Origin of the sequence: Tenacibaculum halocynthiae (genome assembly GCF_964512825.1) — a bacterium.
GTDB classification, from domain to species: Bacteria; Bacteroidota; Bacteroidia; order Flavobacteriales; family Flavobacteriaceae; genus Polaribacter; species Polaribacter halocynthiae.
In genome coordinates this window covers 1-57671 of sequence record NZ_CAZELG010000010.1, presented here as the reverse complement: position 1 = coordinate 57671, position 57671 = coordinate 1, and the positions used below count along the sequence as shown (strand labels likewise).

The window sequence follows — 57671 nt, the reverse complement described above, 5'->3', positions numbered from 1 at the left end:
TTTGAATTAATAATATCAACTTATTACGGAATTGACTACGAGGATGAATTTAGAGAGGGTGTTGATTCAAATGGAAAAATAGAATTGATAAGTGGTAAAAAAATTGACTTTGAAGAAGTGAAAAGAAATGGGTTTGATACTTTACAAATTTGGGGAATTAACGAAAATGGAGTTAAAATAGAAATTGTTTCAGAAGAATTAGCATAATAACGTCTGGTAAAACCGTAGAAATATGAAAACTATGTTAGATTTCTATTGCTATTTGGGAGATAAATTTTTAGGCTATAGAGGATATATGGGAAGTAATTTAGATGCACTCGATGATATGTTAATTGAGATAAGTGAAGAAAGCATAAGAAAAACAAAAATATACTTATTTGATTTTGATAGTTTTAATAAAAAATGAATCAATCAAAAAAGGCTAAAAAAAACAATATAGATTATGGAAGTTCAATACTTGAAATTTTCAAAGACCGCAAACTAAATTATATGATTGTTTAATAAAACATTAGTACTTGGAATAATTTATTTTGTGTTAATTTGATTATGGATTTACAAAATAGATCCCGCTCCAAGTATTTCAACAGCAATTGTAGTTTATGTTCCTCTTGTATTAATAATCAATTTAATAATTGCTGGAGTTCTATACGGTTTAAAAAAGAAAAAATATTTTAAACTGTTTTTAATAAACTCTGTATTTGCTTCTATATTGACTTATTATTTGTTAGAAAGTGGAATTGACAGACATCAAAATAATCAATTAGAAAACTGAATGTTTAAAGAATCGGATACTACTTTCTCCTTAATTAGGTGGAAAAACAAAAAAGAAAAAATTATTGGAATTGAACATTATCAGAATTCAATAAAACCTTGTCTGAACTAATAAAACGCTGTACAACATAATGTATAATTAATTACTATATTTAAGCAAAAATTGAAAAACATAACACTTTAATATAATTTGTAACTGCCAGAAAATTCTCAAAATTTTCTCACCTTACAAATTATATACAAACACGTTGTAATTAATTGAATGAAAATTTGTATACTATTTTATTTTTTAACATCGTTTATTTGTAATGCTCAAGTTGACAGTCTTTTTAAAGATTTTAATAGCAATTTGATAAAGGACTCTATTTCTATATATGATAATCTAAGAAATTTTACTTTAAAACTACCTAAAAAATGGAAAGGAAAATTAGAAGGTGATAATAATAGTTTATGTGTTTATAAAACACCCTATTCTTCCATTTTTAGATTAAAGGGAAGCTCAGCCTATGATGTTCAAGGTAACAGGATTGAAACTGAAAAGAAAGACCCAAAATTCGTTGGAATAGATTATATAGAAACTCAAGAAATAGTAATTTTAAAACACCCGAAAGGAATGTATAAAAAAAATTACTTCATAAATATACATTTCACTTTGAAACTAAAAATAATCCATGGGTTTGGATGTTTTACTTAGCTGCTGATAGAAAACCAACCAAAAAAAGACATTTGTGAAATTAAATATATTATAAAACAATACATACTAGGGCTTAAAAACTAACTATGTATTAAAACACAGCTTAGTCAAAACGAAGTAGGCAATACTAAATATGACATTAGAAGATTTCAAAAAACAAAAATTTGATTTTAAACAAATCTTATGACTAATATGGAGCAATACTAGTTGTAATTAGATCTAGTGTAAACAGAAATGCACATATGAATATAAAAAATAAATGAATAAGTTGAATACAAATAAATTTAATATGAATGCAAAAGGAGCCTTTTTAACTGTTTTTTTTATGTTATCAATAAGCTACTCTTATTGTCAGAAAAATAAAAAAACACCTATAAATAAAAACGTAATTTCAAAAACAACATATTTATCTAATCAAGAACTACAAGATTGGTATCATAAAGATTATGAGAAGGATACAATTCCTGGAATTAGTTTAGATAAATTATATGAATCTAATTTATTGCACGGACGTAAAGGAAAAGAGATAATTGTTGCAGTTATTGATACCAAGATAGATATTCATCATTTTGATTTAAAAGGACAACTTTGGGTAAATAAAGATGAAATTCCTAATAATGGAATAGATGATGATGGCAATGGATATATTGATGATATAAATGGGTGGAACTTTTTAGGTAACCCTAATGGAAAATATTTAAAGTATCAAAGTTCTGAAATCGTACGAATTATTAAAAAATACCAAAAAAAATTTGAATTAAAAGATTCTACTGAAATTAATAAGAACGAATTACCAAACTATAGGTTATACCTAAAAGCCAAGATTGCTTACAAAAATGAAATAAAAGGATTAGAATCCTCTATCCTTTATTTTAAAGGATCTATAAATAAATTTCCAGTAGCTACAAAAACTATACAAGAAATAACAAAAAAAGAAGATATTAATATTAGTCATCTTGAGAAAATACTTAAATCATCGAAAGATTCTACAGTTATTTCACATGCACGCTTTTTAAAGTCTGCAAAGTTAAAAGATCATACAATAGAGTTGTATAAACATTATATAAAGTGGTTTGAAGAAATGCTCAATACTACTTTTGATTTAAACTATAACGAACGAGCAATTATGGGTGATAACTCAAATGACATCAAAGATTCTATTTACGGAAATAATATAGTTTATGGGGAAGTTCCTTTCAATCATTCTATTGTTGTATCAGGAGTTATTGGAGCTAAGGGATTCTCAAAAAACATTAAAATTATGCCAATTGTTATGGTTGCTTCTGGTGACGAACATGATAAGGATATTTCTTTAGCAATTAGGTACGCAGTTGATAATGGTGCTAAAATAGTTAATATGAGTTGGGGTAAAAAACTATCGTTAAATCAAAAATGGATTTTAGAAGCTATGAAATATGCTGAAAGTAAGGATGTACTTTTGGTTCATGGAGCTGGAAATAATGCTTTTAATACAGATTATAACACATACTACCCAAATGATTATTTAAATGATTTAGAGCTAGTTGATAATTTTATTGTTGTTGGAGCAAGCAGTTATGAATTGACCAAAAATCTGAGAGCAAGCTTTTCTAATTATGGAAAAAAGACAGTAGATGTTTTTGCTCCTGGAATAAAAATTTACACCACAAAAGAAGACAACGAATTTAAATTTTCAAGAGGAACATCATTAGCAGCTCCAATGGTGTCAGGATTAGCAGGTTTAATATGGTCTTATTTCCCTAATCTTAAGGCAAACCAATTGAAAAATATACTTATGGAATCAGGTAGTACTTTTCACCTTCCTGTTACCATAATCGATGAAAATGATATAAAAAAAAGCCCCCCCCTTCACTGAACTAAGTAAATCAGGTAAAATTATTAATGCGTATAATGCTTTTTTAATGGCGTCTGAATTACAAAAAACAACCAACAACAAAAAATTAAATGAGATTATTAAATAATAAAAAATATGAAATACCGATCTTGATTTTTTTCATTTTTGGTATGTTTTACAAGCCACTGATTTGTGTTTTAATTCTTGGTTTTTTTACTACAATAATTGGAATAGATACATGGTTTTTCATAATTAACATCCAAAAAAAAGGGATTGAAAGCGTTGGGAGAATATTATACTATGAATCGGACGAAGATAGTCATAAAGTACCAATAATTGAATTTAAAACCAAAAATGGACATCAAATAAAAGAAAAACCATATTATTATGCATCGACTGATTTAAGTATAATTAGAACTTATAAAGAAAAACTTAATAAATCAGTTTCAGTATTATATGACAAAAATAAACCTGAAAAATTTGTTATACTAAATGAAAAAGATTTTAATTATTTTAGTTTAATATTAATTATTTTAGTCGGAATAGTATTCCTAACGATAGGAACTTTAAGTTTATTAAACATTATACAAATTGATTTTTAAATGACTACTACTAACAAAATGAAAAAAAATATCTTTTTTTTAATACTTTTTCTAATTAGCTCTAATAATATTATCTATTCTCAAGATATTCATGATAAACTTTCCACCGAACTTTGTCAATGTCTTGAGAAAAAACAAATAAAAGACCCTAATAAATTGGCTCCATGTTTTGAAGATATAATAATTAATAATATCAAAGAAATAAAAAAACATTACAATGCAGAAACAATTGAAGAAATAAACATGGTGGAAATTGGCAATAAAATTGGTGCTAAGTTAATTTTAGAATGTAAATATGCCTTGAATACATTTACTACTGGCACTATTGGAAATGAAAAGAAAGTAAAAAAACAATCTGACCTAAAATGTAGTAAATTGAGAAAAGGTGAATTTTATTACTTAACGCCTAGTTTAAACCCTAAAGTTTTGGACACAACATTTGTAACAATTTCAAATAATATGTTTCTTGAGCGAATGAAAAATGGAAGAACTTATTCTTTGCTTGAAATAAAATGGAAAAAAAATTGTGAATTTGACTTATTATTTAAAGAGAGTAATGATCCGATTAAGAGAGAAATAAGTAAAAAAGGTGATGTTTACAAATATGAAATTTTACAAAACAATCAGAATTCGGTATTCCTACGATTAAATTGGTTAGGAAAAGATTATCAATTTGAATTATTTAAATTAAAATAACATTTTAGGGCACAGTATCTGTAATTATATAATATTTCTTACACAAAACAATTACTAAAAACTTGCTCCTAAACTTCATATTTTGGAGCTTCATTATCATTTCCTATAACCCCTTACATAAATATTGTATTTCAATTCATTTAAAGCTTTTTTAAGTTTCTGGTTTTTGATAAAAGTTTTAGATGTTTACACTAAAATCTACAATTTTAATCCTTTAACATTCTTTTAAGGGTTTCCCTTTAGCTATATTAGGGTGTTTTTCCTGTTATATAACTCTTTGGATATAATATTTTTATAAAAAAAATATTGTAAAATATATTACTATTACCAAAATAATAATTTCAGAAAACAGGAATAAATACAAAATCAACCTTTATGGAGTATAAAGTTACCTCTGGTGACTTTATACTGTTGTTTTTATTAGTGATGCGAAAAAAAATCAGAAAAAATGGACTATATAATAAAAAAAGAAAAAAATAAACATCTAATAATATTAGTTCACGGATTAAATGGTTCTGATAAAACTTGGAAAGGTAACAAAGAACGTTTCTGTGAAAACCTTATAGAAGAAAATTTTATACAAGATAACTTTGATTTAGCATTATTTAACTACGGAACTAAAATATTAAAGGTTAATTGGATTGCTAGGATAATTAGGTTATTAAAAGGTTTTTTTAGCAACAAACCTAAAGAAGAGTCTAAAAAATTCAATGTAAGTATAGACAAAGTCTCTATGCCTTTAGTTGCTCAACTAAATGGAATACAAGCTCAATACGATACTATTTCATTTATTACACACAGTATGGGGGGATTAGTAACAAAAAACGTATTGACCTGGCTAGATAAAAATATACTAGAAAAAATCTATTTTTTCATGTCTCTTTCAGTGCCTCATATCGGAGCAAGCCTTGCTACAATAGGTTCAAAACTACCTGTATTAGGAAAAAACCCACAAATAATTGGATTACAGGCTATGGGAACATTTACAACATTATTAAATCAAAGATTTGGTAATATAAAAACGTAACCTAAAATTGTTTATCAATATGGTATTTATGACGGCGTTGTTCCTGAGCCATCTGCGTATCCTCAGAATATTCCTAATAATTTAACTATTGCAACTGAAGATGACCATTTCTCAATTGTATTAATAAAAGATAAAACAAATAATATAGTTTATAAACGAATTTTAGATGAATTATATATAGTTACACTTCCTTTTTTAGCATTAGATGTAGGGGTTCCTGAAGGTGTAACATTTAAGTTTTTCATAGAAACAATTGTGAACAGATTAAATACTGTTACTATTAATTTTGTAGGTTTTAAACAAGAAGAACTTCAATCTAAATTAAAACCTATAAATATTAATTCAACCAACTTTAAAGATTTTCTAAAAAAAGTAGGAGAAAACTCAGTAAATAAATTACCTCCATATTCAATATTACAAGAAAGAGGTACATTAAACTTTATTATCAAAACAGATTAATTTATGAGTAGTAAATGCAAATGCCTGAATCCTGAAAAAGGGGGAACAAAATGCCCAACTCAACATATAGCTCTTTGTATTCGAGGTAAAGACAGAGAGTGTTACGGAGAATGTATTCCTATTCCTAGTGAATATAATCACATTTCAGATCGGTTTACTTTTTGGGCTCAAAATGAAGTTAGTGAAAGAGTTAATGAGCATATTTTGAGTAATAAAAAATTGTATAAAGATTTTCCAAATTTTAAAGAGCGATTTAATGAGTTTAAAAAAGAAGGTCATAGAGATATACATCCTAAAGGTTTTGCTAAGTTCAGTAATGAAATTAATGATGAAATAAGAGTACAGTACTCATTTTCTTTTGAGGATAGAATAAATCCATTAGAAGGTGGTCAGAAATTACAAATGCAATAAGACACTAGCTAAATTACGGTGTGTTAAATATAACTTATAAGTAATAAATTAAAACATAAAATTAAACTAACCTTTAGCCGAAAAATTAATCTCTTTTGACATGTTATGCTTCATATAAAAGACCGTAAAACAAAAATTGAATGACAAAAATATTAGGAATATCAGGGTTAATTTTTTCTTTCCTTAGTGTTATTGCCTTGATCGGACCTAATACTCCTATAGGTAATAGAATCCGAAAAATCACATCATTAAATAATAAAAACTTCAACAAAGTTCACAAATATTATTCTCTTTTTGTACTCTATATTAGCATTGGATTAGTTATTACATGCACCTATTTTATTTTGATTTATTTTAGCTTCTTCACTGTTCAAAAGTTCATCTTTAATGTTCTTTATATGGGTTGTATATTATTTATTATACTAATTATAATAAATATAAGATCAACTATAATATTTAACTATGAAAGGTTATTTTTAAAATTTTTCTTCCCTTTTTTATCTTTCATATTAATACTAATTGGCACACATACCATTATAGATACCAAATTTAATAATGGAGATTTAAACGAAATCTACACGAAGTTTAAATTAGATGACGGAATTACTTTAATTCCTATAGATACTCTTAATGCAATAGAATTAAGAAATTATTTTTCAGATGAATACAAGCTTAATGCAGGGATTATATTGCTTAATGAACTAAGAAGCGAAAACAACTTTAAAATAAATTTTAAAAAACCAATTAAAACAAATTCACCTACTATAAACAAAATACAAAATGAATGTTCTAAGCTTGTAAATAATTCAAAACTTGATAAAGACTTCCTCAAAAGAATTGACGAACAAGTATTATTTATTAATAATCGAAAAATAAGGAAGCTGTTCAATATATTCCCTACTCAAATAAAACCAAATTATGTTTCGACCAATTTAATATATCATTACTCAAAACAATTCTCAAGTTTAGCCAAAGGAAGTAAAATATATCTTACTTTAGGTTATTTAAATTTATTGAATAACGTAGGTGTAATCGGCATATACATTTTATTTACATTGATCCCATTATTTTCAATTATCTTAACAAATAGAATAAATGCTTATAATAATAAATATGAAAATAAAAACACAGATCAACATAGTTTATTTTTCATGTTTGTTTCTGTAATTGGGTTTTTAATAGCAATATGGAGTTTAATTTAATTATAGCATTAAGTAAGTATGATTGCATATCCTCTTCAATAGACACAATGACATACTACAAATCATTAAAATTCTACCTCATCAACATATAAAACTAACTCTTAAACTTCATATTTTGGAGCAATTTTTTGTTTATTATAACTCCGCTTTCCCATATTATTCTTCGTTAAAATTAAAAAATACCTATCGGTAGGTATTGAACTAATTGATTAACTTTTATAATTTAGTCCAAGATAAATTATATATATACCGGTACATATATTCTATTGTTGAAAATGATCTTACTATAAATTCAAAAATCAAGAAAGAATGAGTGAAATTGACAAAAGAATCCAAGAAAAAATAAAGAAAAAAGAAGCTTTACTAAAAGAGAAGATTGAAGCTTTACAAAAATCAGCAAAGAGCAGAATAGATGATTTAGAAAAACCAGATCCAAGTGACTTTGAAGCTGCAATTGACTTACAATTTGACATTAAATGGAAAATTACTTCCATCAAGTTTGATATTCCTAAATTCTCAATGGAGCTTGAAAAAATTAGCTTTGATATTCCAGAAGTAAAAATGGAAACCGAAAAAATTAGTTTTGATGTGCCAGCAATAAGAATGAAAAGGGCTTGCCTTTTCAAAAAACCCGAATTTCATGGTTTTCCACCTAAAGTTTACATGAAATGTGTTTATGGTAATAAGCCTGAGGTATACACTAAAAGAGTTGAATTTAAAACGGATATTCCTAAATTTAGTTCAAAGAGAATTGAAATAAAATTTGACAAACCAGTCGTAAAGATGGAAACGATTGAAATAAAAATGCATTTACCTCAATTTTATTTAACATCTGTTGAAGGAGAAATTAAAAACTATTCTGAAGATGTACAAGAAATAGGGAATGATATGAATTCTGAAGCTAAAAAACTATCAGATAATTTCAGTAATGAAATAAATACAGAATTAAAGCAAGATATTAAAGACCTTTTTGATGAAATTCAAAGTAGCTTAATAAAATCTAGAGAAGAAATATCAGTCAACTATAATACTGGTATTACTAATATTAAAACATCTATTAAAAGATTAAAAGAAGCAAACGCAACAGACAAAGTTAAAGAGCTTGAGTCGCAACTTGCTTTATTGATTACTGATTTTGAAAATGCCCTCAAAACTATTGACGAAAACCTAGAAGACCTAGCAAAGGAAGAGTCAGAAGTATTTATGAATTTTAGTGTAAATATATAAGCAATTTACAACATTACTTATAAAATAGTAGTTCAGTATAACCTCTAACGAATTGTACTGTTCTACTATTTTTTTAGTATTTAAAAACCTACAAAAACAAAAAAGCCTCACTATTTCTAGTGAAGCTTTATGTGAGCCCTGAAGGATTCGAACCTTCGACCGCCTCCTTAGAAGGGAGGTGCTCTATCCAGCTGAGCTAAGAGCCCGTAGTTTTTATGTTTCTACGAAAACAGTGTCGGGGTGGCAGGATTCGAACCTGCGACCTCCTCGTCCCAAACGAGGCGCGATGACCGGGCTACGCTACACCCCGAAAAGCCATCTTAATTGCGGAGAGACAGGGACTCGAACCCTGGCGACAGTTACCCGTCGACAGATTAGCAATCTGCTCCATTACCACTCTGGCACCTCTCCTTGCGATTAGAAACTCAATGTATGAATTTCAAATTGCGAGTGCAAATCTAGTACTTATTAAACGTTCTCACAAACTTTTTTGATAAAAAAAATCACTAATCTGGATACTCAACACGTAAGTGATAGATATTCATTAACTTATTCTTAATAATTTTTTTTATTTTTTCTATTTCTCTAAACGTAATATCAGAATTTCTAAACTGATTCTCGTTTTTTTGCTTCTCTATGATCTTATCAATTAAATTATCTATAGATTGTGCTGTGGGTTCTTTTAAACTCTTAGAAGCAGCTTCTGCAGCATCACACATCATTAAAATTGCCGTTTCTTTTGAAAAAGGGATTGGTCCTTGGTATTGAAACTTCTTTATATCAACCTCAGTATTTGGGTTGTTCTCTAATTCCTTTTTATAAAAATAGTAAGTTACATTCGTTCCATGATGTGTACGGATAAAATCTATTATTCTATCTGGTAAGTTATTTTTCTTCGCTATCTCTATTCCTTTAATCACATGATCTAAAATAATGCGAGCACTATCTTTTGCTGATAAATCATTGTGCGGGTTCACTCCTGTTGATTGGTTTTCAGTAAAATACATTGGATTTACCATTTTACCAATATCATGATACAAAGCCCCTGTTCTTACCAACATAGAGTTCGCTCCTATTTCATTCGCAGCAGCTTCTGCTAAATTAGCCACTTGCATTGAGTGCTGAAATGTTCCTGGTGCTTTTTCATTTAACTCTCTTAATAATTTAGAATTGGTATTTGATAACTCTAATAAAGTTACATCAGAAACTAACCCAAAAACCTTCTCGTAAAAATAAATAAAGAATACAGCTAAAAATGACAACAATCCGTTGGCAGCAAATAATCCGAAATACAAAACACTAATTTTATCAGCATTCCCTTCTTTTATAATTGAAAAAGCAAAATACGTAAGCATGTAAATAAGTGTTATTTGCCCTATAGATATAAATAAGTTTGCTCTTTTATATAGTTCAGAAACCGTTAAAATTGTTACAATCCCTGCTATAATATGTAAATAAATAAACTCAAAACTATTAGGAACGATAAAACCTAATAACAAAACGGTTAATACATGTGTAAATAAGCCCAATCTTGCATCAAAAAAAGCTTTTAGTACAATGGGAAGGATACTCAATGGAACAACGTATAAATAATCTGAATTTGTTTTTACAACCATTGTTTGAACTAAAATCATAATAAAAACATTGAAAAAAATAAAGGTTACTTTATTATTATCATTGTAAATATCATTACGGTATCGCAACAAAAACAATAATAGCATTAACAAGGCTAATGACACTAAAACAGCATATCCAAAAACAATCCAATTGTAATTAGATTTTGACCAAATTGTAGATTGAGATGCTAACTGATATGATTTTAACACATTGTACCTCTTCCCTTCTACAATATCTCCTTTTAAAATTATCAATGCTCCTTTTGATACTTTTCCTTTTGTATACGATATATTTTTTAGTGCTTCTTCTTTTCCTTTATTTGTAAACTTCTCATCAAATGAAACATTAGGTCGCACTACGTTCGCAATTACACTTAGTATTAGTTGTTGCTTAAATTGGCTTAAATCTTGAATTTTACTATTAATTGTTGGCAATACTTCTTTCGATTCAATAAATTTAGAAAACAATACATCTTCAATAGAATTTCCTTTTCTTAATACAATAATTTCATCGCTATTACTGGCGTATTTCACAATGCTTCCACTGTCAATAAATCCGTATTGGTAAATTAAGTTTATAATTGATCTTCCTCTTTTTGCTATAACAACCACATCATCTATTACTAAAGAGTCCGAGGGTTTTATCTTTTTTAACTGTTCTTTAAACTCTAAAGCAACTTCTTGTTTTATAGCTTCATCATAAACAAAATACTTTTTTGCCTCATTTAATAACACTTCTTTTTCTACTTCAATTTCCTTTTCACTTTTATGAATAGCAAAATCAAACGGAGCATATAAATTATCATACTGCCAAGGTTTACCTGAAGAAAAATCGTATTTAAACTGCCCTCCTTTAGGAAATAAATATACAATGGCAGTAGCTGTAATTAAAAACAATAATACCTTATAAATAATAGCATTGTTTTTATATAATTTGTTAATGATTTTATTCATTTTTTTGATTTAAAATGTAAAGATAACCTTTCTGTATTATTTGAGTACTTGCTATAAAATGGTTATTTTCGCAAGACAAAATTTAACGTAAATATACATTCAAGATATGAAAGAAGTAGTAATCGCATCTGTTGCAAGAACTCCAATAGGAAGCTTTTTAGGAACTTTATCTAAAATACCTGCCACTAAACTAGGGGCTGTAGCTATAAAAGGGGCTTTAGATAAAATTAACTTGAAACCTGAATTGGTTGAAGAGGTTTTTATGGGAAATGTGGTTTCTGCTGGATTAGGTCAAGCTCCTGCTCGTCAAGCTGCAATTTTTGCTGGAATACCTGATGCTGTACCTTGTACTACTGTAAACAAAGTATGTTCTTCTGGAATGAAATCTATTATGTTAGCTGCTCAATCAATTGCTTTAGGTGATGCTAGTATCGTTGTTGCTGGAGGAATGGAAAACATGAGTATGATACCTCACTACCAACATGCTAGAGGTGGCTCAAAATTTGGACCAATCAAGATGGAAGATGGTATGCAAAAAGATGGTTTAGTTGATGCCTATGAGCAAGTTCCTATGGGAGTATGTGCTGATGAATGTGCTACTGAATATAATTTTTCAAGAGAGGATCAAGATGCTTTTGCTATAGAGTCTTATACTAGATCTGCTAAAGCATGGAGCGAAGGAAAGTTTTCTGATGAAATTGTTCCTGTTGAAGTTCCACAAAGAAGAGGTGAACCTTTAATTTTTTCTGAAGATGAAGAGTATAAAAACGTAAAAATGGAAAAAATTCCTGCATTACGTGCTGCTTTTACAAAAGAAGGAACTGTTACTGCAGCTAATGCTTCAACAATTAATGACGGTGGTGCTGCTTTGGTATTAATGTCTGCTGAAAAAGCAAAAGAATTAGGAATTACTCCTTTAGCAAAAGTAACAGGATATGCAGATGCTGCTCATGAACCTAAATGGTTTACTACTGCTCCTGCAAAAGCTTTACCAAAGGCCTTAGCAAAAGCTGGAGTTTCTATTGATGATGTAGATTATTTTGAATTAAACGAAGCTTTCTCTGTTGTTGGATTAGCAAACATGAAAATCTTAGGATTATCATCTGATAAAGTAAACGTAAATGGTGGTGCTGTTTCTTTAGGACATCCATTAGGTGTTTCTGGAGCAAGAATCATTATAGCATTAACTTCTATTTTAAAACAAAACAATGCAAAAATTGGTGCTGCTGGTATTTGTAATGGTGGTGGTGGTGCTAGTGCAATGGTTATTGAAAGAATTTAATTTTTTAAAAGCACATTTATTAATGTTTGGAGTTTGTAACCTTAGTATTGTTCCTTTACGTTTAACTGCTTCTGATACTTCTGAAATGGTAAACCAAGTTTTATTTGGTGAACATTTTACAATATTAGAAAAACATAAAAAATGGAGTAAAATAAAACTGTTTTTTGACGGTTATGAAGGCTTCATAGACAACAAACAATACAAAGAAATACCTGAAGAAAGTTATCAGTTTCTATCTGAGAGTAAACAATATTACGCTGGTGAGTTGATTGATTTTATTACAGATAATAAAAACAACTTAACTACAATACCTTTAGGTGCACATCTTCCATTATTCAAAGATAAAAAGTTACAAATAGGTGAGCGAATTTTCACTTATGAAGGCAACGTTTGTTACACAAAACTATCAAAACCTTCAATTATTGAGACTGCTTATTTATTTTTAAATACTCCTTATTTATGGGGTGGTAAATCTCCTTTTGGAATTGACTGTTCAGGTTTTACCCAAACAGTTTATAAACTTTGCGGACATCATCTTTTACGAGATGCTAGAGAACAAGCTACCCAAGGTGAAGTGTTAAGTTTTATAGAAGAAAGTGAACCTGGTGATTTAGCTTTTTTTGATAATGATGAAGGCCATATTACCCATGTTGGTATTATTATGAATGATTATAATATTATTCATGCCCATGGAAAAGTTCGAATTGATAAATTAGACCATAGCGGTATTTACAATGTAGATACTCAGCTACATACTCATAAACTAAGAGTTATTAAACGATTTATATAAAACAAAAAAAGGGTTGAAAATTTCAACCCTTTTTTTTATTCACTTATTTATTTTTATTCATCGTCAAACTCAGTCCTAGTTTCCACAGACTTTTCTCCTTTTTCAATTTTAATAACAAGCTTTTTATCTTTCTCATCTAAATCCATAAAAATAGCATCTCCTTCATCTAATTTAGCACTTACTATTTCTTCAGCTAAAGCATCTTCAATATATTTTTGAATAGCTCTTTTTAATGGTCTAGCTCCATATTGCTTATCAAATCCTTTGTCAGCAATATAATCTTTCGCTTTTTCACTTAATGTTAAATGATACCCTAAATCTGAAATACGGTGTAATAACTTGTCTAACTCGATATCAATAATCTTATGAATATCTTCACGCTCTAAACTATTAAAAATTATTACATCATCAATACGGTTTAAAAACTCAGGTGCAAAAGATTTTTTCAAAGCTCCTTCAATAATACTTTTAGCATGAGCATCTTCTTGATCTTTCTTAGAAGAAGTACCAAAACCAACTCCACCACCAAAATCTTTCAACTTACGAGCTCCAATATTTGAAGTCATAATTATAATGGTATTTCTAAAATCAATTTTTCTTCCTAAACTATCAGTAATAAACCCGTCGTCTAAAATTTGAAGCATCATATTAAAAACATCAGGATGTGCTTTTTCAATTTCATCTAAAAGTACTACTGAATAAGGTTTTCTTCTAACTTTTTCAGTTAACTGACCACCTTCTTCATATCCAACATATCCTGGAGGCGCACCTATTAAACGAGATATCGCAAACTTCTCCATGTATTCACTCATATCAATTCTAATAAGAGAATCTTCTGAATCAAATAATTCTTTAGAAAGCACTTTAGCTAACTGTGTTTTACCTACCCCAGTTGAACCTAAAAATATAAATGACCCAATTGGCTTGTTTGGATCTTTTAATCCAACTCTGTTACGCTGAATAGCTTTTACCACCTTGGTTACAGCCTCATCTTGACCTATTACCTTTCCTTTTATCAAGTTTGGTAATTCTGCCAATCGACTACTTTCTGCTTCGGCTACTCTATTAACAGGGATACCAGTCATCATAGAAACCACTTCTGCAACATTATCTTCAGTTACAGTTTCACGATGTAATTTAGAGTCTTCTTCCCATTGATTTTGAGCTGAGTCTAAAGCTGTTTCCATATTCTTCTCATCATCACGCAACTTAGCAGCTTCTTCATATTTCTGACCACTTACAGCTTTTGTTTTACGATCTCTAATCTCCTCTAACTTAGCTTCTAATTCTAAAATTTGTTGTGGTACTACAATATTTGTTATATGAATACGAGATCCTGCTTCATCTAATGCATCAATAGCTTTGTCTGGCAAGTATCTATCCGTCATATAACGGCTTGTTAACTTAACACACGCCTCAATAGCTTCATCTGTAAAATTCACGTGATGATGCGCTTCATATTTACCTTTTATATTATGTAAAATTTGGATAGTTTCTTCTACAGTAGTTGGATCAACAATTACTTTTTGGAAACGACGTTCTAAAGCTCCATCTTTTTCTATATTGGTACGATATTCATCTAAAGTAGTAGCCCCAATACATTGAATTTCTCCTCTAGCTAATGCTGGCTTTAACATATTTGATGCATCTAAAGAACCCGTTGCTCCTCCTGCTCCAACAATTGTATGAATTTCGTCAATAAATAAAATGATATCATCATTTTTTTCCAACTCATTCATTAACGCTTTCATACGCTCTTCAAATTGTCCTCTGTATTTTGTACCAGCTACTAAACTTGCCAAATCAAGTGAAACAATTCGCTTATCAAATAGAATTCTAGATACTTTTCTATTAACAATTCGTAAAGCTAATCCTTCAGCAATTGCTGATTTACCTACACCTGGTTCACCAATTAGCATTGGATTGTTCTTTTTACGCCTACTTAAAATTTGTGAAACACGCTCAATTTCTTTTAATCGACCAACTACAGGATCTAACTTATCAGCTTCTGCCAAAGATGTTAAATCACGCCCAAAATTATCTAAAACTGGTGTTTTAGATTTTTTCGTCTGCTTTCCTCTAGGTGTTTGCTGCCCAAAAGGATTTGATTTCTCATCAGAAAACTCATCATCTGAAGGAGTTTCAGCTATTGGATCTGAAGAAAAATCTTCAACATGTAGCTCTTTATATAATGCTTTAGCTTGCTCGTAATCGATATCATACTTTTGCAACAACTTGGTTGTTGGATCATTTTCATTGCGTAAAATACACAACAACAAATGAGCCGTATCAATTGCATTACTTTGATATAATTTAGCTTCTAAAAATGTAGTTTTTATAGCTTTCTCTGCTTGTCTAGTAAGATGTAAGCTCTTTTTTTGATTATTTCCTATTGAAGGAGATGAGGGGTTTAGTTTTTCTAGCTTATTACGTACCAAATCTAAATCCACATCAAATGTAGTTAAGATTTCAATACCTTTACCGTCTCCTTTTCTTATTAATCCTAAAAGCAAATGTTCTGTTCCAATAAAGTCGTGCCCTAAACGTAGTGCTTCTTCTTTACTGAAAGTTATCACATCTCTAACTTGTGGTGAAAAATTATCGTCCATAAATTTAATTTGTGTCTGTGTAAAGTTAGTGAGATTTTTTTACAAAAAATTACAAAAAAGGTGCCAATAACATTTTAATGACATTCTGGCTTTACAAAAAGACGCAGATTTTAACAAAAACACATTAAATTATTGTTAAAATTGTTAATAACTATGGTTAAAACAACATTAACAAATTTTGTGTAAAACTTGGCTTTATTGTATCTTGCAATGATTTAGAAAACACATGTTTTTTATAACATGTTCCAAGTGAGTTTTATTTTATGTAAAATTCACTTTTTTATCAAATAACAAGTACTAATATTTTAAAGAAAAATATATGGCAGATGGCGAAAAGTTGATTCCTATCAACATTGAAGAACAAATGAAATCAGCATATATCGACTACTCAATGTCGGTAATTGTATCAAGAGCTTTACCTGATGTTCGAGATGGTTTAAAACCAGTTCATCGAAGAGTTTTATTTGGAATGCATGAATTAGGAATTAAAGCTACAGGAGCATATAAGAAATCAGCAAGAATTGTTGGAGAAGTATTAGGTAAGTATCACCCACATGGAGATACTTCCGTTTATGACTCTATGGTTCGTATGGCTCAAAACTGGAGTGTACGTTACATGATGGTTGATGGTCAAGGAAATTTTGGTTCTGTTGATGGTGATAGCCCAGCAGCAATGCGTTATACTGAGGTACGTATGCAAAAAATATCAGAAGATATGTTAGCTGATATTGAAAAAGATACTGTTGATCATAAATTAAATTTTGATGATACTTTAAAAGAACCTACAGTATTACCTACTCGTATACCTAACTTATTAGTAAACGGGGCTTCTGGTATTGCAGTTGGTATGGCTACAAACATGGCACCTCATAATTTAACCGAGGTTATTAATGGTACCATTGCATACATAGACAATAGAGATATTGAAATTGACGAGCTAATGCAACATGTAAAAGCTCCTGATTTTCCTACTGGTGGAATTATTTATGGATATGATGGTGTACGTGATGCTTTTCATACTGGTAGAGGTCGTATTGTTATGCGAGCTAAAGCTACTATTGAAGAAGTAAAAGGACGTGAATGTATTATTGTTACAGAAATTCCTTACCAAGTTAACAAAGCAGAAATGATTAAAAAAACTGCTGAGTTAGTAAATGATAAAAAGTTAGAAGGAATCGCTAATATTCGCGATGAATCTGATAGAAAAGGAATGCGAATCGTTTATATTTTAAAGCGTGATGCGATTCCTAATATTGTATTAAATAAGTTATACAAATACACTCAATTGCAAACATCGTTTAGCGTTAATAATATCGCCTTAGTAAACGGTCGTCCTGAGCAATTAAACCTTAAACAATTAATTCATTACTTCGTAGAACATCGTCATGAAGTAATTGTTCGTAGAACAGAATTTGAGCTAAAAAAGGCAGAAGCCCGTGCTCATATTTTAGAAGGTTTAATCATTGCTTCAGATAATATTGATGAAGTTATAGCTATCATTAGAGGGTCTTCTAATGCTGATGAAGCTCGTGAAAAATTAATTGCTCGTTTTGAATTAACTGAAATTCAAGCAAAAGCAATAGTTGAAATGAGATTACGTCAGTTAACAGGACTGGAGCAAGATAAATTACGTGCTGAGTACGATGATATTATGGCTACTATTGTTGATTTAAAAGACATATTAGCAAACGAACCTAGACGTTATAGCATTATAAAAGATGAGTTAATCCATATTAGAGATAAATATGGTGATGATCGTCGTTCAATTATTGAGTATGCTGGAGGTGACATGCGTATTGAAGACATGATTCCTAACTCTAAAGTTGTTGTTACTATTTCAAACGCAGGATACTTAAAAAGGACTAATCTTGATGAATATAAAGTTCAAAATAGAGGTGGTCGTGGACAAAAAGGTGTTGCTACAAGAAATGAAGATTTCTTAGAACATTTATTCGTAGGTACCAATCATCAGTACATGATGTTCTTTACTCAAAAAGGTAAAGTTTTCTGGATGCGTGTTTACGAAATTCCTGAAGGTGGTAAAAACACCAAAGGAAGAGCTATGCAAAACCTTATAAATATTGAGCAAGATGATAAAGTAAAAGCTTTTTTAGTTACTCAAGATTTAAAAGATGAAGATTACATAAATAATCATTATGTAATTATGGCTACTAAAAAAGGACAAGTAAAAAAGACTTCCTTAGAACAATACTCAAGACCAAGAGCAAATGGTATAAACGCTATTACCATTAAAGATGGCGATGAGTTACTTGAAGCAAAATTAACTACTGGTGATAGCCAAGTAATGTTAGCCTTAAAGTCAGGTAAAACAATTCGTTTTGAAGAAGCTAAAACGAGACCTATGGGTAGAACTGCTTCTGGGGTTCGTGGTATTACTTTACAACATGAACAAGATGAAGTAATAGGAATGGTTGCTGTAAACGACATGGACAGCAATATACTTGTTGTTTCTGAAAAGGGATATGGAAAAAGATCAAAGTTAGAAGATTACAGAATAACTAACCGTGGTGGTAAAGGTGTAAAAACTTTAAACATTTCTGAAAAAACAGGTGAATTAGTTGCTATAAAAAATGTTGATGACTCTAATGATTTAATGATTATTAATAAATCAGGACTTACTATTAGAATGGCTGTAGAAGACCTACGTGTAATGGGACGTGCAACCCAAGGTGTTCGTTTAATCAATATTAAAAATAATGACAGTATAGCAGCAGTTGCTAAAGTTATGCATGAAGAAGAAGAAATAGATGAAGATGAAAATGGCATGGAAATTGAAAATGAAAATGATAATAACGAGAATCAAGAACAACAATAAATAAGAATCTAAAAATGAAAAAACAAATTATAGCACTTTCTTTGGGATTAGTATCATTAGGTGCTTTTGCTCAAAAGTCAGAACTTAAAGCTGCTGAGAAGGCCATAAAAAAACAAGAGTTTAATACCGCAATTGTATCTATTGATGCAGCTGAAAAGTTAATTGCAAACGCTGATGATAAGTATAAAGCTAAATTTTACTTTTTAAAAGGTAAAGCGTATGCTGCTAAAAAAGATTACAAAGTAGCTGCTGATGCTTTCAAAAACTTATTTGATTTTGAAAAACAAATTGGTAAAGACAGATATTCTTCTGACGCTAAACCTATGTTAGATCAATTAATTCAAGAAGTATCTAATAAAGCTGTTAATTTATACAATAATTTAAAAGATTACAAAAATGCGTCTGAGAGTTTTTATTTGACCTACTTACTAAGTCCTAAAGATACTTCTTTTGCATACAATGCAGCAATATCTGCTACTCAAGCTAAAGAGTATGATACAGCTCTTAAGTATTATAATGAATTAAAGAGAATTGGATATACTGGCATAGAAACTAAATATGTAGCCACCAACAAATTAACTGGTAAAATAGAGCCATTTGGTTCTAAATCTCAAAGAGATTTAATGGTAAAATCAAAGCAATACATCAAACCAGAGAACAAGCTTTCAAAATCTAAAACAGCTACATTAACAAAAAATATTGCTTTAATATTAAAAGAGCAAGGTAAAACTGATGAAGCTATTGCTGCCTTATCTGAAGCTCGTAAGCAAAACCCTAAAGATTTAAATTTATTACTTAATGAAGCTGATATGTATGTTAAGCTTAAACAAATGGATAAATTTGGTGAGTTAATGACAGAAGCTGTAGCATTAGATCCTACAAACCCTACATTATACTACAATTTAGGTGTTGTAAACTTTAATCAAGGTAGAGCTGATGACGCAAAAAAATACTATCAAAAAGCTGTTGAGTTAAAACCAGATTATGCTGATGCGTATATGAATTTAGCAGTTGTTGTATTAGATAAAGATAAATCTATTGTTGAAGAGATGAACAAAAACTTATCTAACTTCAAAAAATATGACGAATTAGCTCTAAAACAAAAAGAAGTTTACAAAGAAGCTTTACCTTATTTAGAAAAAGCTGATAGCTTAAGCAGAAACATTGACACTATTAAAACTTTAATGAATATATATGAAGTTTTAGAAATGGATGGAAAAGCTAAAGAATACAGAGGAATATACAAATCGATGAGATAAAGACTCTCCATCATATAAAAAAAAGAGATTACCGTTTTGGTAATCTCTTTTTTTTGTTTTTTAAAGTACAGAAATCGATTTATTCTAATTAAGTATTTAGACTTCCCTTAAAAGAACATTGACTTATACTTGGATACTGATTCCCTTTTACTTTTCTAATTATATTAAACAAGTATTGAATACCTTCTAAAGCTATACTTAATTGTTTAGCATTAGCTTACATATTATTCTTAATTTTTGGACATAAAAAAACCTATCAAAAATTTGATAGGTTTTCATTAAAAAATTAACTAGTAATAAAATATATATTATAATACTCTAACGTTTACTGCGTTTAATCCTTTTTTTCCTTCTTGTAATTCGAATTCAACTTCGTCATTCTCACGAATTTCGTCGATTAATCCTGAAACATGTACAAAATGTTCTTTGTTTGATCCTTCTTCTGTGATAAATCCAAATCCTTTTGATTCGTTGAAGAATTTTACGGTACCTTTATTCATTGTAAAAAATTATGTGTTACTTGCTTTAGTGCCAGTAACGTTTATTGAGTTGCAAATCTAATACCAATATTTTAATAATTAGACATTTATTTAACTTATTTTAATACAAGCAACAAAACTGTTATAAAATAAGATAGCCTATCAAAGTTTGATAGGCTATTCTCATTAAAAAATTAACTAGTAATAAAAATATATATTATAATACTCTAACGTTTACTGCGTTTAATCCTTTTTTTCCTTCTTTTAATTCGAATTCAACTTCGTCGTTTTCACGAATTTCATCGATTAATCCTGAAACATGTACAAAATGTTCTTTGTTTGATCCTTCTTCTGTGATAAATCCAAATCCTTTTGATTCGTTGAAGAATTTTACGGTACCTTTATTCATTGTAAAAAATTATATGTTGCTTGCTTTAGTGCTAACAACGTTTATTGTATTGCAAATCTAATGCCAATATTTTAAATGTTAAAAAAAAATATAAATTATTTTAAATTAAGCCGAAATTAAACATAAAAAAAAGCCGTTTAATTTACGGCTTTTTTAATTTTAAAAATTTGACAACATCTCAAAAATTAGTCAAAACTTGTATCCATTTTTAAGTAATCTAAAAACTCTCTTTTAGTTTCTTTATCTTTAAACTTACCTCCAAATTCAGCAGTAACAGTACTACTTTCAATGTCTTTAATTCCTCTAGAATTAACACATAAATGCTTTGCATCTATAACACAAGCTACATCATCAGTTCCTAAAGCTTCTTGCATAGCTTGAACAACTTGCATTGTTAAACGTTCTTGTACTTGAGGTCTTTTAGAAAAATACTCAACAATTCTATTCATTTTGGATAAACCAATTACTTTTCCATCAGAAATATAAGCCACATGTGCTCTACCTATAATTGGTAATAAATGGTGTTCACAAGTAGAGTACACGATAATATTTTTTTCTACTAACATTTCACCATAATTATAATTATTGTCAAATGTAGAGGCCTTCGGTTTATTTTTTGGATTTAATCCCATGAATAATTCATTTACAAAAGCTTTTGCAACACGCTTAGGTGTACCTTGTAAACTATCATCTGTTAAATCCATTCCTAAAGTGATTAAAATATCTTTAACACTTTCTTGTATTTTTTCTATCTTTTCTTCATCAGAAATATCAAACGCATCTTTACGTATTGGCGATTCAGCCGACGTTCCTATGTGATTTTCTCCAATTTCTTCTATCCTTTCGTCATTCATTTTGTTGTTGTTCACTTCAAACATTTCTTTCATTTATTAGGGCGCAAATTTACAACTTTGTTATTAATTTACTGTACTTTAGTTATCAATTCATCTAAAGAGCAAGTAGTTTGCTCAGAATTTATCATATTTTTTAGAACAAATGTATCGTTCTCAACATCGGTTACTACAAACTCTATACCTCTATTAGTAACATATTTCCATTGCTTCTTTTGTTGTTTGTTACTAGTTGCGGTATCAGGATATAGCTCAGATTTTATGTTGTTTTCTCTTAAAACTCTAATTGCTTTTACTTTTTCCAAGCTCTCATTCTCATTAAAATTCAAGAACAATACCTTTGGCTTAGGTAACTCAACAGTTTCAAATAAATTGAGTTCTTCCATTACTAAGTAAATCCTATCTAATCCGAAAGATATTCCAACTCCAGATACATCTTTTAAACCAAAGATACCCGTTAAATCATCATACCTTCCACCTCCACCAATAGAGCCCATTTTTACTCCTTTCGGAGCCGAAACTTCATAAATAGCACCCGTATAATAATTTAGTCCACGAGCTAAAGTAACATCTATTTCTAAACTTGCAGAAGTTAACCCTAACTCAGTTATAGAATTATTTATAAAACGTAACTCTTCTACTCCTTTTAAACCTTCGTCAGAACCTTGTAACATTCCTTCTAAAGAGGCTAATTTATCAGTATTAGTGCCAGAGAAATCAAATAATGGATCAACTTTTTTAATTGCTTCTTCGGTGATTCCTTTAGAAAGCATTTCTTTTACAACTCCTTCCTTCCCAATTTTATCTAATTTATCTAAAGCAACTGTAAAATCAATTAACTTATCTTTAGCTCCAATTACCTCAGCAATTCCAGATAAAATTTTACGATTATTGATTTTGATAGTCGTACCACTCAATCCTAACTTACTAAAAACAGTATCGTATAGTTGTACAAACTCTACTTCTTGCCATAAAGATTTACTTCCAACAACATCAGCATCACATTGATAAAATTCACGAAAACGTCCTTTCTGTGGACGGTCTGCTCTCCAAACTGGCTGAATTTGATAACGTTTAAATGGAAAGGTAATATCATTTTGATGTTGTACTACATACCGTGCAAAAGGCACTGTTAAATCGTATCTTAATGCTTTTTCTGAAATTTTTGATATTAATTTTTGACTATTTTTTTCAGTTAATATATTATCATCAACTTTACTTAAATAATCTCCAGAATTTAAAATCTTAAAAATTAAACGATCCCCTTCTTCTCCATACTTCCCCATTAAGGTAGATGAGTTTTCAAAGCTTGGCGTTTCAATAGGTTGAAATCCAAAATTTTCAAACGAATGTTTTATAGTACTAAATATGTAATTTCTTTTTGCTACTTCGGTTGATGAAAAATCTCTTGTTCCTTTTGGAATACTTGGTTTCATATTTTTTAATTATAAATCACGTCTTTAGTTTAAAAACGTAGTAATTAATTTTTATTTAATAATTGAATAAGCAAATATCTGAATTAATCACGAAAATAAGAAGTTTTATTTTTTCGTTTTAATCGATAAATACTTGCATTTAATTCAAAGCCTAGCAATAATATAATAGCATTCAACCAAACAAACAACATTAATATAAGCAATGTTCCTATTGACCCATATAATTGATTGTATTTAGCAAATTTCACTACATAAATACCAAAAAGATAGAAAGAAAACATTGATACAACTGTTGTTAAAATCGCACCAGGTGAAAAGAAACGAGTTTCTTTCCCTTGTTTGGTTCCGTATCTGAATAACAGTGAAACGATAGTAAAAATCATTAATAAAAATAAAGAGCCTCTTCCGTAATAAAACAAGTCTAAATCACTGGTATTGAACCATCCTTTTTCATCTATTTTAGCTAAAGCAACTTGATACAGAATAACAAAAACTACTGTAATAATTAAAAATAAAGACATTAACAATGATACTGCCAATGAAATCATATATGCTCTTATTATGTTCCTATACTCTTTAACATGATAAGAATATTCAAAGCCTCCAAAAATTGCATTTACTCCGTTGGTCATTAAAAATATAGACGCTAAAAAACCAAAAGAAAGCAACCCTCCATATTGGTTATTTAAGATATCTTTTAAAACTCCATCAACAGCATCAAATGTTTTTGGTGGTAACACTTCTTGAATTAATGAAAACAATCCTTCCTGAAAACCTTCAATAGGCATATACGGTATTAAGGTTAGTATAAAAAGTAGAAATGGGAAAATTGCCATAAAAAAACTAAAAGCAATTCCTCCTGCTCTAGTTGTTAATGCTCCTTTTACAATACCTAAAACATACATTTCCAAAACATCATAAAGTGACATACCTTCTAAGCCTGGAATTTTAATAGTTTTTCCAAACCGAACCAATAAATTTATAATTGGTATTTTTTCTAGTTTATTTTCAATTGGCTTAGTCATTTACTTTTTCTTTTTTACTTTATAATCACTTGATATTTTGTTAGCAATCCTATTATATTTTCTTTAGAAAAAACAGCTCCTTTTACATTATTATTCTCTACATCAATACTAAAGTTAATAGCAGTTTCAAAATTAACTTTTTCTAACTTGGTATTATCAAATATTGATTTGCTCAAATCGCTATTATCGAAATAACTATTTTGTAAATCTGCTTCCGTAAAATCAACTTCATTAATTTGACAATCTACAAATTGAAAATTTTGCATTTTTAATTGATAGAACGAAGAGAAGTTTAATTGACATTTTGAAAAATTGATTCTCAATAAAAATGGATTTAGCTCATAAAAGTCAATCCCAATTAATTTTGAATTACTAAAATGTACTTCTTTAAAACTACTATCTTTTAGTTTTGTATTGCTTAAGTTACAATCTATAAATTCACATTCTAAAAACTCAGAACCATTTATGTGTAACTCTGAAAAGTCGCAATTTTTAAATACACAAGAATCAAAGTCAGTTTTACTTAGTTGCTTACTAGTAAAACTGACTTTATTAAAAGTTTCATTGTTAAAATAATCGTTCATCAATTGAACTTTATTAATAATTATTTTAATCCTCTTGCAGTTAACATTGGTTTTGCCTCTGGGTCACGACCAGCAAATGTTTTATACATCTCAGCATAATCCATAGTATTTCCTTTTGACAAAATTTGTTCACGGAATTTTTGTCCATTTTCACGAGTTAATAAACCATTATTTTTAAACCAATCATATGCATCATGGCTTAACATTTCAGTCCATAAATATGAATAATACCCAGCAGCATAGCCTCCACTAAATATATGGGCAAAATATGTTGAACGATACCTTGGTGGTATTTCTGCTACCTTTAATTTCATTTTTTCTAATGCTGCTTCTTCAAACTTAACAACATCATCAATTTTAGTATCAGACGAAATTGTATGCCATTGCATATCTAAATTAGACGAACATAAATTTTCAATCATAGAATATCCTTGATTAAAAGTTCCTGCATTTTTAATTTTTTGCAGTAATTCAGCTGGTATTACTTCTCCTGTTTTATAGTGTAAAGCATAATTGTTTAATACATCTGGGTGCGTAGACCAATTTTCATTAAACTGTGATGGGAACTCTACGAAATCTCTAGCTACACTTGTACCTGAAATAGAAGCGTATTTTTGATTTCCAAACAACCCATGTAATGCATGTCCAAATTCATGAAACATTGTTTCAACCTCATCAAAACTAATTAATGCTGGTTCTCCATCAGCTGGTTTCTCAGAATTACACACATTATAAATTACAGGTTTTTGATTACGTAACTTAGATTGCTTTACAAATGAACTCATCCATGCTCCTCCTCTTTTACTATCTCTTGCAAAAAAATCTCCAAAATAAAGTCCTAATTTACTTCCATCTTCTTCAAAAAGCTCATAAACCACTACATCAGGATGATAGGTTGGAATATCTGTACGCTTTTTAAAAGTAATACCATACAATTTTGTAGCTGCAAAAAACACTCCTTTTTCTAAAACATTTGTTAATTCGAAATAAGGTTTCACCTCTTCTTCATTTAAATTGTATTTAGATTTACGAACTTTCTCAGCATAATAATTCCAATCATAGGGAGCTAATTTAAAACCTTCTTTACCCTTATTAATCTCAGTTTGAATTTCTTTTATTTCAGAAGATGCTTTTTCTAAAGACCCTGGAATTAATCCGTTAAACATTTCAAAAACTTTTTCTGGTTTAGATGCCATAGTGCCCTGTAAACTCCAACTTGCATAATTATCAAACCCTAAAACTTTTGCTTTTTTAGCACGTAATAACGCCATCTTTTTTACCAAATCACTAGTATCAAAATCTCCACCTTCAGCTCTTAAAATAGATTTTTTAAAAAGCTCTTCCCTTACGCCTCTATTTTCTAAAGTTTGTAACGATGGTTGTTGCGTAGTATTAATTAATTGAATTTCATATTTGCCATCTTTTTCAATAGCTTTTATTTTATCTTCTGAAAACCCTTTTAACTTCTTTTTATCGATAATTGTTACTCCTCCTTTTTTACTTGCATCTAATAGTTTTTTTCCAAAATCATTAGATAAACTAGCTAATTCAGAATTGATTTCTTTCAATTCTTTTTTCTTCTCTTCTGATAAATTAGCTCCAGATTTTACAAAGTTTTTATAATTTTCTTTTACTAAATGAATTGATTCAGCATCGTTTGATTTAATAGTTTCTAGGTTATCATAAACCTTTTTTATTCTTTTAAACAACTCCGTATTTAAAAAAATCTCATCTGAATGTTGTGAAAACTTTGGCGCTAATTCTTTTTGAATATCTTTAATAGTATCATTTGTATGAGCTCCTGCTAAGGCATAAAAAACTGAAGTAACCCTATCCATTACTCTATTACTTTCTTCTAAAGCAAGAATTGTATTTTCAAAAGTAGGCTCATCTTTATTAGCTACAATTTTTGCTATCTCTTCATTTTGAAGTTCCATTCCTTTTAAAATGGCTGGTTTAAAATGACTATTTTTTATTTTAGTAAAATCAGGTGTTCCATATTCTAAATTACTTTTAACAAGTAAAGGATTTTCAGGTGTATCCATTTTAGTTTCTTTTTTTGCTTCTTTTGTATTACATGAAATTGTAAAAACTAAAGTTGCAACTACTATTATATATTTTTTCATTTTTGTATAAATTATAGTTGTATTAGTTAGAAAATATATTTACTCGACAGCTTTAAGGCTTAGATCCAAATTATAAACTGAATGTGTTAATGCTCCAGAGGAAATAAAATCTACACCACACTCTGCATACTCTCGTATAGTTTTTTCATTAATTCCTCCTGAAGATTCTGTTAAACATGTATCACCTATAATTTTTACAGCCTTACGTGTATCTTCATAATTAAAATTATCTATTAAAATTCTATAAACTCCCTCATTAGCTAAAATTTCCTTAATTTCATCTATACTTCTAGCTTCCACAATTATTTTAATGTCAATTTCTTTATCAGCTAAGTATTTTTTTGTTTTTGTAATTGCTTGTGTTATTCCTCCAGCAAAATCAATATGATTGTCTTTAATCATCACCATATCGTACAATGCAAATCTATGGTTTTCTCCTCCTCCAATTTTTACGGCCCATTTTTCTAATGCACGTATTCCTGGAGTTGTTTTACGAGTATCTAAAACTTTGGTTCCAGTTCCATCTAATAAATTAGCAAAAAAACGAGTTTTAGTTGCAATAGCGCTCATACGTTGCATAGCATTTAAAACTAAACGCTCCGCTTGTAAAATAGATTGAGAACGTCCTGAAACATAGAAAACAATATCTCCATATTTTACACTCTCTCCATCTTGAATTAAAGTTTCAACTTCTAAATCTTTATCTACGTATTCAAAAACTTTTTTTGCAAATTCTACTCCTGCTATGGTACCTTCGTCTTTTACTAAAAGTTTAGCTTTTCCTTGGGCTTCAGGCGGAATACAAGATAATGAAGTATGATCTCCATCTCCTATATCTTCTCTAATAGCATTCGTTATAATTAAATCTAACTCTTTATTAAATTGTTCTTTTGAAATCATTGTTCTTTTATTCTTGTTGTAAAAATAGTGTTTTCATCAAGAATTAAAGAATACTATATAAAAAGTTAGCTATGAACCTATGTTTACAGAAAATCTTCTCCGAAATAGAAAATTGTTAAACCAACCAATTGCTTTGCTTTTGAAATTCGATTATTCATTGCATAATAATGCGCCACATTCATCAAAAATTTTACTACATAGCTATTTGGATGTTCTTTTCTCAACTTATATATATAGTAAGCAACACTTAAATCTTCTTTTTTGTATTTAGTTCCTGTATACATTTGTAACATTTCTAAATATTCAAATCCATGCTCTTTCGTTGGCTCTATTTGAGTTCCTTCTCCAAAATCATTCCAAGTAACTACTTGAATAAAATCTGTTGGATATTTTAATGATTCATCAAACGATTCTTTAAACACTTGCATTCCATTATCTGCTAACTCCCAATCGTTATCTGAAGGTAATTTCCAACCACCTTCAATATAAAAATCATTAAATCTTGGATAAGCGACTCCTCCAACAATATTGGTATTAAAATCTATGTTACTTATATAGTATTGAGACAATGTTTGCAAATGATTTTTATCAACCCAAGTATATTCTCCTGAAGAATTACCATCACCTATCATTACCTTTGAATTCCATAATGTTAATAAATTAACGTCTGTTTTTATTGAGTTTAATATAATATTCCAATCTTCGGAACTATCGATATAACTAGGTCCAAACACCATTAATAAAGGATCGTTCTTTATATGAACATAATTATTATTCTTAAAATATTTTCTTTTTATATACTTTAAATCACCTATAGCTTGATTAATTTGAACTTGACTCAAACTTCTTGCCTGTTCTTTAATTACTCGATCTTCATACATTACAGCAAATTCAAGATTTGTTTTTTCTAATTCTGAAACAAAACTTTCCATTCCTTGTTTTATAACTTCAAAATCTAAAACATCTCTTTTTCCATACCAATCAAAAATAACCCCATCAACTCCTGCCAATTTCATTAACAATAAATGATACTGCTGTAAATCTTTATCTTTTGTTGAATAAGGACCTATTAAAGGGTAATAATGAGACGCAATTTCTCTTTTTCCTTCAGAATTAATTAAATTAGGATTTTTATTAGTCATTGTCCAATGTTGCCCCCAAACTCCATCCACTTCAAGTGATTGAAACCAGGGCATGTAATGTACTAAAATTGGTCTTTTGGATTTCTTTTTTTTTCTTTGAATAGTGGTTTTACGATTTAATACATTCATCTCTTCTTCTTTGAGAATTTTGTTTAAATCATAACTTTCTGGCTCTTTTACCCACTCTTTATAATAATTTTTTATTTCCTGATTTACTACACTACTTTTTTTTTCTTCAATCAGGTTGTCATTACTACAAGCCACGACAAATAAAAACATCAAGGCTAGTAGTGTTTTTAATAAACCTACTTTCATTTTTTTCTTTAACTTTTTAATTAACAAACACTTATAGCCTTTATAAATATATTTAAAAAAGTTTTTAAAAACTATAAAAAGCTTATATTTTTTAATATACTTTTATACTTTTTTAAATTTTAGATGAAAATAAAACTACTTGCCATAGGAAAAACAGATAATAAACATCTGATTCAACTTATTGATGAATATCAAAATAGATTAAAGCATTATATTAAATTTACTTTAGAGATAATTCCTGATATAAAAAATGTAAAAAACTTAAGTGAACAACAACAAAAAGAAAAAGAAGGTGATTTAATTTTATCCAAACTTCAACCTACAGACCAACTAATTTTATTAGATGATAAGGGTAAGCATTATACTTCTATTGAGTTTTCTCAATATTTACAAAAGAAAATGAACTCTGGACTTAAACAATTAGTAATAGTTATTGGTGGGCCTTATGGGTTTTCAGATACTGTATATAAAAAAGCTAGCGGAAAAATTTCTTTATCAAAAATGACATTTTCTCATCAAATGATTCGTTTATTTATTGTTGAACAAATTTATCGTGGATTTACCATTCTTAAAAATGAACCATATCACCACGAATAATTTTTTTAATTTATAAAATCTTTCCAAGCATTAGCAAATTGAGAATCTACCAAACAGCTGGCTTTTTTCTTATCACTAGGAAAAGAAGAGTATTCAAAAAAACTATAATTTATATTATCTCCAAGAAAAGTATTTTCTTCTTTAATTTCTTGCAGCTGGTTATTCTTTAACCTTTGTTTCATTACTGATGAAAAAAACGATCTAGCTAAAACATCTGAATCTCCAACACTATGCCCTATATTGGGTTCTTCAGCAAAACAAACAATACTCTTTTTCTCTCTGTGTATTAAAAATGCTTTTTTTACTGTTTCATTTCTTTCTTTTACATCTTTCTCTCCAGTTATTAATAATCCCGGTGGTGAATTTGTACTATAATTACCAATGCTTCCTTTTATATTTACATAAGCTACCGTTCTAGTACTATATATTTGAGCAAAGGTGTAACTAAATCTACCTCCATGAGAAAACCCCCTCAACAAAACTGGTAAATTACTTACATAACTTATCTTGTTTTTTATACTAATTTTATCTAATGCTTTTATCATATTAGAGGAAGCTAATTCTAAATCAGACCTAACATAAACCCCTAAAAGAGCAAGTTTTTCAGCTTTCGCATACACTTGCCATTCTTTAGAATTAACTAAACCAGTTCCATTATTTCCTCCTCCTGGGGCTAGTACTAAAATTGCTTTAGGAGTAACGCCTTCAGGCACCCATAACTTAAAAGCATTCTCATCTGGTTTTCCCATAAAAAACTCATAGGTCCAATCATCAATAAATTGTCCTTGTTCACCTGACTTTGTTGGTTCATCAACAGAACTACACGATACACAAAAAATAACTATTAGCAATCCAATTCTTTTCATCTCAAATATTTATATGTCAACAATATACTACATAAATTCAAAAAAAGATGACTTATTAAAGCCTTAAGATAAAAACACATTTCATATTACTCCTTTATTCTTTAAAGTATAATTCCTTTATTTATAGTACATTCAACCACTATATACTCATATAATAAATAACAGTATTCCCCCCTAAGATGATAAAAAATACTACATTTGTTGGCAACAAATTTGTATCAAATGAAATTAGTTTTTGCAACTCATAATTTAAATAAGTTAGCCGAAGTTCAAAAAATGTTACCAAACTCAATTGAACTTCTTTCTTTAAAAGATATAAACTGTTTTGAAGACATTGAAGAAACAGCAACTACTCTTGAAGGAAATGCTAAAATTAAAGCTAATTATATTACTGAAAAATTTGGTTATAATTGTTTTGCTGACGATACTGGACTAGAGGTTAAAACCTTAAACGGGGCTCCTGGCGTATATTCTGCAAGATATGCAGGTGAACCAAGTAACTCTGAAAATAATATGCTAAAATTACTTTCAGAATTAAATAAAAAAACTGACAGAGAAGCACAGTTTAGAACGTCTATTTGTTTAAATTTAAATGGAAAACAATTTTTATTTGATGGCATTTGTACTGGTGAAATTTTAACCATAAAACAAGGAGAAAAGGGATTTGGTTATGACCCTATCTTTCAACCAAAAGGTTATAATAATTCCTTTGCTGAAATGTCTTCAGAGGAGAAAAATAAAATCAGTCATAGAGGGTTAGCTATTCAAAAACTAATTGATTTTTTAAAACAACTAAATTAATTGAGTGCTTCTAAAACATACACACAATATTTTGTTATTTTATCAGTACTTCTGATACTTTTTCTCTTTATAAATATCAGCTTAGGCTCTGTAAAAATCCCTTTATCAAATATTTTTGACATTCTAACAGGAGGAAGTACCTCTAAAGATAGTTGGCAAACAATCATTATTAATTATCGATTACCCAAAGCTATTACTGCTATTTTAGTTGGATCCGGGCTATCAATTAGTGGCTTATTAATGCAAACATTGTTCAGAAATCCATTAGCTGGACCTTTTGTTTTAGGTATTTCTTCAGGAGCAAGTTTAGGTGTAGCTTTATTTATATTAGGTTCCGGAATATTTGGGGGTATATTTTCATCATTTATTTTTTCAAATTGGTCATTAGCTTTTGCAGCTAGTTTAGGTTCTTTTTTAGTACTTTCTGCTATTATTATTGCAGCAAATAAAGTACGAAATACAATGTCTATTTTAATTATTGGTTTAATGTTTGGCTCGTTAACTTCAGCAATTATAAGTGTATTAGCTTATTTTAGTGAAGCAGAACAAATTCAGCAATATCAATTTTGGAGTTTTGGTAGTTTAGGAAATTTAACTTGGAATGAAATAATCGTTTTTGCTATCATTTACTTTATAGCTTTAACAAGTACATTTACCGTAATAAAACCTTTAAATAGTTTTTTATTAGGAGAAAATTATGCAAAGAGCTTAGGTATAAACATTAAAAGAAGTAGGAATATTATTTTATTAATAACAAGTTTACTTACTGGTGTTATTACTGCTTTTTCAGGTCCTATTGCATTCGTAGGAATAGCAGTACCTCATGTTGCTAAAATGTTATTTTCAAGCTCAAACCATAAAATATTACTACCTGCATCTGCCCTAATTGGCGCAATAATTTTACTTATTTGTGACAGTATAGCACAATTGCCTACTAGTGCTTTTATACTTCCAATTAATGCTATTACCTCTTTATTTGGAGCTCCTGTAGTTATTTGGCTATTAGTACGAAAAAAGAAAAGTTATGTTTAACATTTAAAAAGTTATATAATTACACAAATCACTAAAAATAGCGTCTTAGAAACTGAAAACCTTGCAATTGGTTATAATACCAAAAAGCAACAAAACAGCATTGCCTCGAATATTAATTTAACAATTGAAAGAGGTAAATTTGTAGCTTTATTAGGTAAAAATGGAATTGGAAAATCTACCTTACTTCGTACTTTATCTAAAGTACAAAAACCGCTTAGTGGAGTTATTAGGGTAAATAATAAAAACCTTGAAGAATATTCACATTTAGAGCTGGCTACTTCATTGAGTTTAGTATTAACAGAACGCTTACCTCTTAGTCAATTAACCGTATTTGAATTAGTTTCTTTGGGGCGTCAACCATACACAAATTGGATTGATAAACTTACTCCTAATCATTTAAAAAAAATTCTTTGGGCTATTGATGAAACAGAAATTAGTCATTTAAAAGATAAGCGTTTTCATGAATTGAGTGATGGTCAACTTCAACGTGTCCTTATTGCTCGTGCACTCGCTCAAGATACTGAAATTATTATCTTAGATGAACCTACTGCTCATTTAGATATTCATCATACTTTTAAAGTTTTTTCTCTTTTAAAAAAACTTGTAAAAAACACTCAAAAAACCATTATTATTTCAACGCATGAAGTAAACTTAGCCATTCAATTAGCAGATGAATTTATATTACTCTCTGAAGAAGAAATTTATACAGGTACCTCAAAAGAACTTATTTCTAAGAATGCTTTTGAAACACTTTTCCCTAAAGAACTTATAAGTTTTAACAAAACATTAGAACAATTCGTTATTAAGAAATCCTAAATTTGATGGTTGGTTTTATTTTAATACTTTTAGCATTCAATAAAACCAACCTTACTTAATTAAACTATTGATGAAAAAATTACTTTATATAGCAAGTTCAGCAATTCTTGTAGCGTGTAGCTCAAGTAAAGAAGCCATTGCTATTGATAATGATGATACGACAGATTATGCTGAAAAATTCGCTAAAACAATTACAGCTAAAGATTTAGGACAACACTTATTTGTATATGCTTCAGATGAATTTGAAGGAAGAGATACAGGTGAACCTGGACAAAAAAAAGCTGTAAAATACTTAAAAGATTTTTACATTAGTAAAGGGATTAAATCTCCAATTGGAGGTAATGACTACTTCCAAGAAGTTCCTTCTGCTTATTTAAGTAATAACCGTAGAGGTATGAAACTTAAAGATTCTGAAAACGTTGTTGCTTTCATTAAAGGTACAGAAAAGCCAGATGAAATTGTAATCATTTCTGCTCATTTAGACCACGAAGGTGTTAAAAATGGTGAAATATATAATGGAGCGGATGATGATGGTTCAGGTACTGTAGCTATATTAGAAATTGCAGAAGCTTTTAAAAAAGCTTCAGATGCTGGCAAAGGACCTAAGCGTTCTGTTTTATTTTTACATGTAACCGGTGAAGAAAAAGGTTTATTAGGATCAAAATACTATACTGAAAACCCTATTTTTCCTTTAGCTAATACAGTTACTGATTTAAACATTGACATGGTAGGTAGAGTTGATGAACGTCATAAAGGTACACCTAACTATGTTTACCTTATTGGTTCTGATAAATTAAGTACTGAGCTTCATAATATATCAGAAGCTATGAATAAAAAATACACTAATATTGACATAGATTATAAATATAACGATGAAAACGATCCTAATCGTTTTTACTATCGTTCTGATCATTATAATTTTGCCAAACACAATATTCCTATTATTTTCTACTTTAACGGCACACATGCTGACTATCATAAACCAACTGATACGCCAGATAAAATTAACTACGAACTGTTAGAGAATAGAACACGTTTAGTTTTTCATACTGCGTGGGAAGTAGCTAACCGTGAAAAACGTATTATCGTTGATAAAGCTGAAAAATAATAGTTATTGATTATTTAAGTTACTCGTTTATAAAACTCACCTTTTGGTGAGTTTTTTATTTTATTTCATAAAAACCAACCAATACTTAATATAATGATTTTTAGCATTATTATCATTTCTTTAATTGGATATTTAATCGTAACAGTAAACAATAAAAAACATATACAAATTAACATTTCCAAACTACCTTTTAAAAAGGCATGGGAAATTATTTTAATTAAAAACGTTGCTTTTTACAATGCTCTTTCAAACAATGAAAAAAAAATATTTCAATACAAAATTCAAGAGTTTTTATTAAACTGCAACGTTATAGGTGTTAATACTGTAGTTAATGATGTTGATAAAGTACTTATAGCCTCAAGTGCTATCATTCCTATATTTAACTTTCCTGAATGGAAATATCCTAATATTTCTGAAGTTATTTTATACCCTACAATTTTTAATGAAAATTTTCAAACTAAAGGGCCAAACCGAAACATTTTAGGAATGGTAGGCAATGGGTACTTAGAAGGTAAAATGATATTATCTAAACCTGCTTTGCATCTTGGTTTTCAGAATGAATCTGATAAAAAAAACACAGCCATTCACGAATTTATTCATTTAATTGACAAATTAGATGGAACAATTGATGGCATACCCAAAGTACTTCTAGAAAAACAATATATTATACCTTGGATTGATTTAATGAATAAAAAAATGGATGAAATATATACTAAAACATCTGATATTAATCCTTATGGTGGCACTAACAGAGCTGAGTTTTTTTCAGTTGCTAGTGAATACTTTTTTGAACGCCCTAAATTATTGGCAAAAAAGCATCCTCAACTATATTACTTATTAGAAAAAATTTTTAAGCAAGATATGGATGACATGAACTTGCATATTAAACAGGACATTATTGTGAAAAGAAATAGTCCTTGTCCTTGTAATAGTGGATTAAAATATAAGAAGTGTTGCATTAGCGCATAATAACAAATAAAAGAGGTAGCACTAATAATACGCCACCTCTTTTCTCTTCTCCCTTACTACTTTTTATAAATCATTTTAGTAACACTCTTCTCTTTTCTTGTTGAGTATATTTTAACTAGATATATTCCTTTTGACAAATTTGAAACATCTAAAATTGAACTTTCTATTTTTTTAAAACGATTTAACTCAGTTCCAAAAACATCAGAAATTACAATCTCAATTTCATCATCAAGTTCATTACTTTTAATCTGTAAATAATCCTCTGCTGGACTTGGAAATAAAGTAACTTTAAACTCATTTGTTTTAACTTCACTCCCAGTGTTTATATTTGAACAAAACGATCCTTTTGAATAAACAGGAATTGAAGTTGTTTTAAAAACTGGAGGGTTCTCATAATATGTTTTTATTTTATTTGCTAACCATTTATCATCATCGCCATTGGTACCTATAGAGCCAACACCAGTTGTTGAACCTCCACCCCATAAAATTGAAAAAACATTCATATTAGCCAAACGTTGTAAGTTTGATGTACTCCAATCATACCCATTATCATTCATCAAGTGCTCCCCAATAGAACTAGCTTGATAATGCGTTAATGTTAATGGTATATTTCTTAACTCATCTTTAATTGTATTTATATTTGTTCCAATTCTATCATCTCCTAAAAAATAAGGTGCAGCAGCTGAAGAATGTTGTGCTACGTTATAATTAATAGTAACCTCACTTTTAGTAGCCATATGACCTCCTGGAATTTGCCATAACATTATAGGCACATTACCTATTCTTTCTGAAATTTCTTTACAAAAAACCAAATACTTATCCCAATGTTTTGCAGTCCAAGCATAATTTTGAATAGCAGCTGGACCAAAACAATCCCTTTCATACCTATCAAAAGCTATAAAATCAGGTTTCCATTCACCTTTATATAATTCCAATTCATTCATAAAAGTAGCTATTTCAATAGCTTCATCAACAGGACTATTAAACTCACCAGCCCCTTCATACACCCACCTAGCAGATCCTCCAGCCCAAACATTTTGTTGGTAACCAAAAGGTATTTTACATTCACCTACATGATAAATTAAAAAGTTAATCGATTGAAAATACCCTTTTAAATTATTGGTAAAAACTGGTATTGATTGAGTACTTAATCCTTCATCTGTAAATGCTTTATTTATTTCTTCATTCACTTTTATTAACATCGTTCTAATATCGTGATCATTTCCAAAAGCTACATCTTGTTGAATTGCTCCTATTAAATCAGGACTTATAATAAATGCTCCAGGGTTTGGGTGTTTATCATCTTCATAAGTCAAAATAACTTTTATTTCTTGTATGAGATTTCTATAATGATAATATAAATTTTGATTTTCTTCCATATCTTTTATAGCTTCTAATGAACCTCCTCCACTAGCATTTGCAGTGTAATGAACCATAACTGGTAGAATAACTCTCCCGCCTTGGCTTGCTTCTAATCTTCTTGCCTGCTCAATTGTATTTTTTGTCGGTGTCATATCAGGTATTTTTCCTCTATCACCAGCACCGTCTAGTCCAGAGTACTTAAAAATGACACTTAAAGGTGAGTTTTTAAAATTATCATCAAATGCTTCTGAAGCATTGGTTATAGTACCATGAGATAAATATTTTGGGAACCCCTTTACTGTAAATTCATGAACAGAAGTTGATTCATAATTAATACTAATCACATTATTTTCTCCTGAAACTATAGCAACAGAAGCAGTATGTTTAGGTGTATATATTAAATTATTAACAGTATCAGAATAGGTTGCTACATTTACTGTATAACTTCCAACTAAAACATCAGGAATATTTACATTTCCATTAACTATTTGTTGGGTCTTATCTACACCTTCAAGTTCATTGTTTTTAAGGGATAACTCTGTTGATATACCACTTGGCAATCCATTAACTATTACTTTTAAACTCGAAGACGCTATCGCTTCTTTTGTAAAAGGAATTACAACAGTATTGTTGTTCTTTGATGGGATAAAGTTTAATGGAGACTCTTTAGTATATTGACTAACATATTTAGTGGTTCCTTTTGCAAAGTTTTTACTCCATATATTATATTTCTGATCAACTTTTAACGAGTTTGTACTTGATGTTGTTATGATTTCAGTACTTATTTTATTAGTTACCGTATTCTTAAAACTAACTATTACTTCATTAATCTCATTTCCTGAAATAGAAGTTATTACATCTGTAAATAATGAAGGCTCTTCATTTTCAAGAAAAAACTGAACAGTATTGGCAATATCTACATAAGAAGTTGTTACTGTTTTTAAATCTATTCTAAATTTAAAATTTTCATTAACTCCTAAAGTATTATCTACCCAAGACTCATTAGGTAACCCGATTGTTAATGTATTAATATGTTGGTTCCCATCAGGAATTTGATTTAAAGTAGCAGTTGGATATGAAATTTTTCCATTCGTGAAAAAATTAACCAAACTTGCTTTCATATCTGAAAGAAAAATAACTTTTGAATTTCTAATGTTAAGATTACTTGTTCCTTTATTAGTGACCTCAACATCTAAATAAACATCACCCCACGATTGCTCTTGGAATTCTATTTTTAATTGATACGTTGTTGATGCATTACTATAATTACGAACAAAAGTTTGTAAAAAAAGTACGTAACTAAAAAATAAGCATGCTAGTAGAAGCTTGTTTCTCATTTTGTAAAGTATTTTAAATTAAACGGAGTTTACGGGGTGTAGTAGGAAATAAAAAGGTAGATATACATTTTATTCTTTACAAAGAAATTCCACTAACAACACAAAACAAAATACAGAGACTATAATTCTATCGATTAAAAACATGTTACCATTTAATTGAAACTCTTCTTTAATTTAAGAAACATATATACTTTCTGGTTAAATGAAATTAACATCAATACTCAAAAATCAAACGCTTAAGGAATAAAAAAACATTCTCTATTATTCTTACTATACTTTTAATCTAAGTATTGACTTATAAATTGTCTTTACATTTTTACAAAAACCTAAAAACTACAAACATCATGACTTTTCAATTAAACTTTAATTTTACAGATCAAGATTTAAAACACATCTATGAAACTAATAGTAATGTTGCAATTGCAAAACCTGTTGGAGGTGGCAAGCCGTCTGTTGCATGGCTAATACTTAAACCCTTTCAAAACAATACTCTTGAATTTAAAGAAGAACTAGGTATTTATGTATCTAATACTGAAGTTCAAACTGGTGCTAAAATTACTATGCTATCCAGCACTCCTATTCCTTCTGCACAAAACAAACTGTATACTCTTGAAGACAATGGAACAATTAGTGGCCCAAGCAATGGAGGTTCTCCAAATAGTTATGCACTACAAAATAATTTTAGTAACAATCCTTATATGACTGTTGGTTTATATCAAAATGCCGTATTAAATGGTCAAGTAATAAATAACAATCCTATTTCTGGAAACTCAGTTCTATTCAGAAGTACCATTACTATGGAACCAGCTAATTCATTATATTTATGGATAGAATCAAATTTACAAACTGCAACTATTGTAAACAACATAAGCTCACCAATGACTAAAATTGATTTTTCAGGAGGAGAGACTCAAATATCATTAAAATATGATGCTACATCTGGTACTTTTATTCCTATAAGCTAAATAGTATTTAATCTTTCAAGAATCTTAGTATTATAAATAATTCAACTCTTAAAACATTAAATATTTGTATTTTTATCAATACTCTACATCCTACAAACAAAACATTATTTGTAGGAACTAAAAAAACAAAATACATGTTTTCAAAAGCTTATGAAATTGCAAGTACTTATACTCAACCTCTTTTAGTTTCTTCTCGTTTATTTAATGGAGAAATTAAAAACAACTTGGGTAGTTTTGTAATAATAAATGACGAAGGTTGGATTATTACTGTTGCTCATATGCTTGACTCTCTAATTGCTTTTAATCAAAACAATAAAGAAATTCAAGACTTTAACACCAAGTTAACTCAAATTGAAAATGACTCTAACCTTAATAAGAAAGAGAAATTAAAAAAAATTAAAAAATTAAGTTCAAAACCTAATTGGGTAATAAATTCATCACATTGGTGGGGTCATGACAGTCATAGAATTAAAAATTTTCATATTCTAAAAGAAAATGATATTGCTATTGGCAAAATAGAAAATTACAACCCAGCATTTTGTAATAATTACCCCATTTTTAAAAACCCTAAAGATTTAAAATATGGTACTAGCCTCTGTAAATTAGGATATCCTTTTTATGATGTTAAATCCACATTTAATGAACAAAACAATTCTTTTACATTTGATTCATCAATATTCCCAATTCCAAGATTCCCAATAGATGGTATTTTCACTCGAAATATTGTTGCAGGAAAATCTTTAGGTAATAAATTTGACATCAAATATATAGAGACTTCTACCCCAGGCTTAAGAGGTCAAAGTGGTGGGCCAATTTTTGATACTGATGGAAACATATGGGCAATACAATCACAAACAAGACATTTACCTCTTGGATTTTCTCCTAAAATAAAAAAAGGAAATAAAGATATTGAGGAAAACCAATTTCTTAATGTTGGTTGGGGAGCACATGTAGAAACAATACTTAATTTTCTTGATTTCCATAGTATTAAATATACCAAAACCTAAAAATTACACACCTACAAAACTCAGCTTCTTTAACTACTAAACCTAACAACTTAAAATGAGCAACAAAGAAATAATTAATAGCCTAAAAAAATCAACGCTAACTTTATTAGAATCACCTCTTAATCAAAAGGAAGTTGAAAAAGAACTAAATGACATCCATCTTCATTTTCAAAAACTTACAGAAATAACAGGTTTTGACAATAAAATTGAACATTTAGCTGCAGTTCCTTCTGCAAAAGGAAAAGCTTTAGGTTTAAACCATGCTGCTCAGTGTTTATTGGACTATAAAAGAACTGTAAAATTTTTAAAAGCTGTAGTATTAGCAATTAAAGAAAAGCAAAAAAAACATCCAAAAGAAACTATCCATTTTTTTTATGCAGGTTGTGGCCCATACGCTCCATTTATTAGCCTAATAGCACCTCTTTTTACTCCAGAAGAAATACAATTTACCTTATTAGAAATAAATAAAGCTTCAATTGATTCTGCTAAAAAACTAATTAAATCATTAGATTTAACTGACTATGTTCAAGAATTCTATTTGGCTGATGCAGTAACATTTAAAGTTCCAGAAGCTAATAAATTCCATATTCTTTTTAGCGAAACCTTAGATGCTTTATTATACAGAGAATCATACGTACCCATTCTTTACAATTTGCTTCCTCAATTCAATAAAAATGTTACATTAATTCCTGAAAATGTACTCATAAATATGAGCTTATCAAATAACACTAAAGCAAATTCAGATTTATCTGAACATAAAATGGGAAATATTTTAGATGTAAGACAAGTTATAGCTTCACATAAAGGAAAACAGCATACACCTATACAATTACCCGATAAAAAAATAGATTTTACTTCTTTAAACATGAGTGCATATAAAAGTATGTTATTAGATACTCAAGTACATGTTTATAATGATATTTGGCTAAACAGAAATGAATCTTCTTTAACATTGCCATTAGAAATGACCTTAGAACAACCTTTTCTAAATAATGCTATTATTTTCACTTATCAAATTGAACCTGACATAGAATTAAAATGTAAATTAGAATAAGAAAATTTTCATAAAAAATAAATTAATATGAAACTCCCTTTAGATTGTTTAGTTGAATACACCCCAGATTTTTTAACACAAAATGAAGCTGATACTCTTTATGAAATTTTAATAAATGAATATAATTTACACAAAAACCAATTAGTTGTTACAGTAGGCGATAAAGAATTAGTGACCGATAGTTTTAAAATATTATTTGCTACTGAAAGATTAATACAGCTTAATAATCATCCGGAAAGTATTCACGGAAAAGCATTTTTATGGTCTGGTTTAATGGCTACACTTAAAGAACGTGTAGAAAAATTCACAGGAAATCAATTTGAACTTGCCATGTGTTTATTTTACCCTAATGGAAATTATTTTGCTCCTTATCATTTTGACCAACAAACCTCAGGTTATAAAACTATTTTACCTTCCATTAGTTTAGGTGAAACTCGTCAATTTAGTTTTAAGAAAAACGATACAGAAGAAGTTTACTCTTTAGATTTAGCTAATGGAAGTTTGTTGGTAATGAAAGATTACTCGCAAGAAAGGTACACCCATAGTTTACCTAAAAACCCAGTCTATAAAAACGGTAGAATAAATATTACTTTTAGAGAATCTGGTTTTAAATAATTTAAAAAACACATTCTTGCATCTTTTTGTTCCCTCTTAACGTCTACAAAATAAAACAAAAACGATGCACAAAACACTATCACTTTTAGCAGTACCTTTACTTTTAACATCAACAAGTATTTTTGGTTTTTTAACCATAAAAAATAATTGGAATTTTGAACTTTCATCCTATAGTATTTTCCTTTTCACTTTAATTTATATTCTATTTTTGGAAAGAATAATCCCTTTAAAAAAAGAATGGAATCCTACAAAAAAATCTATCTGGATAGACCTTAAACATTTTATTTTTTCAGCAGCTTTATTTGATGCTTTAGGAAAAATGATGACATTGTATATTGTACTAATCTTACAAGAAATATTTTTTTATTCTCTAAATTTATGGGACACACCCCCCCTTATAATTACATATATTATAGCTAATCTAATAGGAGAACTCCTTCCTTATTTATATCATAGAATTAGTCATAAAGGAACTAAAAATTCATATTTAAGTGTCTTTTTATGGAAAATTCACTCTATACATCATATACCAACAAAACTAAATTGGTTTAAAACTAACTGGGTACACCCCATCAATATGTTTTTAAACGTTATATTTAAAATGCTCCCTCTTTTGTTATTAGGATTTAACAAAGAAGTAATTTATTTAGTAGGTATTACTCATATAATAGTAGCCTATATTTCTCATGCTAATATTTATACTCAAAAAAGTTTTTGGGATTATGTAATAGTTACCCCACACATTCATCATTTTCATCATAGTAAAAAAATAAAAGAGGCTAAAAACTTTGGTAATACTTTCCCTTTTTGGGATCTATTATTAGGCACATACTACAATAGAATTGGAACAGTTAAAGAGGTAGGTGTTATTGAGGAAATAAATAATAACTATCCTAAAAAGAATAACTATTTAAAACATATAATGTATCCATTCCTGAGCTTTAAAACTTGTTGTAAATAATTATTAAATTAAGAAAACACAGAAGAATATTCAATTGATTATTATACTTCCAGTAATCTTAGATCACTTTTTTGTGTTTTCTTATTTATTTACTAACTTCACAAAAAACTATAATTCAACTAAATAAGTTCATTTTTTATCAATCTCAATTTCATACAAAAATTATGAAAAAAATAACAATACCAAAATGGTTCTGGGGACTTGCTCTTTTTTTACTTTTATGGAATGTCATGGGAGTTTTTTCTTTTTTTGCACATACTTTTATCTCTGAAGAAGCCTTAGCTCTCTTACCAATAGAACAACAAGAACTTTATAGCAGTTACCCTACTTGGACAACTTTTGTTTTTGCAATAGCTGTATTCTTTGGTTTTATTGGATCTATTGCTTTACTATTAAAAAAGAAGTTCGCAAAACCTGCCTTTCTTATTTCATTATGTGCAATAATACCACAAATGGTACACAATGTACTATTTACAAAATCTATAGAAGTATATGGAATAATACAAACTGTTACAATGCCAATACTAGTAATTCTACTTGGAGTATTTGCACTATGGTTTTCAAGTTCTTCAATACATAAAGGATGGTTAAAGTAAGCTAGACAATATGTAAAAAATATTATTTCTTCGTTTTTTTAACACGTTTCAGATTTAATAAATCAATGGGGTTAATACCTAATCCTTGTATGTTTTTTTGGCTAAATCTAATTACTTCATCATAATACAAAGGAACAACGGGAGCTTCATTAATAATAATACTATCCATTTTTTGATATAAGGTATATCGCTTTTTATTATTTACTTCTTTAATAGATAGTTCATATAAAAAGTCAAAGTATTCATTTTTAAAATGAGTGTAATTAGGTCCGTTTGGCGTAAAGTTTTTACTATAAAACAATGACACGTAATTTTCAGCATCTGGATAATCTGCAATCCAACTAGCTCTAAAAACAGGTAACTTACCACTTGCTTTACCTTGACGTAATGTAGATGGAGGAATTACATCAACCTTAGTTTGTAATCCTATTTTTTGTAGCTCTCTTTGAATAAATTCACACAGATCTAAATAATTACTATTAGTAATTATCGTTATCTCAGGTGTTTTGTTTCCTGTTTCTTCGATATATTGCTCTACTAATTTTTTAGCTTTTAAAGGATTGTAAGAATATCCCGTTTGGTTATTAAACGACGGTAATCCTTTTGGAATAAATCCATTTAAAGCTGGAATCCCAATACCATTGCGTAAAAATTTAATCATCTTTTCACGATCAAATCCATAATTAATTGCTTGTCGAATATATTTAGATTGAGTTGGCAAACTTTTTTCACCTTCTAAATAAATACCCAAATATTCTGTATTTAAATAAGGCCCAGTTTGCATCTGAATTTCATCAACATACTTGTCTTTCAAAGTACCATTTGTAGTTAAAATATCATCTTTGTAAGAAGCATCTAAACTTTTCATAAAATCTAAATTACCTTGAATAAATTGTAAAAACTCACTTTGCTTATCAGGAAGAAAAGTAACAGCAACAGCTTCTAAATAGGGTAATTGAACTCCTTTAGAATCTTTTTCAAAATATAACGGATTTTTACGTAATACTAATTTCGTATTCTCAACCCATAATTTAAACTGAAACGGACCCGTACCAATTGGATTTGCTCTAAATGTATCTCCAAAATATTCTATAGCTTCTTTAGAAACCACTGAACAGTACTTCATTGCTAATAAACCTAAAAATGGCGGAAATGGTTGTTTTAAATTGATATAGAAAGTTGAATCGTTTACTGCTTTAAAACTATCTACATTTTGTAATACCCAACCTCCAGGTGAACTTACATTTTTATCTAACAATCTGTTAAATGAATATTCAAAATCAACAGCATTTACACTTCTTGTTTTTTCTTCTCCAAACAGTGTATGCGGATGAAAAAAAACATCCTTTCTTAAAGTAAATTTATATTTTTTTCCATCATTAGAAATAGTCCAACTTTTAGCTATATCTGGTTGTATATGTAAGCTATCATCTAACTGTACTAATCCATTAAACAACTGATTAACAGCCCAAATATTTCGCTGATCTTTTGCAAAAGCAGGATCTAATGATGTGATATTAGAATGCTCATTATAACGAAACACTTGTGTTTCAGTAAAATTACTTTTCTCATTTTTACATGAAACTAGTATTAATACAATTGTGAAAATTAATAAAAGACTATTTATTTTTTCTTTTATTTTTATAATACTTTTTGTTTGCAATGTATATGGTTTTAGATACTTCTACAAAAACAGTAGAACCTTCTTTATTTAAAACTTGTATCTTTTTTACTAAATCTATTTCATTTTCTTTTGTAACACGTTCTTTTATATTCTCTATCTCTTCTTTGGTAAAAATAAAGTCAACATATCCATTTTCCTTTACTGGTCTTTTAAAATTAATCGTCGCATTTTTATCCCAAACAACATAGTCATTTCCTAAAATATGCATCAACTGAATCATAAAAACAGGATCGGTAGCAGAAAACAAGCTACCTCCAAATATTGAACCTACATAATTTTTATTTTTATAACTAATAGGAATTTTTACCTTAACCATAAATAAGTCATCAGAAACACTTGTTATTCTACCAGTAGACCTCCTATACATTGGCGACAAGTTAAAGCCATACTTAAATATAGTACTTTCCTTTAAAAACTTTTTTAAAATAGATGAAATTGTTGCGTACATTTATTTATTTTTTTTCAAATCCATACTCACGTTCTACTTTACAAATACGCAATTGATATTTTTTATACCATTTATCTCTTCCTATATCTCTTGCTTCGGTATGTTCAATATTATTTTTCCAATTAGTAATTGCTTCTAAATTTTTCCAGTAAGAAACAGTAATTCCAACATCACTTCTTGCCGACTCAACTCCTAAATATCCATCTTGCTTTTTAGCTAACTCATCCATTTTTTCTGCCATTTCATAATACCCTTCAATGGTTTCAGATAATTGAGTGGTAAAAATCACTGCATAATAAGGCGGTTTAAGTGTATCTTCAATCATAAATAAAGTTCATATTTAGTTTCTGGTAAGCCAATATCTTCACTAACAAATTTCTTAACAATTTTAAAATTATGGCGTTCTATAATTTTAGCAGATGCAATATTATCATCAACTACATAGCCCACTAATTTTTTCATTCCAAATGCCCTACAGTAGGTAATTAAACTTGCACAAATTTCACTAGCAAATCCTTTTCCCCAATACTTTTCTAAAAAACGATACCCAATTTCATCATCTTCTCCATCTTTAACCAAAGCAACAGTACCTATAAACTCATTGTCTGCTTTTCTTTCAATAGCATAAATCCAAAAATCATTATTAGGTTGATCATATTTAACAATCAACTCTTTTAGTTCTTTTTCACATTCAGTTAGTGTTTTTACTTCCCCTGTTGCGTATTGCAAAACCAATGGATTACTTTCTAACTCATAAAAAGGATTTAAATCTCTTAAAACAAGTTTTCTAACGAGTAATCTTTCCGTTTCAAAAATTATCATAAATTAAGTACTTTTGCAGTTTAAAATCTGTCTCAGACAGAATAAGTAATACAATCATACGAACTTCCAAAAAATTAAAGACTTATACAAGTTTTTTGTTTTTTATTAAGGATAGAAAGAAGAATGAACGCAGATAAAAAAGTAGCTTTTTACACATTAGGATGTAAATTAAATTTCTCAGAAACTTCTACAATTGCTAGAAACTTTGTAAACGAAGGCTTTAACCGTGTTGAGTTTGAAGAAAAAGCAGATGTATATGTTATCAATACATGTTCAGTAACTGATAATGCTGATAAACGATTTAAATCAGTAGTGAAATCTGCCTTAAAACAAAATGAAGAAGCTTTTGTTATAGGTGTTGGTTGCTATGCGCAATTAAAACCTGAAGAGTTAGCTAATGTTGATGGAGTAGATTTAGTATTAGGTGCTACCGAAAAATTTAATGTTACCAGCTATATTAATGATTTAACAAAAAATGATATAGGTGAAGTTCATTCGTGTGAAATTGAAGAAGCTGATTTTTATGTAGGTTCTTATTCTATTGGAGATAGAACCCGTGCTTTTTTAAAAGTTCAAGACGGTTGTGATTATAAATGTACTTATTGTACTATTCCGTTAGCCCGTGGAATATCTAGAAGTGATACTTTAGAAAATGTTTTGAAAAACGCCAAAGAAATTTCTGAAAAAGGAATTAAAGAAATTGTACTTACTGGTGTAAATATTGGTGATTATGGTAAAGGGGAATTTGGGAATAAAAAACACGAACATACCTTTTTAGAGCTAGTACAAGCTTTAGATAAAGTAGAAGGTATCCATCGTTTACGTATTTCTTCTATTGAGCCAAACTTATTAAAAGATGAAACTATCGATTTTGTTTCAAAATCAAATACGTTTGTTCCTCATTTTCATATCCCATTACAATCTGGTAGCGATACTTTATTAAAAAAAATGAAGCGTCGTTATATGAGAAAAATATACACCAACAGAGTTACAAAAATTAAAGAAGTAATGCCAAACGCTTGTATTGGTGTTGATGTTATTGTTGGTTTCCCTGGTGAAACAGATGAATTATTCTTGGAAACTTACAACTATTTAAGTGAAATGAATATTTCTTATTTACATGTTTTTACATATTCTGAAAGACCAAATACAGAAGCAGTTGAAATGGATGGTGTGGTACCTAAAAACATTCGTGCAAAACGTAGTAAAATGTTACGTGGTTTATCTGTTAAAAAACGAAGAGCTTTTTACGAAAGTCAAATCAATAATACGTTAACTGTTTTATTTGAAAGTGAAAATAAAGAAGGGTATATACATGGTTTTACTGAAAACTATGTAAAAGTAAAAACACCTTGGAATCCAGAGTTAGTTAACACCCTTCATAAAGTTACCTTAACTAAAATTGATGAAGATGGTATTGTTCGTTTTGAATTTTGTTAGTTTAAAACAATAATTCAAAGCTCTTTTCTATTTTATAGTTCCATTAACTGATAAAAAATTCAATTTACACTTTTTGTTAGATTGAAATAATGTACTTTTAGTGTACAATTATTTCAATCTAACAAAATCATATTATGAAGTACCTTTTATCCTCAATTTTTTTATTAATCTTAAATTGTAGTTCTCCCAAAAAAACAGTTCCTGCTAAAGAAGAAATTAAAGAAGCTACAGAAAATGTAGAAACTAAAAAAACTAAAAAAATAACAGTTACGGAAACTAATAATAACGAGCTAATTGTTGTTCTTAAAAATAGTAAAAGCAGCAATGATGTTAAAAGCTTAGTAAAAAACAGTGGTTTAACTTGGAGTAAAACTGCTTATGATACTAAAACTACCGCAATAGGAATTATTACTGTTCCTAATGACCAACAAGATATTTGGATTAAACGCTTACAAGAAACTGGTGAGTTTAGATTTATAGCTAAGAACTCTACTAAAACCTTGAATAACTTAATAGAAAAAGAAAAAAACACCTTAATAAGCCTTCGAAAAACAGCCTGTTTTGGAGATTGCCCTGAATTTGATTTTTCTATAGATAAAGATGGTAATGCTTTGTACAATGGAATTAAATCGGTTACTGTAAAAGGAATACATAAGTTTAAGCTTACAGAAAAAGAATTTAAAACATTGAAAGAAAAACTATCAAAAAAGAGTTTTGAAAGTTTTAATGATGTTTATGACAACCCAAGAGTAATGGATTTAGCAAGTACTTTTATTACTTATGAAAATAAACAAATTAAAATCCGTTTATGGAATGATATTCCTGATGAATTAATCGACATCCATGAATACATTGAAGGTTTATTATTAGAGAAAAAATTCTATGAATAATGCAAAAACAGCATATTTATTTTGTTCCTGGTTTAGCAGCTAATACCAAAATATTTGAACACATTTCTTTACCTGAAGATAAATTTCAACTTCATTTTTTAGAATGGATACTACCAACATCTGTTGATGAAAGCATACAAGATTACTCTAAACGTATGTGTGCTACTATTAAACATGAAACCCCTATTTTGATAGGGGTTTCATTTGGTGGAATTATGGTACAAGAGATGAGTAAACATATTCAACATAAAAAAGTTATTATTATTTCAAGTATTAAAAGTAATGAAGAGCTACCTAAACGTTTAAAACTTGCTCAAGTAACTAAAGCTTATAAATTATTTCCTACCAAGATAATTTCCAATATTGAAAAATATGAACAATACTTCTTTAATGACTACTTAAAAAAGAGAGCTGAGTTATATAAAGTTTATTTATCAATAAGGCATGAAGATTATTTACACTGGGCTATATATAATGTACTACACTGGGAACAACAAAATCAACTAACTGACATTGTGCACATTCATGGCGATAAAGATGAGATTTTCCCTATCAAAAACATTAAAAACTCAATTATTGTAAAGAATGGTACGCACATTATGATATTAAATAAAGCAAAAACTATATCAAAAATTTTAGAAAGGGAATGTTTTTTGCTAACTTAGTAAAAGGAACAGTTAAAAGAAAAGAAAATGAATAAGCTAGTACGATTTTTACCTACAATAACCATCATTACTTTAGCTCTTTTACTAATGAATACTATTAGTAAAGATAAAGAGCCAGTTATAAAAAACGTTGCTGAAAGCTATGAGATAAAAGCTATTAAAGTTCCTGAAAGAATGGAGTTAGCTGGAGAACAAGTTCCTTTAGATAGAAACGATATTAAAGAAAGAATGGATCGTGAGTTATTGGTGAATACCTATTGGCAATCAAACGGTTTATTACTTATAAAACGTGCTCATAAGTTTTTTCCTATCATTGAACCTTTATTAAAGAAATATGACTTACCTGATGATTTTAAATACTTATGCGTAGCAGAAAGTGCTTTAATAAATATACCGTCATCAAAAGGGGCTGCTGGTTATTGGCATTTTTTACCATCAACTGGTCGTGAATTTGGATTAGAAGTTAATAGAAATGTTGATGAACGTTATAATTTAGAAAAATCAACTAGAGTTGCTGCTGCTTACTTAAAAAAAGCTAAAAGAAAATTTGGCTCTTGGACACTTGCTGCTGCAGCTTATAATGCTGGGAATGGAAGAATTTCTCAACGTTTAAAGCAACAACAAGTAACTGATTATTACGATTTATTATTAAATACCGAAACAGGAAGGTATATTTTCAGAATATTGGCTTTAAAAGAAGTTTTATCAAACCCTAAAAAATATGGATTTGTTTTTGATCAAGAAGATCTATATACATTTCCTTCAACCTATGAAGTTAAAGTTGACACTGCCATTACTAACATTGCAAGCTTTGCTAAAAATTATGGAATTACCTATAAAGATTTAAAAATAGTAAATCCTTGGCTTAGAGAAACGAAATTAAATAACAAAAGTAGAAAAGAATATATTATAAAAATACCTACCTCTAAATAAATGAAAAAAATTCTTCCTTACCTATATATCGTAATTGGTGTATTTATAATTGTTGGTACAATTAATAGTGTTTTACAAGAAAAAAGCTCCTATAGAGTATTACTTAACTTCCATACCGAGAATAAATTAATTTTTCTGGTTGTAAGAGCCCTTTTTGCAAGTTGGTTTCTATTTGACGGTATTAAAAAATTAAGAAATAAAGAATAGCTTTATAAGTCAATAGTCATTACATAATGTACACCTACTTTTTCTACAATAAAGGACTCTCCTACTATATTAAAACCCAATCCTTTATAAAAAGAAGAAGCTTCTTCTCGTGCATTACACCATAAAGTAGTAACTCCATCATTCCTTAATAAGAATAGTGCTTCATTTACAATTTGTTTACCAATTCCTTTTCCTCTTACTTCTGTTAAAGTTGCCATTCCTCTTAATTGATATTGATTATCTACAAAGTTATTATTTTCACTTTTCATCAATGTTACAATACCTACTTGCTTATCATTAAAAAAAGCTCCTAAATGGTATGTTTCATCATCAAAATCACCCACAAACTTATACGGTAAGTCAATTCCTTTTCTTAAAACTTCTTTTCTTATCAAATAAGTGTCTTCCGTCTTAATTTTTTTAATTACAGTATCCATTTTTATAATTTTATCCCTTAATTTTACACAAATTTAGTATAAAAAAATTCTTATCTAATCTAAAAAATAAGAAGCATTTAATATTTAACTATTTATTGATGAATTTAATATTTAAACCTATTGATAAAGAACGTATTTTTAAAATCATACCTTTATTAACAGTTGTAAACACTACTACTCCTAGTGATATTTTAAAATTACGTGTTGAAGAAATGACTACCTATTCAAACTACGAATGTGTAGGTGCTTTTGAAAATGATAAATTAATAGGCATTTGCGGGCTTTGGTATAGTACAAGGCATTATATTGGTAAAAGTGTTGAACCTGACCATGTTGTTATAGATGAAACATATCGTGGGAAAAACATTGGTAAGCAATTTTTTAATTGGATTTATGAATACACTAAATCAAAAGGATGTGAAGCAATGGAATTAAATACCTATACAGGAAATAGAAAATCTCATAAATTCTATTATAATGAAGGCTTCGAAATCTATGGTTTTCATTTTCTAAAAGTTTTAAGAGAAGATAACTCTTTTTATTAATTAACATTGAGTTTTTTTTAAGCGAAATAATAAATTCTATCTGCATTCTTCAACAATATATATAGTATAATTGAGTAATGATTTCTCTAGATACGGTTTGATTTTCTAGTTTCCTATGAGCGAGCTATAACACAAATATGATTGTAAATAGTAATAATATTTCTTATGTTTTTGGTATTGTTAAGAATTGTTAGAACACTCAATTGCTATATCTATTTTTTTAGGTTATATATTTATCAAAAATAAAGGTTTACAGGTTACCTAAGTAATTTCTGCAATTCTTTATATATTTACCTAAAGTTCCTTTTATCCGGAACTATAATCCAATAAACGAGAACTTTGTTCTCTATATAACGAGTTACCAGCAATAAAAACTAACTCACAAATGATAAACTTTTTCAACCGAACAAAATCAAATATAAATTCAATTGTAATTCCTGATTTTGGGTGGAAAAAACAAAAAGCAGACAAAAGTATAATTCAATGGATTAACGCTGAACAAACAATCGCTTTATCCTTAAATTATTTTGACTTAAAACCTGACTTACCTTCATTAAAAGAGATTGACGTAGTTAGAGCTTTTTACAGAGGTCAGATTTCTCAAGCAAATGGAGGATTAATTCAAGTTGACTATTCTGATATAAAACATCAAGCTATCAAAACAATATTTAAAATACCTCAAGAGCCTTCTGGTATGGTTTACTTAGCTTCATTAACAATTCCTTTTAAAAACTGTAGTTATGTTATAAAAATACAAGCACCTGAAATAGGAATGACTGGAATAAGAGATTCTATTATAGCTGACAAATTAATGCAAGAGGGAAAAATAGATATTGGAGAGAATGGATATAAAAACTGGTTTTCTGATCCATATGATAGTAATTATAGTGGTGGAACTTTGATGAATAAATCTGAAGACCCTATTTATGATTTAGATTTTGAAAACCACCCTTTAACACAAGCACGCAAATTGATGTCTCAAATTGAAAAAGAGATTGAATTTAAACCTGAAATTGAAAAATTAAAACAGTTCATAAAATAACTGCAGGTAACACGGTATATAAAACATAGCTAATAAAGGCTAAACCGAAAGGTTTGTGTATATTTATGAAGCCCGCTAAATTTTTAATTTGGCTTTTAAAAAGAGAAAAATTAAAAACAAAATATAAAAATTCGGCTCTGTGTTTATCCGAAAAGTTAGTGTCTTTTTATACGCTACGTTTCATACACAAGACCGTTAGCTACAATTAAAAAATAAACTTTGAACAAAGAAAAAAAAACAAATATTTGGAAATTACTTTTTATTATCGCTCCTGCCATATTATTTGGAAACATTACTGAAATATTAAAAGATAAAAACATAGCTTTTACAGTTGGTTTGACAATTATTGGAATTTCATTAGGTTTTTTAGCTCATTATTTAACAAAGAAAAAAACTTTGACTATTAAAATTATAACTCTAAGCATTTTAATAGTAATTCCTTTAAGTATTATTGCTTTTAATGTCGAAAATGAATTAGAAAAAAAATGGACTAATCAGATTATAAATACAATTGAATTTTCGTCACCAACTGAATTAAAATTAATCAATTCTGACATTCCTAAAAATCTTAAATTTACTACTTTGTAAACTTAAGAAATGTATAATTAATTGCTTACGGATTTGCTCCTTCGGACAAATCTCGCAGACAATTAATTTCATCTATTTTAATTACTTTTACGTTAAAATTACGCAACTAACCATACACAAATACGTTAGCCACAATAATGAAAAAACTACTTCACATCATACTTGGATTATTCATAACAGGATGTTCTTCACAGCCAAAAGTTTTGACAGAAAGTCAATACACAAAGAAGTACATAAAGATTATGGAAAATAAGTATCCTAACGTAAACTACGAAATAATTGAACCGTTAGTTCTAAAAGCAACTTATGGTGAGGATGGCGAAGTAACTCATTATTTGGACAACTCATATCGAGAATACAAACTTGATCCAAAAGAAATTGATGAAGTCATTGAAAGATATTCCAATGCTTCTGGAGATATTTATAACAAAAGCAAAGAAATAAACGTCGATAGAATTGTTCCAATTATTAAACCAAGTGACTATTTTGAACAATTGAAAACGCTTGGGAATTCTGTTGCGGACTATAAAGTACCAGAATTAATTTGGGAACCTTATAATGAGGACTTGATTATAGTTTACGCAGAGGACAGAGAAGAAAGCATCCATTATTTCAACCAAAAGGAGTTTGAAAAACTTGAAATTTCAAAAGACACTCTTTTGGAATTTTCAGTTAATAACCTAAACAATGTATTACCGAAAATTGAGAAAATTGGAGAGAATGGAAATTTCGGACTGATTGCAGGTGGAGATTATGAAGTTAGTTTATTGTTAATGACTGACATTTGGACTAAAGAGAACTTTGATGTGAACGGAGAAATTGTAATCGCAATTCCAAATCGTGATTTAGTTTTCATTACAGGTTCAAATGACAAAGAAGCAATTGAAAAACTGAAAGGAACTGTCAAAGAAAGTTATGAAACTGGTAATCATTCTATTTCGACCAATTTTTATAAGTGGAATGGAAAAAAGTTTAAAAAAATATAATATTACAGTGGCTAACAATGGCTATAATTCATTGTGGTTTTGTGCCACACCAAAATAAAAGTATTAATCAAAAGCTGATTTCTAAGCGGAATAATTCCGCGGATGATTCCACAACGAAATCATAGCCCAGACCGTTAGGCACAAGCACAAAAATTTAACATAAATAACTATAAATCAAAATTATAATGAGAAAAAGAATTTTATTAATTGCATTGATTGGGATAAGCAATTTAATTATGGGACAAGTTAGTGATACAGGAGATAAAGTTGGAATAGGAATAACAAATCCTATTTTTAAATTACATATTAGCTCACCTAGCAATCAGTTAATGAGATTTACCAGTACTAACGGAACATGGATGGACTTTGAAAGTACAAATGCTACTATCGGCAACAGAATATGGAGTATTGGACATTTTGGGACTTCAGGTAAATTTGGGGTTTACCAAAGAGATGGTACAAATCAATATCGTTTGACGATTAATCATCAGGGATCTGTTGGAATTGGAACAACAAATCCAGATATGAAACTCTCTGTATATAGTGACAATAAATATATTAGTCGATTTCATTCTAATGAAACTTCAGACTTAATGACTGGAATTAGAATTGGAAGAAAATTATCAACAGGAGGAGGTTCATATGCAGATTTAGTTAATCTATCTGACGGATTTGGTATAAGCGCTGGATATAGTGGAGGAAATTTACCCCTGAATACACAAAACACAAATCACATCGCTATATATACTAATTTTTCTACACGAAATATTGGTATTGGTACTACAACTCCTGGAATCTGGAAATTAGCTGTTAATGGAAACATAAGAGCAAAAGAAATTAAAGTAGAAACCGGTTGGTCTGATTTTGTGTTTTATGATGATTATAAATTACCAACACTTAAAGAAGTAGAAAAACACATCAAAGAAAAAGGTCATTTAAAAGATATTCCAAGTGCTAAAGACGTGGAAAAGAACGGAATATTTTTAGGGAAAATGGACTCGAAATTATTACAAAAAATTGAGGAATTAACACTTTATACAATCCAACAACAAAAAGAAATTGAAGAATTAAAATTGCAAAATAAAATACTTCTTGAATTACAAAAAAGATTAGAGAAGTTAGAAAAGAAATAAAACCAGTGCCTAACAATCTGTATAATTAATGGCTATCAATTGATAAAATCAAAAGTGTTTCCTTTTTAACAAAATTAGTGATTAACTGAAAGTTTGGTTATTTTAACATGCCACTAACCATACAGTAAACGTTAGGCACAAGCTAAAATAACAAACTATAAAATTTAAAAAAATATGAAAAGTAAATTATTATTAATCTCATTAATTGGATTGAGTTTTGGAATAAAAGCTCAAAACACTTTTCCTTCAAATGGAAATGTTGGTATTGGAACAACAACCCCCTCTACTACTTTAGATGTTAGAGGTAATGTTAATTTAAATAATCAATATAGTACTGCACCTGAATACCTTAATTCGGGTTATTACGTTTATAAATCTGGTTCAGTAGCCTATGGCATGAAATTGCAATACACTTCGGGTAAATTCGGTACAATGATTTTTGGACCAAACCAATCTAATCGTTTTATAGGTTTCGGAAAAGTAGGAAACGAGCTAAAAGATAATAAAATAATCGAATTTATGAGAATTGATTTAAATTCAGGTAACTTAGGTATTGGGACTGAAAACCCTAAAAGCAAACTTGATTTCGGATCAAATTATTCAGACCCATCTACATATCCAAATAAAATTACATTATGGTCTGGTGGAGAGAATAATTATTTTGGTTTCGGAATCAGTAATGGTGATTTAGACTATATTAGTCAAGGAAATCATCGCTTTTATACTGGGTATAATGGAACATCTGGTTCTGAAAAAATGGTTATTAAATCTAATGGAAATGTAGGTATTGGAACAACAGATCCTAGCAATTGGAAACTTGCGGTTAATGGAGAAATAAGAGCAAAAGAAATAAAAGTCGAAACTGGGTGGTCTGATTTTGTTTTCTACGATGATTATAAATTACCAACACTTAAAGAAGTTGAAAACCACATTAACGAAACAGGGCATTTAAAAGATATTCCAAGTGCTAAAGAAGTAGCTGAAAATGGAATTTTTCTTGGAGAAATGGACTCTAAATTATTACAAAAGATTGAAGAATTGACTCTTTATACAATTTCTCAGGAAAAGAAAATTAATAAACAAAATTCGAAATTAATAAAACAAGAACAAGAAATTACTGAATTGAAATCTTTAAATAAAAAACTTCTGGATTTACAAAAAAGATTAGAGATATTAGAAAAGAAATAACGCCAGTGCCTAACAATCTGTATAATTAATGGCTACTAATTGCCAAAATCAAAGGTCTTTACTTTTAACAAAGTTAGGGTATTTATTGAAAACTTAGTGATTTTAAACACCACTAATCATACAGTAAACGTTAGCACAAATATGAAATCGAGCACTTTAATAATATTTCTGCTTTTATTTGGGTTGTTTCATTCTTGTAATGAAAAATCGGAAAATAAGAAAGCGGAATTTATTGAAAACAAATTATTTGGAAAAGTAAAAAGTGTCGAGACAAGAACTTTTGAAAATGATACTTTAAAATCAAGAGTATGGGAATTCTATAAAGAAAATGGAGCAATTGAAAAAGAAGAAACACATTTTGAACCGAATTTATCCTCTATTGTTAGACATTATAAATATGATGAAAAGAATAGATTGATAAGAGAACAAATTATTACAGACGGAGATTCTACTTTTTCGAGTAAATATTCATACAATAATCTCGGACTTGAAAAAAAAGAAGAATCTTATTTAAATAAAATTCAAACAGTTACAGAATTTAAACTTGATAGTTTAGGAAAAACCATTGAAAAGAAATTTGGATATGTGGAAACAAATGGATTTAGAAATTGGGAATATGAATATCCTAATAAAAACATAACTCTGACAAAGGAATTTTTTAAAAGTAATTCGCCAGAGAAAATAACTGAATTAAAAATTGTTCCTCAAGAAAGCAAAAAAGTTCGGACTACGAAATATTCATTTCCGCCATCAGAATCAAAAGAAATTTTCTATCATAATAACTTGGGAAACCTAATCAAAATGGAAAAGTATTATAACGGTAAATTGATAGAAAGTAAGAGTTTTACGTATGAATTAGACTTGAATCAAAATTGGATAAAGTCAGAAAGTGAATTGACAAGAAAAGAAAGAATTATAGAATATTACTAAAAAAATAACAGGTGCTAACAAAGAACTGTGGTAAAAAACAACTAATTTTTGTTTAATTTTTAACCAAAGTATTTCTGTAAGTCTCATCGTATATTAATCCTGATTTTGCAA

57 protein-coding genes and 3 tRNA genes (1 of these 60 running past the window's edge) are annotated in these 57671 nt (G+C 28.9%); 39 read left to right on the top strand and 21 right to left on the bottom strand.

The features are described 5' to 3' along the window. The 11 genes from ACKTTQ_RS02590 to ACKTTQ_RS02540 form a co-directional block, all read left to right on the top strand. Window positions 1-207, top strand: the end of a protein-coding gene (locus tag ACKTTQ_RS02590) for a hypothetical protein (RefSeq protein ID WP_408048315.1). 408 nt of this gene lie to the left of the window's left edge; the window shows 207 of its 615 coding nt (coding positions 409-615); the start codon falls outside the window, past its left edge; it ends in the stop codon at window positions 205-207. Window positions 208-232: 25 nt separating this feature from the next. Next, complete coding sequence (locus ACKTTQ_RS02585) at window positions 233-406, top strand: barstar family protein (RefSeq protein ID WP_408048314.1); 174 nt, start codon at window positions 233-235, stop codon at window positions 404-406. Window positions 407-1033: 627 nt separating this feature from the next. Beyond that, window positions 1034-1465, top strand: a complete 432-nt coding sequence (locus ACKTTQ_RS02580) for a hypothetical protein (protein ID WP_408048313.1) — start codon at window positions 1034-1036, stop codon at window positions 1463-1465. Window positions 1466-1724: 259 nt separating this feature from the next. Beyond that, window positions 1725-3320: a S8 family serine peptidase gene (locus ACKTTQ_RS02575; protein WP_408048312.1), complete on the top strand. Its 1596-nt coding sequence runs from the start codon at window positions 1725-1727 to the stop codon at window positions 3318-3320. 89 nt (window positions 3321-3409) lie between these two features. Beyond that, window positions 3410-3901, top strand: a complete 492-nt coding sequence (locus ACKTTQ_RS02570; RefSeq protein WP_408048311.1) for a DUF3592 domain-containing protein — start codon at window positions 3410-3412, stop codon at window positions 3899-3901. An 18-nt stretch (window positions 3902-3919) separates the two neighbouring features. Beyond that, a complete protein-coding gene (locus tag ACKTTQ_RS02565; protein ID WP_408048310.1) occupies window positions 3920-4597 on the top strand; it encodes a hypothetical protein in 678 nt (225 codons plus the stop codon). Window positions 4598-5045: 448 nt separating this feature from the next. Further along, window positions 5046-5624 carry an esterase/lipase family protein gene (locus ACKTTQ_RS02560; RefSeq protein ID WP_408048309.1) on the top strand — a complete coding sequence of 193 codons (579 nt, stop codon included), beginning with the start codon at window positions 5046-5048 and terminating at the stop codon, window positions 5622-5624. A 255-nt stretch (window positions 5625-5879) separates the two neighbouring features. Continuing rightward, window positions 5880-6083 carry a hypothetical protein gene (locus ACKTTQ_RS02555; RefSeq protein WP_408048308.1) on the top strand — a complete coding sequence of 68 codons (204 nt, stop codon included), beginning with the start codon at window positions 5880-5882 and terminating at the stop codon, window positions 6081-6083. Window positions 6084-6086: 3 nt separating this feature from the next. Next, window positions 6087-6494 (top strand): hypothetical protein, encoded by a 408-nt coding sequence (locus tag ACKTTQ_RS02550; RefSeq protein ID WP_408048307.1) that lies wholly within the window; start codon window positions 6087-6089, stop codon window positions 6492-6494. Between the two features lie 398 nt (window positions 6495-6892). Continuing rightward, a complete protein-coding gene (locus tag ACKTTQ_RS02545; protein ID WP_408048306.1) occupies window positions 6893-7696 on the top strand; it encodes a hypothetical protein in 804 nt (267 codons plus the stop codon). Between the two features lie 309 nt (window positions 7697-8005). Next, entirely contained in the window at window positions 8006-8923 is a 918-nt protein-coding gene (locus ACKTTQ_RS02540) for a hypothetical protein (RefSeq protein WP_093871758.1), read from the top strand. Window positions 8924-9055: 132 nt separating this feature from the next. On the opposite strand, the gene ACKTTQ_RS02535 is transcribed toward ACKTTQ_RS02540, so the two are convergent. The 4 genes from ACKTTQ_RS02535 to ACKTTQ_RS02520 form a co-directional block, all read right to left on the bottom strand. Further along, window positions 9056-9129: transfer RNA gene (locus ACKTTQ_RS02535), tRNA-Arg, on the bottom strand. 29 nt (window positions 9130-9158) lie between these two features. Then, a tRNA-Pro gene (locus ACKTTQ_RS02530) sits at window positions 9159-9233 on the bottom strand. Between the two features lie 17 nt (window positions 9234-9250). Continuing rightward, window positions 9251-9334 (bottom strand) — tRNA-Ser (locus tag ACKTTQ_RS02525). A 95-nt stretch (window positions 9335-9429) separates the two neighbouring features. Further along, on the bottom strand, window positions 9430-11493 hold the full coding sequence (locus ACKTTQ_RS02520) for an HD family phosphohydrolase (RefSeq protein WP_408048305.1): 2064 nt from the start codon (window positions 11491-11493) through the stop codon (window positions 9430-9432). A gap of 106 nt (window positions 11494-11599) precedes the next feature. On the opposite strand from ACKTTQ_RS02520, the gene ACKTTQ_RS02515 reads away from it, so the two are divergent. Together ACKTTQ_RS02515 and ACKTTQ_RS02510 are read left to right on the top strand one after the other, a co-directional pair. Continuing rightward, a complete protein-coding gene (locus ACKTTQ_RS02515; RefSeq protein WP_299136772.1) occupies window positions 11600-12775 on the top strand; it encodes an acetyl-CoA C-acyltransferase in 1176 nt (391 codons plus the stop codon). A 22-nt stretch (window positions 12776-12797) separates the two neighbouring features. Beyond that, entirely contained in the window at window positions 12798-13565 is a 768-nt protein-coding gene (locus ACKTTQ_RS02510) for a C40 family peptidase (RefSeq protein WP_408048304.1), read from the top strand. A 53-nt stretch (window positions 13566-13618) separates the two neighbouring features. Here ACKTTQ_RS02510 and ACKTTQ_RS02505 read toward each other — a convergent pair whose 3' ends face one another. Then, a complete protein-coding gene (locus ACKTTQ_RS02505; protein ID WP_093871762.1) occupies window positions 13619-16174 on the bottom strand; it encodes an ATP-dependent Clp protease ATP-binding subunit in 2556 nt (851 codons plus the stop codon). A gap of 319 nt (window positions 16175-16493) precedes the next feature. On the opposite strand from ACKTTQ_RS02505, the gene gyrA reads away from it, so the two are divergent. Then, window positions 16494-19010 (top strand): DNA gyrase subunit A, encoded by a 2517-nt coding sequence (gene gyrA / locus ACKTTQ_RS02500; protein ID WP_408048303.1) that lies wholly within the window; start codon window positions 16494-16496, stop codon window positions 19008-19010. A 14-nt stretch (window positions 19011-19024) separates the two neighbouring features. Then, a complete protein-coding gene (locus ACKTTQ_RS02495) occupies window positions 19025-20269 on the top strand; it encodes a tetratricopeptide repeat protein (RefSeq protein ID WP_408048302.1) in 1245 nt (414 codons plus the stop codon). Window positions 20270-20577: 308 nt separating this feature from the next. Here the strand turns inward: ACKTTQ_RS02495 and ACKTTQ_RS02490 are convergent, their stop codons facing one another. The 9 genes from ACKTTQ_RS02490 to ACKTTQ_RS02450 form a co-directional block, all read right to left on the bottom strand. Then, window positions 20578-20769 (bottom strand): cold-shock protein, encoded by a 192-nt coding sequence (locus ACKTTQ_RS02490; RefSeq protein WP_093871765.1) that lies wholly within the window; start codon window positions 20767-20769, stop codon window positions 20578-20580. 196 nt (window positions 20770-20965) lie between these two features. After that, window positions 20966-21157, bottom strand: a complete 192-nt coding sequence (locus tag ACKTTQ_RS02485; RefSeq protein WP_093871766.1) for a cold-shock protein — start codon at window positions 21155-21157, stop codon at window positions 20966-20968. Window positions 21158-21342: 185 nt separating this feature from the next. Continuing rightward, window positions 21343-22035 carry a GTP cyclohydrolase I FolE gene (folE, locus tag ACKTTQ_RS02480; RefSeq protein WP_093872081.1) on the bottom strand — a complete coding sequence of 231 codons (693 nt, stop codon included), beginning with the start codon at window positions 22033-22035 and terminating at the stop codon, window positions 21343-21345. A 44-nt stretch (window positions 22036-22079) separates the two neighbouring features. Further along, window positions 22080-23444 carry a histidine--tRNA ligase gene (gene hisS, locus ACKTTQ_RS02475; RefSeq protein ID WP_093871767.1) on the bottom strand — a complete coding sequence of 455 codons (1365 nt, stop codon included), beginning with the start codon at window positions 23442-23444 and terminating at the stop codon, window positions 22080-22082. An 83-nt stretch (window positions 23445-23527) separates the two neighbouring features. Further along, window positions 23528-24469, bottom strand: coding sequence for a YihY/virulence factor BrkB family protein (locus tag ACKTTQ_RS02470; protein ID WP_113785697.1), 942 nt, complete (start codon window positions 24467-24469; stop codon window positions 23528-23530). Window positions 24470-24483: 14 nt separating this feature from the next. After that, window positions 24484-25053 (bottom strand): pentapeptide repeat-containing protein, encoded by a 570-nt coding sequence (locus ACKTTQ_RS02465; RefSeq protein ID WP_408048301.1) that lies wholly within the window; start codon window positions 25051-25053, stop codon window positions 24484-24486. A 20-nt stretch (window positions 25054-25073) separates the two neighbouring features. After that, complete coding sequence (locus ACKTTQ_RS02460) at window positions 25074-27179, bottom strand: M3 family metallopeptidase (protein ID WP_093871769.1); 2106 nt, start codon at window positions 27177-27179, stop codon at window positions 25074-25076. A 39-nt stretch (window positions 27180-27218) separates the two neighbouring features. Beyond that, window positions 27219-28079, bottom strand: a complete 861-nt coding sequence (nadC, locus tag ACKTTQ_RS02455) for a carboxylating nicotinate-nucleotide diphosphorylase (RefSeq protein ID WP_093871770.1) — start codon at window positions 28077-28079, stop codon at window positions 27219-27221. 83 nt (window positions 28080-28162) lie between these two features. Further along, entirely contained in the window at window positions 28163-29536 is a 1374-nt protein-coding gene (locus ACKTTQ_RS02450; RefSeq protein WP_093871771.1) for a glycoside hydrolase family 71/99-like protein, read from the bottom strand. Between the two features lie 123 nt (window positions 29537-29659). Between ACKTTQ_RS02450 and rlmH the strand changes: the two genes are divergently transcribed. Further along, window positions 29660-30133 (top strand): 23S rRNA (pseudouridine(1915)-N(3))-methyltransferase RlmH, encoded by a 474-nt coding sequence (rlmH, locus tag ACKTTQ_RS02445; protein WP_113785694.1) that lies wholly within the window; start codon window positions 29660-29662, stop codon window positions 30131-30133. A 5-nt stretch (window positions 30134-30138) separates the two neighbouring features. Here the strand turns inward: rlmH and ACKTTQ_RS02440 are convergent, their stop codons facing one another. Further along, window positions 30139-30999 (bottom strand): hypothetical protein, encoded by an 861-nt coding sequence (locus ACKTTQ_RS02440; protein ID WP_408048300.1) that lies wholly within the window; start codon window positions 30997-30999, stop codon window positions 30139-30141. 222 nt (window positions 31000-31221) lie between these two features. Between ACKTTQ_RS02440 and ACKTTQ_RS02435 the strand changes: the two genes are divergently transcribed. The 5 genes from ACKTTQ_RS02435 to ACKTTQ_RS02415 all read left to right on the top strand — a co-directional run bounded on the left by ACKTTQ_RS02435 (window position 31222) and on the right by ACKTTQ_RS02415 (window position 35725). After that, window positions 31222-31800, top strand: coding sequence for a non-canonical purine NTP diphosphatase (locus ACKTTQ_RS02435; RefSeq protein WP_093871774.1), 579 nt, complete (start codon window positions 31222-31224; stop codon window positions 31798-31800). Continuing rightward, complete coding sequence (locus tag ACKTTQ_RS02430; RefSeq protein WP_408048299.1) at window positions 31801-32832, top strand: FecCD family ABC transporter permease; 1032 nt, start codon at window positions 31801-31803, stop codon at window positions 32830-32832. A gap of 15 nt (window positions 32833-32847) precedes the next feature. Continuing rightward, window positions 32848-33648: an ABC transporter ATP-binding protein gene (locus tag ACKTTQ_RS02425; protein ID WP_317047319.1), complete on the top strand. Its 801-nt coding sequence runs from the start codon at window positions 32848-32850 to the stop codon at window positions 33646-33648. A 70-nt stretch (window positions 33649-33718) separates the two neighbouring features. Further along, window positions 33719-34756: a M28 family metallopeptidase gene (locus tag ACKTTQ_RS02420; RefSeq protein ID WP_176974434.1), complete on the top strand. Its 1038-nt coding sequence runs from the start codon at window positions 33719-33721 to the stop codon at window positions 34754-34756. Between the two features lie 93 nt (window positions 34757-34849). After that, the gene (locus ACKTTQ_RS02415) at window positions 34850-35725 is read left to right on the top strand and encodes a M90 family metallopeptidase (RefSeq protein ID WP_408048298.1); all 876 of its coding nucleotides are present in this window, start codon (window positions 34850-34852) and stop codon (window positions 35723-35725) included. Between the two features lie 56 nt (window positions 35726-35781). Here the strand turns inward: ACKTTQ_RS02415 and ACKTTQ_RS02410 are convergent, their stop codons facing one another. After that, complete coding sequence (locus ACKTTQ_RS02410; protein WP_408048297.1) at window positions 35782-38424, bottom strand: T9SS type A sorting domain-containing protein; 2643 nt, start codon at window positions 38422-38424, stop codon at window positions 35782-35784. A gap of 344 nt (window positions 38425-38768) precedes the next feature. On the opposite strand from ACKTTQ_RS02410, the gene ACKTTQ_RS02405 reads away from it, so the two are divergent. The 6 genes from ACKTTQ_RS02405 to ACKTTQ_RS02380 all read left to right on the top strand — a co-directional run bounded on the left by ACKTTQ_RS02405 (window position 38769) and on the right by ACKTTQ_RS02380 (window position 43622). Continuing rightward, window positions 38769-39389: a hypothetical protein gene (locus ACKTTQ_RS02405; RefSeq protein WP_408048296.1), complete on the top strand. Its 621-nt coding sequence runs from the start codon at window positions 38769-38771 to the stop codon at window positions 39387-39389. Between the two features lie 134 nt (window positions 39390-39523). Then, window positions 39524-40396, top strand: a complete 873-nt coding sequence (locus tag ACKTTQ_RS02400; RefSeq protein WP_299136797.1) for a trypsin-like peptidase domain-containing protein — start codon at window positions 39524-39526, stop codon at window positions 40394-40396. 55 nt (window positions 40397-40451) lie between these two features. After that, window positions 40452-41450: an SAM-dependent methyltransferase gene (locus ACKTTQ_RS02395; RefSeq protein WP_408048295.1), complete on the top strand. Its 999-nt coding sequence runs from the start codon at window positions 40452-40454 to the stop codon at window positions 41448-41450. Between the two features lie 27 nt (window positions 41451-41477). Next, the gene (locus ACKTTQ_RS02390; protein ID WP_408048294.1) at window positions 41478-42065 is read left to right on the top strand and encodes an alpha-ketoglutarate-dependent dioxygenase AlkB; all 588 of its coding nucleotides are present in this window, start codon (window positions 41478-41480) and stop codon (window positions 42063-42065) included. A gap of 64 nt (window positions 42066-42129) precedes the next feature. Continuing rightward, window positions 42130-43026, top strand: coding sequence for a sterol desaturase family protein (locus ACKTTQ_RS02385; protein WP_408048293.1), 897 nt, complete (start codon window positions 42130-42132; stop codon window positions 43024-43026). A 164-nt stretch (window positions 43027-43190) separates the two neighbouring features. Further along, complete coding sequence (locus ACKTTQ_RS02380; RefSeq protein WP_408048292.1) at window positions 43191-43622, top strand: hypothetical protein; 432 nt, start codon at window positions 43191-43193, stop codon at window positions 43620-43622. A gap of 22 nt (window positions 43623-43644) precedes the next feature. Here ACKTTQ_RS02380 and ACKTTQ_RS02375 read toward each other — a convergent pair whose 3' ends face one another. From ACKTTQ_RS02375 to ACKTTQ_RS02360, 4 genes are read right to left on the bottom strand one after another with little or no spacing between them, the layout of a single operon-like run. Further along, a complete protein-coding gene (locus tag ACKTTQ_RS02375; RefSeq protein WP_408048291.1) occupies window positions 43645-45285 on the bottom strand; it encodes an ABC transporter substrate-binding protein in 1641 nt (546 codons plus the stop codon). Further along, window positions 45242-45754 carry a DUF4442 domain-containing protein gene (locus tag ACKTTQ_RS02370; protein WP_093871786.1) on the bottom strand — a complete coding sequence of 171 codons (513 nt, stop codon included), beginning with the start codon at window positions 45752-45754 and terminating at the stop codon, window positions 45242-45244. Before ACKTTQ_RS02370 ends, ACKTTQ_RS02375 begins: the two co-directional genes overlap by 44 nt. A 4-nt stretch (window positions 45755-45758) precedes the next feature. Further along, the gene (locus ACKTTQ_RS02365; RefSeq protein ID WP_093871787.1) at window positions 45759-46079 is read right to left on the bottom strand and encodes an antibiotic biosynthesis monooxygenase family protein; all 321 of its coding nucleotides are present in this window, start codon (window positions 46077-46079) and stop codon (window positions 45759-45761) included. Then, the gene (locus ACKTTQ_RS02360; protein WP_093871788.1) at window positions 46076-46576 is read right to left on the bottom strand and encodes a GNAT family N-acetyltransferase; all 501 of its coding nucleotides are present in this window, start codon (window positions 46574-46576) and stop codon (window positions 46076-46078) included. Before ACKTTQ_RS02360 ends, ACKTTQ_RS02365 begins: the two co-directional genes overlap by 4 nt. A 123-nt stretch (window positions 46577-46699) precedes the next feature. On the opposite strand from ACKTTQ_RS02360, the gene mtaB reads away from it, so the two are divergent. The 5 genes from mtaB to ACKTTQ_RS02335 all read left to right on the top strand — a co-directional run bounded on the left by mtaB (window position 46700) and on the right by ACKTTQ_RS02335 (window position 50711). After that, entirely contained in the window at window positions 46700-48016 is a 1317-nt protein-coding gene (gene mtaB / locus ACKTTQ_RS02355; RefSeq protein ID WP_093871789.1) for a tRNA (N(6)-L-threonylcarbamoyladenosine(37)-C(2))-methylthiotransferase MtaB, read from the top strand. A gap of 134 nt (window positions 48017-48150) precedes the next feature. Next, on the top strand, window positions 48151-48906 hold the full coding sequence (locus tag ACKTTQ_RS02350) for a DUF6438 domain-containing protein (RefSeq protein WP_093871790.1): 756 nt from the start codon (window positions 48151-48153) through the stop codon (window positions 48904-48906). Next, the gene (locus ACKTTQ_RS02345; RefSeq protein ID WP_093871791.1) at window positions 48906-49571 is read left to right on the top strand and encodes an alpha/beta hydrolase family protein; all 666 of its coding nucleotides are present in this window, start codon (window positions 48906-48908) and stop codon (window positions 49569-49571) included. Before ACKTTQ_RS02350 ends, ACKTTQ_RS02345 begins: the two co-directional genes overlap by 1 nt. Before the next feature lie 27 nt (window positions 49572-49598). Further along, on the top strand, window positions 49599-50504 hold the full coding sequence (locus ACKTTQ_RS02340) for a lytic transglycosylase domain-containing protein (RefSeq protein WP_093871792.1): 906 nt from the start codon (window positions 49599-49601) through the stop codon (window positions 50502-50504). After that, a complete protein-coding gene (locus tag ACKTTQ_RS02335) occupies window positions 50505-50711 on the top strand; it encodes a hypothetical protein (protein ID WP_093871793.1) in 207 nt (68 codons plus the stop codon). A 2-nt stretch (window positions 50712-50713) separates the two neighbouring features. On the opposite strand, the gene ACKTTQ_RS02330 is transcribed toward ACKTTQ_RS02335, so the two are convergent. Further along, a complete protein-coding gene (locus ACKTTQ_RS02330; protein WP_408048290.1) occupies window positions 50714-51148 on the bottom strand; it encodes a GNAT family N-acetyltransferase in 435 nt (144 codons plus the stop codon). A gap of 98 nt (window positions 51149-51246) precedes the next feature. On the opposite strand from ACKTTQ_RS02330, the gene ACKTTQ_RS02325 reads away from it, so the two are divergent. The 7 genes from ACKTTQ_RS02325 (at window position 51247) to ACKTTQ_RS02295 (ending at window position 57560) form a co-directional block, all read left to right on the top strand. Then, a complete protein-coding gene (locus ACKTTQ_RS02325; RefSeq protein WP_408048289.1) occupies window positions 51247-51693 on the top strand; it encodes a GNAT family N-acetyltransferase in 447 nt (148 codons plus the stop codon). 385 nt (window positions 51694-52078) lie between these two features. Further along, window positions 52079-52735 carry a hypothetical protein gene (locus ACKTTQ_RS02320; protein ID WP_408048288.1) on the top strand — a complete coding sequence of 219 codons (657 nt, stop codon included), beginning with the start codon at window positions 52079-52081 and terminating at the stop codon, window positions 52733-52735. A gap of 219 nt (window positions 52736-52954) precedes the next feature. Continuing rightward, a complete protein-coding gene (locus tag ACKTTQ_RS02315) occupies window positions 52955-53323 on the top strand; it encodes a hypothetical protein (protein ID WP_408048287.1) in 369 nt (122 codons plus the stop codon). Window positions 53324-53460: 137 nt separating this feature from the next. Then, entirely contained in the window at window positions 53461-54309 is an 849-nt protein-coding gene (locus ACKTTQ_RS02310) for a DUF1444 family protein (RefSeq protein WP_408048286.1), read from the top strand. Window positions 54310-54494: 185 nt separating this feature from the next. Then, window positions 54495-55442, top strand: a complete 948-nt coding sequence (locus ACKTTQ_RS02305) for a hypothetical protein (RefSeq protein WP_408048285.1) — start codon at window positions 54495-54497, stop codon at window positions 55440-55442. A gap of 174 nt (window positions 55443-55616) precedes the next feature. After that, window positions 55617-56630: a hypothetical protein gene (locus tag ACKTTQ_RS02300; protein ID WP_408048284.1), complete on the top strand. Its 1014-nt coding sequence runs from the start codon at window positions 55617-55619 to the stop codon at window positions 56628-56630. A gap of 141 nt (window positions 56631-56771) precedes the next feature. Further along, complete coding sequence (locus tag ACKTTQ_RS02295) at window positions 56772-57560, top strand: hypothetical protein (RefSeq protein ID WP_408048283.1); 789 nt, start codon at window positions 56772-56774, stop codon at window positions 57558-57560. The last annotated feature ends 111 nt before the right edge of the window (window positions 57561-57671 follow it).

Bases quoted from the DNA above. Each gene is read 5' to 3' on its own strand.
- ACKTTQ_RS02585 (WP_408048314.1), top strand. From the start codon at position 233: ATGAAAACTATGTTAGATTTCTATTGCTATTTGGGAGATAAATTTTTA.
- ACKTTQ_RS02580 (WP_408048313.1), top strand. From the start codon at position 1,034: ATGAAAATTTGTATACTATTTTATTTTTTAACATCGTTTATTTGTAAT.
- ACKTTQ_RS02575 (WP_408048312.1), top strand. From the start codon at position 1,725: ATGAATAAGTTGAATACAAATAAATTTAATATGAATGCAAAAGGAGCC.
- ACKTTQ_RS02570 (WP_408048311.1), top strand. From the start codon at position 3,410: ATGAGATTATTAAATAATAAAAAATATGAAATACCGATCTTGATTTTT.
- ACKTTQ_RS02565 (WP_408048310.1), top strand. From the start codon at position 3,920: ATGAAAAAAAATATCTTTTTTTTAATACTTTTTCTAATTAGCTCTAAT.
- ACKTTQ_RS02560 (WP_408048309.1), top strand. From the start codon at position 5,046: ATGGACTATATAATAAAAAAAGAAAAAAATAAACATCTAATAATATTA.
- ACKTTQ_RS02550 (WP_408048307.1), top strand. From the start codon at position 6,087: ATGAGTAGTAAATGCAAATGCCTGAATCCTGAAAAAGGGGGAACAAAA.
- ACKTTQ_RS02545 (WP_408048306.1), top strand. From the start codon at position 6,893: ATGGGTTGTATATTATTTATTATACTAATTATAATAAATATAAGATCA.
- ACKTTQ_RS02540 (WP_093871758.1), top strand. From the start codon at position 8,006: ATGAGTGAAATTGACAAAAGAATCCAAGAAAAAATAAAGAAAAAAGAA.
- ACKTTQ_RS02520 (WP_408048305.1), bottom strand. From the start codon at position 11,493: ATGAATAAAATCATTAACAAATTATATAAAAACAATGCTATTATTTAT.
- ACKTTQ_RS02515 (WP_299136772.1), top strand. From the start codon at position 11,600: ATGAAAGAAGTAGTAATCGCATCTGTTGCAAGAACTCCAATAGGAAGC.
- ACKTTQ_RS02510 (WP_408048304.1), top strand. From the start codon at position 12,798: ATGTTTGGAGTTTGTAACCTTAGTATTGTTCCTTTACGTTTAACTGCT.
- ACKTTQ_RS02505 (WP_093871762.1), bottom strand. From the start codon at position 16,174: ATGGACGATAATTTTTCACCACAAGTTAGAGATGTGATAACTTTCAGT.
- gyrA (WP_408048303.1), top strand. From the start codon at position 16,494: ATGGCAGATGGCGAAAAGTTGATTCCTATCAACATTGAAGAACAAATG.
- ACKTTQ_RS02495 (WP_408048302.1), top strand. From the start codon at position 19,025: ATGAAAAAACAAATTATAGCACTTTCTTTGGGATTAGTATCATTAGGT.
- ACKTTQ_RS02490 (WP_093871765.1), bottom strand. From the start codon at position 20,769: ATGAATAAAGGTACCGTAAAATTCTTCAACGAATCAAAAGGATTTGGA.
- ACKTTQ_RS02485 (WP_093871766.1), bottom strand. From the start codon at position 21,157: ATGAATAAAGGTACCGTAAAATTCTTCAACGAATCAAAAGGATTTGGA.
- folE (WP_093872081.1), bottom strand. From the start codon at position 22,035: ATGTTTGAAGTGAACAACAACAAAATGAATGACGAAAGGATAGAAGAA.
- hisS (WP_093871767.1), bottom strand. From the start codon at position 23,444: ATGAAACCAAGTATTCCAAAAGGAACAAGAGATTTTTCATCAACCGAA.
- ACKTTQ_RS02470 (WP_113785697.1), bottom strand. From the start codon at position 24,469: ATGACTAAGCCAATTGAAAATAAACTAGAAAAAATACCAATTATAAAT.
- ACKTTQ_RS02465 (WP_408048301.1), bottom strand. From the start codon at position 25,053: ATGAACGATTATTTTAACAATGAAACTTTTAATAAAGTCAGTTTTACT.
- ACKTTQ_RS02460 (WP_093871769.1), bottom strand. From the start codon at position 27,179: ATGAAAAAATATATAATAGTAGTTGCAACTTTAGTTTTTACAATTTCA.
- nadC (WP_093871770.1), bottom strand. From the start codon at position 28,079: ATGATTTCAAAAGAACAATTTAATAAAGAGTTAGATTTAATTATAACG.
- ACKTTQ_RS02450 (WP_093871771.1), bottom strand. From the start codon at position 29,536: ATGAAAGTAGGTTTATTAAAAACACTACTAGCCTTGATGTTTTTATTT.
- rlmH (WP_113785694.1), top strand. From the start codon at position 29,660: ATGAAAATAAAACTACTTGCCATAGGAAAAACAGATAATAAACATCTG.
- ACKTTQ_RS02440 (WP_408048300.1), bottom strand. From the start codon at position 30,999: ATGAAAAGAATTGGATTGCTAATAGTTATTTTTTGTGTATCGTGTAGT.
- ACKTTQ_RS02435 (WP_093871774.1), top strand. From the start codon at position 31,222: ATGAAATTAGTTTTTGCAACTCATAATTTAAATAAGTTAGCCGAAGTT.
- ACKTTQ_RS02420 (WP_176974434.1), top strand. From the start codon at position 33,719: ATGAAAAAATTACTTTATATAGCAAGTTCAGCAATTCTTGTAGCGTGT.
- ACKTTQ_RS02415 (WP_408048298.1), top strand. From the start codon at position 34,850: ATGATTTTTAGCATTATTATCATTTCTTTAATTGGATATTTAATCGTA.
- ACKTTQ_RS02410 (WP_408048297.1), bottom strand. From the start codon at position 38,424: ATGAGAAACAAGCTTCTACTAGCATGCTTATTTTTTAGTTACGTACTT.
- ACKTTQ_RS02405 (WP_408048296.1), top strand. From the start codon at position 38,769: ATGACTTTTCAATTAAACTTTAATTTTACAGATCAAGATTTAAAACAC.
- ACKTTQ_RS02400 (WP_299136797.1), top strand. From the start codon at position 39,524: ATGTTTTCAAAAGCTTATGAAATTGCAAGTACTTATACTCAACCTCTT.
- ACKTTQ_RS02395 (WP_408048295.1), top strand. From the start codon at position 40,452: ATGAGCAACAAAGAAATAATTAATAGCCTAAAAAAATCAACGCTAACT.
- ACKTTQ_RS02390 (WP_408048294.1), top strand. From the start codon at position 41,478: ATGAAACTCCCTTTAGATTGTTTAGTTGAATACACCCCAGATTTTTTA.
- ACKTTQ_RS02385 (WP_408048293.1), top strand. From the start codon at position 42,130: ATGCACAAAACACTATCACTTTTAGCAGTACCTTTACTTTTAACATCA.
- ACKTTQ_RS02380 (WP_408048292.1), top strand. From the start codon at position 43,191: ATGAAAAAAATAACAATACCAAAATGGTTCTGGGGACTTGCTCTTTTT.
- ACKTTQ_RS02370 (WP_093871786.1), bottom strand. From the start codon at position 45,754: ATGTACGCAACAATTTCATCTATTTTAAAAAAGTTTTTAAAGGAAAGT.
- ACKTTQ_RS02365 (WP_093871787.1), bottom strand. From the start codon at position 46,079: ATGATTGAAGATACACTTAAACCGCCTTATTATGCAGTGATTTTTACC.
- ACKTTQ_RS02360 (WP_093871788.1), bottom strand. From the start codon at position 46,576: ATGATAATTTTTGAAACGGAAAGATTACTCGTTAGAAAACTTGTTTTA.
- mtaB (WP_093871789.1), top strand. From the start codon at position 46,700: ATGAACGCAGATAAAAAAGTAGCTTTTTACACATTAGGATGTAAATTA.
- ACKTTQ_RS02350 (WP_093871790.1), top strand. From the start codon at position 48,151: ATGAAGTACCTTTTATCCTCAATTTTTTTATTAATCTTAAATTGTAGT.
- ACKTTQ_RS02345 (WP_093871791.1), top strand. From the start codon at position 48,906: ATGCAAAAACAGCATATTTATTTTGTTCCTGGTTTAGCAGCTAATACC.
- ACKTTQ_RS02340 (WP_093871792.1), top strand. From the start codon at position 49,599: ATGAATAAGCTAGTACGATTTTTACCTACAATAACCATCATTACTTTA.
- ACKTTQ_RS02335 (WP_093871793.1), top strand. From the start codon at position 50,505: ATGAAAAAAATTCTTCCTTACCTATATATCGTAATTGGTGTATTTATA.
- ACKTTQ_RS02330 (WP_408048290.1), bottom strand. From the start codon at position 51,148: ATGGATACTGTAATTAAAAAAATTAAGACGGAAGACACTTATTTGATA.
- ACKTTQ_RS02325 (WP_408048289.1), top strand. From the start codon at position 51,247: ATGAATTTAATATTTAAACCTATTGATAAAGAACGTATTTTTAAAATC.
- ACKTTQ_RS02320 (WP_408048288.1), top strand. From the start codon at position 52,079: ATGATAAACTTTTTCAACCGAACAAAATCAAATATAAATTCAATTGTA.
- ACKTTQ_RS02310 (WP_408048286.1), top strand. From the start codon at position 53,461: ATGAAAAAACTACTTCACATCATACTTGGATTATTCATAACAGGATGT.
- ACKTTQ_RS02305 (WP_408048285.1), top strand. From the start codon at position 54,495: ATGAGAAAAAGAATTTTATTAATTGCATTGATTGGGATAAGCAATTTA.
- ACKTTQ_RS02300 (WP_408048284.1), top strand. From the start codon at position 55,617: ATGAAAAGTAAATTATTATTAATCTCATTAATTGGATTGAGTTTTGGA.
- ACKTTQ_RS02295 (WP_408048283.1), top strand. From the start codon at position 56,772: ATGAAATCGAGCACTTTAATAATATTTCTGCTTTTATTTGGGTTGTTT.